The 57201-nt window shown below is 75.4% G+C and carries 46 protein-coding genes (2 of these 46 cut by a window edge); 24 read left to right on the top strand and 22 right to left on the bottom strand.

Annotated features, from left to right (window positions below):
• On the bottom strand, nt 1-2320 hold the 5' portion of the coding sequence (locus A6F73_RS00265) for a GNAT family N-acetyltransferase (protein ID WP_063345865.1). 404 nt of this gene lie to the left of the window's left edge; the window shows 2320 of its 2724 coding nt (coding positions 1-2320); it begins with the start codon at nt 2318-2320; its stop codon lies beyond the left edge, outside the window.
• 218 nt (nt 2321-2538) lie between these two features.
• Between A6F73_RS00265 and A6F73_RS00270 the strand changes: the two genes are divergently transcribed.
• Nucleotides 2539-4899: a glycosyl hydrolase family 65 protein gene (locus A6F73_RS00270; RefSeq protein ID WP_063345866.1), complete on the top strand. Its 2361-nt coding sequence runs from the start codon at nt 2539-2541 to the stop codon at nt 4897-4899.
• Nucleotides 4900-4959: 60 nt separating this feature from the next.
• On the opposite strand, the gene A6F73_RS00275 is transcribed toward A6F73_RS00270, so the two are convergent.
• Both A6F73_RS00275 and A6F73_RS00280 read right to left on the bottom strand, forming a co-directional pair.
• Nucleotides 4960-5577 carry a hypothetical protein gene (locus A6F73_RS00275; RefSeq protein WP_063345867.1) on the bottom strand — a complete coding sequence of 206 codons (618 nt, stop codon included), beginning with the start codon at nt 5575-5577 and terminating at the stop codon, nt 4960-4962.
• Nucleotides 5578-5619: 42 nt separating this feature from the next.
• A complete protein-coding gene (locus A6F73_RS00280) occupies nt 5620-6168 on the bottom strand; it encodes a universal stress protein (RefSeq protein WP_244293236.1) in 549 nt (182 codons plus the stop codon).
• A 229-nt stretch (nt 6169-6397) separates the two neighbouring features.
• Between A6F73_RS00280 and A6F73_RS00285 the strand changes: the two genes are divergently transcribed.
• The gene (locus A6F73_RS00285) at nt 6398-7435 is read left to right on the top strand and encodes a zinc-dependent alcohol dehydrogenase family protein (RefSeq protein ID WP_063345869.1); all 1038 of its coding nucleotides are present in this window, start codon (nt 6398-6400) and stop codon (nt 7433-7435) included.
• Between the two features lie 331 nt (nt 7436-7766).
• On the opposite strand, the gene A6F73_RS00290 is transcribed toward A6F73_RS00285, so the two are convergent.
• A complete protein-coding gene (locus tag A6F73_RS00290) occupies nt 7767-8753 on the bottom strand; it encodes a hypothetical protein (protein WP_063345870.1) in 987 nt (328 codons plus the stop codon).
• Nucleotides 8754-9050: 297 nt separating this feature from the next.
• On the opposite strand from A6F73_RS00290, the gene A6F73_RS00295 reads away from it, so the two are divergent.
• The 3 genes from A6F73_RS00295 to A6F73_RS00305 all read left to right on the top strand — a co-directional run bounded on the left by A6F73_RS00295 (nt 9051) and on the right by A6F73_RS00305 (nt 9968).
• Nucleotides 9051-9239: a hypothetical protein gene (locus A6F73_RS00295; RefSeq protein WP_063345871.1), complete on the top strand. Its 189-nt coding sequence runs from the start codon at nt 9051-9053 to the stop codon at nt 9237-9239.
• Nucleotides 9240-9289: 50 nt separating this feature from the next.
• A complete protein-coding gene (locus A6F73_RS00300; RefSeq protein ID WP_079135306.1) occupies nt 9290-9568 on the top strand; it encodes a dsRBD fold-containing protein in 279 nt (92 codons plus the stop codon).
• Between the two features lie 121 nt (nt 9569-9689).
• Nucleotides 9690-9968 carry a hypothetical protein gene (locus A6F73_RS00305; RefSeq protein WP_063345872.1) on the top strand — a complete coding sequence of 93 codons (279 nt, stop codon included), beginning with the start codon at nt 9690-9692 and terminating at the stop codon, nt 9966-9968.
• Nucleotides 9969-10040: 72 nt separating this feature from the next.
• Here A6F73_RS00305 and A6F73_RS00310 read toward each other — a convergent pair whose 3' ends face one another.
• Complete coding sequence (locus A6F73_RS00310) at nt 10041-10385, bottom strand: LuxR C-terminal-related transcriptional regulator (protein ID WP_063345873.1); 345 nt, start codon at nt 10383-10385, stop codon at nt 10041-10043.
• Nucleotides 10386-10649: 264 nt separating this feature from the next.
• Here A6F73_RS00310 and A6F73_RS00315 point away from each other — a divergent pair, with 264 nt between their 5' ends.
• Nucleotides 10650-11303 (top strand): hypothetical protein, encoded by a 654-nt coding sequence (locus A6F73_RS00315; protein WP_159398301.1) that lies wholly within the window; start codon nt 10650-10652, stop codon nt 11301-11303.
• Between the two features lie 154 nt (nt 11304-11457).
• Here A6F73_RS00315 and A6F73_RS00320 read toward each other — a convergent pair whose 3' ends face one another.
• Nucleotides 11458-12843 (bottom strand): MBL fold metallo-hydrolase, encoded by a 1386-nt coding sequence (locus A6F73_RS00320; RefSeq protein WP_063345875.1) that lies wholly within the window; start codon nt 12841-12843, stop codon nt 11458-11460.
• 257 nt (nt 12844-13100) lie between these two features.
• Here A6F73_RS00320 and A6F73_RS00325 point away from each other — a divergent pair, with 257 nt between their 5' ends.
• The 4 genes from A6F73_RS00325 to A6F73_RS00340 all read left to right on the top strand — a co-directional run bounded on the left by A6F73_RS00325 (nt 13101) and on the right by A6F73_RS00340 (nt 19077).
• The gene (locus A6F73_RS00325) at nt 13101-13502 is read left to right on the top strand and encodes a rhodanese-like domain-containing protein (RefSeq protein WP_063345876.1); all 402 of its coding nucleotides are present in this window, start codon (nt 13101-13103) and stop codon (nt 13500-13502) included.
• Nucleotides 13499-14248 (top strand): sulfite exporter TauE/SafE family protein, encoded by a 750-nt coding sequence (locus A6F73_RS00330; protein WP_063345877.1) that lies wholly within the window; start codon nt 13499-13501, stop codon nt 14246-14248. Before A6F73_RS00325 ends, A6F73_RS00330 begins: the two co-directional genes overlap by 4 nt.
• Before the next feature lie 213 nt (nt 14249-14461).
• The gene (locus A6F73_RS00335) at nt 14462-16894 is read left to right on the top strand and encodes an RICIN domain-containing protein (protein WP_079135307.1); all 2433 of its coding nucleotides are present in this window, start codon (nt 14462-14464) and stop codon (nt 16892-16894) included.
• Between the two features lie 107 nt (nt 16895-17001).
• Nucleotides 17002-19077: a hypothetical protein gene (locus A6F73_RS00340; protein ID WP_063345878.1), complete on the top strand. Its 2076-nt coding sequence runs from the start codon at nt 17002-17004 to the stop codon at nt 19075-19077.
• A gap of 55 nt (nt 19078-19132) precedes the next feature.
• Here the strand turns inward: A6F73_RS00340 and A6F73_RS00345 are convergent, their stop codons facing one another.
• Together A6F73_RS00345 and A6F73_RS00350 are read right to left on the bottom strand one after the other, a co-directional pair.
• Nucleotides 19133-20317, bottom strand: coding sequence for a saccharopine dehydrogenase NADP-binding domain-containing protein (locus tag A6F73_RS00345; protein ID WP_063345879.1), 1185 nt, complete (start codon nt 20315-20317; stop codon nt 19133-19135).
• Nucleotides 20318-20387: 70 nt separating this feature from the next.
• Complete coding sequence (locus A6F73_RS00350) at nt 20388-21407, bottom strand: alpha/beta hydrolase (protein WP_063350813.1); 1020 nt, start codon at nt 21405-21407, stop codon at nt 20388-20390.
• Between the two features lie 66 nt (nt 21408-21473).
• On the opposite strand from A6F73_RS00350, the gene A6F73_RS00355 reads away from it, so the two are divergent.
• Nucleotides 21474-22319: a PaaX family transcriptional regulator C-terminal domain-containing protein gene (locus A6F73_RS00355; protein WP_244293237.1), complete on the top strand. Its 846-nt coding sequence runs from the start codon at nt 21474-21476 to the stop codon at nt 22317-22319.
• Here the strand turns inward: A6F73_RS00355 and A6F73_RS00360 are convergent.
• Nucleotides 22309-23580 (bottom strand): MFS transporter, encoded by a 1272-nt coding sequence (locus A6F73_RS00360; RefSeq protein WP_079135308.1) that lies wholly within the window; start codon nt 23578-23580, stop codon nt 22309-22311. The genes A6F73_RS00355 and A6F73_RS00360 overlap by 11 nt on opposite strands.
• Nucleotides 23581-23634: 54 nt before the next feature.
• Here A6F73_RS00360 and A6F73_RS00365 point away from each other — a divergent pair, with 54 nt between their 5' ends.
• From A6F73_RS00365 to A6F73_RS00390, 6 genes are all read left to right on the top strand, one after another.
• The gene (locus tag A6F73_RS00365) at nt 23635-24378 is read left to right on the top strand and encodes a helix-turn-helix transcriptional regulator (RefSeq protein ID WP_063345881.1); all 744 of its coding nucleotides are present in this window, start codon (nt 23635-23637) and stop codon (nt 24376-24378) included.
• A 38-nt stretch (nt 24379-24416) separates the two neighbouring features.
• Entirely contained in the window at nt 24417-25160 is a 744-nt protein-coding gene (locus A6F73_RS00370) for an SOS response-associated peptidase (RefSeq protein ID WP_063345882.1), read from the top strand.
• Nucleotides 25161-25362: 202 nt separating this feature from the next.
• Nucleotides 25363-25932, top strand: coding sequence for a hypothetical protein (locus A6F73_RS00375; RefSeq protein ID WP_063345883.1), 570 nt, complete (start codon nt 25363-25365; stop codon nt 25930-25932).
• Nucleotides 25933-26228: 296 nt separating this feature from the next.
• Nucleotides 26229-32879 (top strand): FxSxx-COOH system tetratricopeptide repeat protein, encoded by a 6651-nt coding sequence (fxsT, locus tag A6F73_RS43845; RefSeq protein ID WP_063345884.1) that lies wholly within the window; start codon nt 26229-26231, stop codon nt 32877-32879.
• A gap of 4 nt (nt 32880-32883) precedes the next feature.
• Nucleotides 32884-34140 (top strand): CHAT domain-containing protein, encoded by a 1257-nt coding sequence (locus A6F73_RS00385; RefSeq protein ID WP_063345885.1) that lies wholly within the window; start codon nt 32884-32886, stop codon nt 34138-34140.
• Nucleotides 34137-35165, top strand: a complete 1029-nt coding sequence (locus tag A6F73_RS00390) for a hypothetical protein (RefSeq protein WP_244293238.1) — start codon at nt 34137-34139, stop codon at nt 35163-35165. Before A6F73_RS00385 ends, A6F73_RS00390 begins: the two co-directional genes overlap by 4 nt.
• 43 nt (nt 35166-35208) lie before the next feature.
• On the opposite strand, the gene A6F73_RS38925 is transcribed toward A6F73_RS00390, so the two are convergent.
• The 8 genes from A6F73_RS38925 to A6F73_RS00430 form a co-directional block, all read right to left on the bottom strand.
• Nucleotides 35209-36912, bottom strand: coding sequence for a thiopeptide-type bacteriocin biosynthesis protein (locus A6F73_RS38925; RefSeq protein WP_079135309.1), 1704 nt, complete (start codon nt 36910-36912; stop codon nt 35209-35211).
• Nucleotides 36913-36940: 28 nt separating this feature from the next.
• Nucleotides 36941-38845, bottom strand: a complete 1905-nt coding sequence (locus tag A6F73_RS00400; RefSeq protein ID WP_079135310.1) for a TOMM precursor leader peptide-binding protein — start codon at nt 38843-38845, stop codon at nt 36941-36943.
• A complete protein-coding gene (locus A6F73_RS41205) occupies nt 38842-40641 on the bottom strand; it encodes a hypothetical protein (RefSeq protein ID WP_063345886.1) in 1800 nt (599 codons plus the stop codon). Before A6F73_RS41205 ends, A6F73_RS00400 begins: the two co-directional genes overlap by 4 nt.
• A complete protein-coding gene (locus A6F73_RS00410; RefSeq protein WP_063345887.1) occupies nt 40638-41801 on the bottom strand; it encodes a lantibiotic dehydratase C-terminal domain-containing protein in 1164 nt (387 codons plus the stop codon). Before A6F73_RS00410 ends, A6F73_RS41205 begins: the two co-directional genes overlap by 4 nt.
• A 94-nt stretch (nt 41802-41895) precedes the next feature.
• Entirely contained in the window at nt 41896-44589 is a 2694-nt protein-coding gene (locus A6F73_RS00415; protein ID WP_063345888.1) for a lantibiotic dehydratase, read from the bottom strand.
• Nucleotides 44590-44726: 137 nt separating this feature from the next.
• On the bottom strand, nt 44727-44906 hold the full coding sequence (locus A6F73_RS00420) for a thiazolylpeptide-type bacteriocin (RefSeq protein WP_063345889.1): 180 nt from the start codon (nt 44904-44906) through the stop codon (nt 44727-44729).
• Nucleotides 44907-44943: 37 nt separating this feature from the next.
• Complete coding sequence (locus A6F73_RS00425) at nt 44944-45141, bottom strand: thiazolylpeptide-type bacteriocin (RefSeq protein ID WP_244293239.1); 198 nt, start codon at nt 45139-45141, stop codon at nt 44944-44946.
• Between the two features lie 324 nt (nt 45142-45465).
• A complete protein-coding gene (locus A6F73_RS00430) occupies nt 45466-46704 on the bottom strand; it encodes a styrene monooxygenase/indole monooxygenase family protein (protein WP_063345890.1) in 1239 nt (412 codons plus the stop codon).
• 290 nt (nt 46705-46994) lie between these two features.
• Here A6F73_RS00430 and A6F73_RS00435 point away from each other — a divergent pair, with 290 nt between their 5' ends.
• Nucleotides 46995-47354: a zinc ribbon domain-containing protein YjdM gene (locus A6F73_RS00435; RefSeq protein WP_063345891.1), complete on the top strand. Its 360-nt coding sequence runs from the start codon at nt 46995-46997 to the stop codon at nt 47352-47354.
• A gap of 74 nt (nt 47355-47428) precedes the next feature.
• Here A6F73_RS00435 and A6F73_RS00440 read toward each other — a convergent pair whose 3' ends face one another.
• The gene (locus A6F73_RS00440; protein ID WP_063345892.1) at nt 47429-47977 is read right to left on the bottom strand and encodes a helix-turn-helix domain-containing protein; all 549 of its coding nucleotides are present in this window, start codon (nt 47975-47977) and stop codon (nt 47429-47431) included.
• Between the two features lie 93 nt (nt 47978-48070).
• Here A6F73_RS00440 and A6F73_RS00445 point away from each other — a divergent pair, with 93 nt between their 5' ends.
• Entirely contained in the window at nt 48071-48913 is an 843-nt protein-coding gene (locus tag A6F73_RS00445) for an alpha/beta hydrolase (protein ID WP_063345893.1), read from the top strand.
• A 76-nt stretch (nt 48914-48989) separates the two neighbouring features.
• Here A6F73_RS00445 and lanL read toward each other — a convergent pair whose 3' ends face one another.
• The 3 genes from lanL to A6F73_RS00455 all read right to left on the bottom strand — a co-directional run bounded on the left by lanL (nt 48990) and on the right by A6F73_RS00455 (nt 52628).
• Nucleotides 48990-51536, bottom strand: coding sequence for a class IV lanthionine synthetase LanL (gene lanL / locus A6F73_RS00450; protein ID WP_063345894.1), 2547 nt, complete (start codon nt 51534-51536; stop codon nt 48990-48992).
• A gap of 38 nt (nt 51537-51574) precedes the next feature.
• Nucleotides 51575-51742 (bottom strand): SflA family class IV lanthipeptide, encoded by a 168-nt coding sequence (locus A6F73_RS42110; protein WP_167745841.1) that lies wholly within the window; start codon nt 51740-51742, stop codon nt 51575-51577.
• A 223-nt stretch (nt 51743-51965) separates the two neighbouring features.
• Entirely contained in the window at nt 51966-52628 is a 663-nt protein-coding gene (locus tag A6F73_RS00455; RefSeq protein WP_063345895.1) for a pyridoxamine 5'-phosphate oxidase family protein, read from the bottom strand.
• Between the two features lie 283 nt (nt 52629-52911).
• Between A6F73_RS00455 and A6F73_RS00460 the strand changes: the two genes are divergently transcribed.
• Together A6F73_RS00460 and A6F73_RS00465 are read left to right on the top strand one after the other, a co-directional pair.
• The gene (locus A6F73_RS00460; protein WP_159398302.1) at nt 52912-53772 is read left to right on the top strand and encodes an NAD(P)H-binding protein; all 861 of its coding nucleotides are present in this window, start codon (nt 52912-52914) and stop codon (nt 53770-53772) included.
• A gap of 428 nt (nt 53773-54200) precedes the next feature.
• A complete protein-coding gene (locus A6F73_RS00465) occupies nt 54201-55013 on the top strand; it encodes a slipin family protein (RefSeq protein ID WP_063345897.1) in 813 nt (270 codons plus the stop codon).
• Between the two features lie 74 nt (nt 55014-55087).
• Here A6F73_RS00465 and A6F73_RS00470 read toward each other — a convergent pair whose 3' ends face one another.
• The gene (locus tag A6F73_RS00470; RefSeq protein WP_063345898.1) at nt 55088-55705 is read right to left on the bottom strand and encodes a TetR/AcrR family transcriptional regulator; all 618 of its coding nucleotides are present in this window, start codon (nt 55703-55705) and stop codon (nt 55088-55090) included.
• A 499-nt stretch (nt 55706-56204) separates the two neighbouring features.
• On the opposite strand from A6F73_RS00470, the gene A6F73_RS00475 reads away from it, so the two are divergent.
• The 3 genes from A6F73_RS00475 to A6F73_RS00485 all read left to right on the top strand — a co-directional run.
• Nucleotides 56205-56486, top strand: coding sequence for a hypothetical protein (locus tag A6F73_RS00475; RefSeq protein ID WP_063345899.1), 282 nt, complete (start codon nt 56205-56207; stop codon nt 56484-56486).
• Between the two features lie 90 nt (nt 56487-56576).
• On the top strand, nt 56577-56939 hold the full coding sequence (locus tag A6F73_RS00480) for a metalloregulator ArsR/SmtB family transcription factor (RefSeq protein ID WP_063345900.1): 363 nt from the start codon (nt 56577-56579) through the stop codon (nt 56937-56939).
• Nucleotides 56940-57074: 135 nt separating this feature from the next.
• Nucleotides 57075-57201: the start of an MFS transporter gene (locus A6F73_RS00485; RefSeq protein ID WP_063345901.1), read on the top strand. Its footprint extends 1235 nt past the window's final position; only the first 127 of its 1362 coding nucleotides appear in the window; the start codon lies at nt 57075-57077; its stop codon lies beyond the right edge, outside the window.

Below are 57201 nucleotides of genomic sequence, written 5' to 3' on the forward strand. Positions count from 1 at the left end.
CCCCGGGCGCCGCCATCGGCTGGATCACCGCCCCGGCCAGTTCGGGACCGAAATTCTGGGCGAACTCGCGGTAGGCGCAGCGCACTTCGGCATCGGCGGCCAGACCGGTGCGGACGACACCCAGCGCGCTCTTGTGCACCTGGCCGGGCCAGTACGCCTTCATGGCCACCTTCCCCTCGTGCCCGAGCCGGCGCAGACCGGTGGCGGCGACGGAGGCCATGTGTTCGTCCCGGGCCCACACCGAGACGGTCAGCGGCAGCCCGTACGCCTCCAGCAGGTCGGCGGTGGACAGCGGGTCGAGCCAGCCGCCCTCGGGGTGCGCGGCGAGGTAGCCGTCGATCAGACTGCGGGCGGCGCGCCGGTCGCAGTCCGGGGCTTCGGCGGGTGCGGAGGGGACTTCGGCGAGCCACCGGGCGCGGTCCCGGGCGTGGGCGAGGGCCCGGGCTGCGGCAAGGCTGTCGGAGTAGGCCGGCAGCATGCCGCCGTCGGCGCAACCGCGGTAGCGGACGGGCACCTGCTGGTCGAGGAGCACGGCGGCGACCGGGACGCGGCGCCGGGCCGGGCCCTCCAGCAGGGCGCGCACCGGTTCGTGCGCGGGGGTGTCGCACAGCGCCGTCGGTGCCAGGCACACCAGAATCGCGTCGACGGCCTCCTCGCGCTCCAACGCACGCAGGAAAAGGGCGAGTTCGGTCGGACGCACCGCCGCCGTGGTGTCCACCGGGTTGCGGACGCAGGCTCCGGACGGAAGCAGTTCCCCCAGTTCCGCGGGGAGTTCGGGCAGCGTCAGGCCGGCGTCGGCGCAGGCGTCCGCGGCCAGGATGCCGATACCGCCCGCATTGGACACCACAGCGACCGCCCCGCGCGGAGCGGGCAGCGGCTGGGCGTGCAACAGGGCGGCGGCCTCGACGAGTTCCTCGATGCTCCGGGTGGCCGTGATACCCGCCTGCCGGAACAGCGCCTCCCTGGTCACGGTGGGAGTGGCGGCCGCCGCAGTGTGCGAGGCCGCACCCCGGCGGCCGGCCGTCGAGCGTCCGGCGTCGACGGTGAGCACCGGGACGGTCCGGGTCACGCGGCGGGCGGTACGGGCGAAGGCGCGCGGGCTGCCGAAGGACTCCAGGTGGAGCAGCGCGAGGTCGGTGCGACCGTCCGCCTCCCACCACTGGAGCAGGTCGTTGCCGCTGACGTCGTACTTGTCGCCGAGCGACACGAAGCTCGACACTCCGATGCCCAGCCAGGCCAGCCGCGACAGCAGCGCGATCCCCACGCCGCCGCTCTGCACGGCCACCCCAGCGGTACCGGGCCGGGGAAAGGCGCCGCCGAACTCGGCGTCCAGCCGGACGGCGGGGTCTGTCTGGGCCATGCCCAGGCTGTTGGGCCCGACCAGGCGGATGCTGTGCCGGCGGCAGGCACCCATCAGCCGCCGGGCCTCCTCCGCCGAGAGCCCGGAGGTGAGCACCACCAGCGCCCGGACCCCGGCGGCGCCGCACTCCTCGGCCACCCCCGGGACCGCGGCGGCGGGCACGGCCAGCACGGCGAGGTCCGGCACGGCGGGCAGCGCGCCGACGGACGGGTACGCGCGCTCGCCGCCGACCTCGTCCGTGTGCGGGTTGACCGCCCAGACCGGTCCCGCGAAGCCGCCCTGCCGGATCTTTCCGAGGACGGTCCGCCCGACCGACCCCTCCCGGCGGGACGCCCCGACCACCGCGACCGAGGCCGGGCGCAGCAGCGCCGTCAGGCTCGCCAGGTCGGCCCGGCGCCCGCGGTCGTCGACCGCCAGGCGGTAACGCTCGTCCGTCTCCTCCAGCGGGACCCGGAGCCTGACCTCGCCCTGGGCGAAGCGGCGCTGGACGGGCAGGCCGAGGTCGGCGAAGACCTTGTGCACCGCGCGGTTGCCGAACAGGGTGTCGGCTTCGAAGGCGCGGATGCCTGCCGCCCGGGCGGCGTGCACGAGGTGTTCCAGGAGCAGGGTGGCGACACCTCGGCCGTGCCAGGGGTCGGCCACCGCGAGCGCCAGCTCCGCCGTCTCCGGCGGGTCGTCCAGCAGTTCGCAGTCCGCCTCGCCCACCAGTTCCTCCCCCGCCCAGGCGCCGAGCGCCAGCAGGCCGGGGCGCGGCGGCCCGCACAGCCGGTCGGCGGTCTGCCCCGGCGCGGTGCGGCTGACCCCGAAGAACCGCATCCGACGGCTCTCCTCGGACATCCCGGTGGTGTGCAGGTCGAGCACCGCCTGGTGGTCCTGCGGGTCGAGTGGGCGGATCCCGACGGTGGTGCCGTCGGCCAGCAGCGCCTCGGCGGTACTGCGCGGCGGATGAACGGTGGACATGGCGCGTCTCCTCGGCCCTCGCCGATCGGTCTCCTCCAGCCTCCACGCCCGGCCACGGCCACGGGAGGGCCGACCGGCCCCGCCCGCCCGGCCGACCGGCGGCCCGGCCGTGCGCCGTCCGAGGGGCGGGCCGGTCGGGCGTTGCGCAGACTGGGGTCAGGCCGGTCGGCAGCGGAGGTCTCGTCGTGGCAACCGACACACCGGCGGGGTACCCCGTCATGCCCGATCCCTGGACCCTTCGCTACCGGGGCTTCGACCCGGCCGAGGAGGGGCTGCGGGAGGTGCTGTGCGCGGTCGGCAACGGCTACCTGGTCAGCCGGGGTGCCGCGCCGGAGGCGGTCGCCGACGGGGTGCACTACCCAGGGACGTACCTGGCGGGCTGCTACGACCGGGCCGAGTCGACGGTCGCGGGGCGGGTGGTGACCAACGAGGACCTGGTCAACTGCCCGAACTGGCTGCCGCTGACCTTCCGCCCGGCCGGCGGCGCCTGGTTCGCCGGCCCGCCCGCCGAGCAGACCGTGGAGCTGGACCTGCGCCGGGGTCTGCTGACCCGCACCGCCCTCGTGGTCGACGACCAGGGGCGGCGGACCCGGTTGGTCCAGCGCCGCCTCGCCAGCCAGGCCCGACCGCACCTGCTCGCCTTGGAGAGCACGTACACCCCGGAGAACTGGTCGGGTGCGCTGGAAGTCCGCTCGGCGCTGGACGGCGACGTCGCCAACACCGGCGTCGCCCGCTACGGCGGACTGGCCGAGCGCCACTTCGCCTCGTTCGGCCAAGGCGTGGAGGGAGACGGGCTGCTCTGGCTTGAGGCCGCCGCGGCAGGCTCTCCCCTTCGGATCGCCCTCTGTGCCCGGACCAGGGCGCACCGGGCCGAGGTGACGGCCGAGTGCCGCGACGGCTGGGCGGCCCACGTCCTCACCGTGCAGGTCCAACGCGGCCGACCGGTCACGGTGGAGAAGACCGTGGCGCTGCACACCTCCCGCGACCGGGCGATCGAGACCCCGCTGCACGCCTCCCGGCTGCTCACCGCCGAGGCCGGGAGCTTCGACGACCTGCTGGTCGAACACACCGTACGCTGGGCCGAGTTGTGGCGCCGCTGCCGGATCGAGGCCGACTTCGACGGCACCGGTCCGCTGCACCTGAACCTGTTCCACCTGCTCCAGACCTACTCCGAGCACTCGATCGACCTGGACGTCGGCGTCCCGGCCCGCGGACTGCACGGCGAGGCGTATCGAGGGCACGTCTTCTGGGACGAGCTGTTCGTCCTGCGGCTGCTCAACCTGCGCTTCCCCGAACTCGCCCGCGCCGTACTCCGCTACCGCCACCGCCGCCTGAACGCCGCCCGCCAGGAGGCCCACCGGATCGGCCTGCGCGGGGCGATGTACCCGTGGCAGAGCGCGAGCGACGGCCGCGAGGAATCCCAGCAGCTCCATCTGAACCCGCTGTCCGGCCGCTGGCTCCCCGACCACAGCCACCTCCAGCGGCACGTCGGTTCCGCGGTCGCCTACAACGTGTGGCAGTACTACCAGGCCACCGGGGACCGGGACTTCCTCGCCTCGGCGGGCGCCGAGACGCTGCTGGAGATCGCCCGGTTCTGGTCCTCCGCCGCCAGCTACGACCGGGGACGCGGGCGCTGGTCGATCCGCGGTGTGCTCGGCCCCGACGAGTACCACGACGCCTACCCCGGGGCCGACCGGCCAGGTCTGGACGACAACGCCTACACCAACCTCATGGCCTCATGGGTGCTGGCCCGGGCCCAGGACGCGCTGGACGTCCTGCCCGGCTACCGGCGCGAGGAGCTGCTGGAGCGCCTCTCCCTCGACGCCTTGGAGCTGGACCGCTGGCAGGAGGTCGGCCGTCACCTCCACAGCCCGTTCCACGAAGGCGTCCTCAGCCAGTTCGACGGCTACCAGCAGCTGGCAGAGCTCGACTGGGCGGCCTACCGGCGCCGTTACCCCGACCTGCGCCGGCTCGACCGCATCCTGGAGGCCGAGGGCGACACGGTCAACCGCTACAAGGCGTCCAAACAGGCCGACACCCTGATGCTCTGGTACCTGTTCTCCGCCCGCGAGGTCCGCGACCTGCTACGGCGCCTGGGCTACCCCGCCGGCCACGAGCTGCTCCGCCGCACCACGGACTACTACCTGCGGCGCACCGTCCACGGCTCGACGCTCAGCTCCGTGGTGCACGCCTGGGTGCTCACCCGCTCCGACCGCCGCGCGTCCTGGCGGTACTTCCGCGACACCCTGGCGGCCGACCTGCGGGACAGCCAGCGCGGCACCACGGCGGAGGGCGTCCACCTGGGCGCGATGGCGGGCGCGGTCGACCTGCTGCAGCGCTGCTACACCGGTCTGGAGGTCCGCGAGGACGCCCTCTGGCTCGACCCGCACCTGCCCTCCGCCCTCAGCCGGCTGGACCTCGACCTGCGTTACCGCGGCCACTGGGGCCTCACCATCACCGTCGACCGCCGCACGGTCACGGTGAGCCTGCGCGAGGACCGCCAAGAGCCGGTCCTGATCCGGCTGCGCGGCACACAAGCCGTGATCCGACCGGGCGAGGCCCGCCGCTTCCACCTCTGACAGTGATGATGTGACTGGTGGTTCTGCTGATGAGCCTGACTCGCCCTCTGACAGCGGCCTTCACCGCCGCCCGGACCAACCCGGTTCCACCTGCTCCCAGGCTGACTCCCAGCCGTCCTCCGCCCGCTGTTCCAGCCGGTGGCGGCACAGCGCGAAGCCGCCCTCCGCGGCCAGCCCGAGCACGAAGACCGTACCCAGGCCCACCAGAGCGGCGTCCGACAGGATCCCCGCGACCTCCTTGGGGGCGCCGACCGGGTTCCCGGCGTCGTTCAGCCCGACCACAACGGCCGTCCCGGCCGGCGTGCCATCCGGCACCGGGATGGTCCCGCCACCCGGCCCGGCCGGGTACGTCCAGCGGGCCGGAGCATGCGCCCGCGGGCTCCCCTCCCGCAGGTCGTCCGACTGGGCCGGACCCGTGGTGACGGCGGTGACGACGTGCCGGTGCCGGACGACCTGCTGCGCGGTGTGCGTCCCCGCACCGAACACCAGGAGCGCCGCCACCAGAGCCACCACGAGCGTGGCGAGCACCGTCAATGCCAGCGCGGCCACCAACCGGCTGTACGTCCGGTCCACCGGGCGGCAGAGCGGATTGAGGTCCAGACCGACGGCCCGCCGGACGTGCTGGCGCAGCGACGTGCGCGGGGCCGGGTGGCTGTGTGTGGTGGCTGCGACGGACATGGCGCGCCTCCTCCGTGCCGGGGTGGCATGTGCCCTCGCAGATCAGTCTGCCGAGCCCGCTTCCGCCTCCCGAGGGCCTGACGGCCCTGGTGTCGGGCCCGAGGGGTCCTTCGCTGCAGATCGCTCGTCCCCGGCCGGGCCGGCCGTGAAGTCGCCGCGGACGAGGACCACGGGGCAGCGGGCGTACCGGACGCAGTACCGGGAGACCGAGCCGAGCAGCGCGCCGACGAAGCCGCCGAGGCCTCGGCTGCCGACCACCAGCAATGCGGCCCCCGCAGAGAGCTTCACCAGGACCTCGCCGGCACTGCCGTGCTCCACCCGCTGCCGCACGACGGCCCCCGGGCACCGGCCCGTCTCCCGCATCACCACCTCGGCGAGCTCCGACCCGGCGACGGCGTCGGACTCCTCCGGGCACACCGTGATGCCCCGTCCGTAGACACCCGGCTCATCCCAGCTGGTCACCGCCTCCACGACCGCGCCGGTCAGCCGGGCCTCCCCCAGAGCCCAGCGCAGCGCTGCTCGGGACGGACGCGAGCCGTCCACGCCGACGACGATCCGCCGCTCGTCCGTCGTCCGGTCGATGCCGTTCACTTCGTTCACCTCCGTGCAGCGCCGGCCCTCCACTGCGTCCGCATTCCCCAGCACACCGGCTATCGGGTACCCGCCGCTTGGACCGGCGGGCCCCAGGGCCGGGGCCGTCCGGCCCCTGTACAGCCCGCCCACAGTGGTACGCCATGGAGGTAGGGACAGGATCGCCCGTGTGCGCGGCTGCTCGGCCGGGATGATCCTGAAGCGAGGGGCCACAACACGCGAGGCAGCGATGAACACCGAAGAAGCACCGGGAGACACCGAGGCCTGGGTCGTGGCGCAGCCGGGGCCGGTGGGTAGGGCGGGCCCGGGGCCGTTGGTGTGGGAGCGGCGGCCGCTGTCCGCGCCCGGATCGCGGGAGATCCTGGTGGAGGTGGAGGCGTGCGGGGTGTGCCGTACGGACCTGCACCTGGCGGAGGGGGATCTCGCTCCCCGGGTGGCGCGGTGCACGCCAGGGCACGAGGTGGTCGGGCGCGTGCGGGCGGTCGGTCCCGCGGTCGAGGAGTTCACGGTCGGGGACCGCGCCGGGGTGGCCTGGCTGGCCCGGACCTGCGGCAGCTGCGGGTACTGCCGGACCGGGCGGGAGAACCTCTGCCCGGATTCGCGCTACACCGGCTGGGACCGGCACGGCGGCTACGCCCGCCACGTGGTCGCGGACGCCCGTTTCGCCTACCGCCTGCCCGAAGGGCCGCCCGCCGAGGAGCTCGCCCCGCTGCTGTGCGCCGGGATCATCGGCTACCGGGCGCTGGAGCGGGCCGAGCTGCCGCCGGGCGGGCTCCTGGGCATCTACGGCTTCGGCGCGTCCGCGCACCTGACCGCCCAGCTCGCCCTCGCCCGGGGCGCGCGGGTGGCCGCGTTCACCCGGGGTGAGGCGGCCCGACGGCTGGCACTGGAGCTCGGCGCCGAGTTCGCCGGCGACTCGTACGACCCGCCCCCCGAGCCGCTGCACGCGGCCGTCCTCTTCGCCCCGGCCGGCGAGCTGGTGCCGGTCGCGCTCGCGGCGCTGGACCGGGGCGGCACGCTCGCGGTGGCCGGCATCCACCTCAGCGACATCCCGCCACTGAACTACCAGCGGCACCTCTTCCAGGAACGCACGCTGCGCAGCGTCACCGCCAACACCCGGGCCGACGGACAGGCCTACCTGGCCGAGGCCACCCGGACCCGCCCGGTGGTCCACGTACGCCGCTACCCGCTGCGACACGCCGACGCAGCACTCGCCGACCTCGCCGCGGACCGCGTGACCGGGGTCGCGGTGCTCGTCCCGGAGTAGGCGAAGGGGACCGGGCCCCGACAACCGTGGCAACATGCGCGCGGCGCGATCGGCTCGCAGCCGACGTCTGGCGGCGGGCGGCCCCGGTCGCGGTGGGCCGCCCCCTCGAAGACATCGGGGCCCACCGGGATCAGCGGCCGGGTCATCCGCCCCGACGGCCCTCCGACCGTCGCACCCGAGCAGGAGGAACGGATCCCGCGATGACCACGCTCGCGAGCCCGCCCGGCTGACCGTGCACGCCTGCACGGTTCCCCAACCCCCTCCCTCGACCCCTCGACGCCACGCCATACGGCCCGTCTCCCCCCGAAAAGACGGGCCTGCGGACATCCGACTACTCCTCCGACGGGTCCAGGATGTCCTCGACCCGCCGACGCGGGCTGGCCACACCGGGCGGGCCGTAGCCGAGGCGCAGCACCAGTTGGACGTACCCGGGCCCCTCGTCCGTATCGCGCAGACGCCAGCGGGTGTCCGGGATCTCCACGGCCTGGTGCAGGACGGAGGCACGCAGGCCGTGGTCGGTGGCGAGCAGCCAGACCCGTTCCATGGCCTGTCCGGTGCGCAGCCAGTCGGCCTGGCCGTCGAGGTGGGTGGTGAGGGTGGCCAGTTGCGGCAGCGCCTCGAAGCGTTCGGCTGGGGTGGCATGACGCGGCGGGTGTCCGGCGAAGCCTCGCATCGGGACGCGGGCGTCGCGGTCGTGCGAGCCGAGGGCGGCCAGCGGGATGCCGTCGTAGGAGGGCTCCAGCCGTAGCCAGCGGCGGGTCTCGGCCTCGCGGGTGACGTCGGCGGCCATCGCGGCCTCGGCCTCGGAGGTGAGGGCGAGCACGCGACGCACCCCGTGCTCCTCCAGCACGGTGAGCGTGACGCCTTCGTCCCGGCCTGCCGAGATGAGGTCGGCGATCAGTGCCTCGGGGACGTCCCGGTTGGTGAACGGCTGCCGGCTGGAGTGGCGCCCGGCAATGGCCGGGTAGAGGTCGGCACCGAAGGGCTGCCGTGTGCGGGCCTGCGTGGAGAGGTCGAGCACGGCACACGGTTGCGCGCCTTCGCCGGACGGCAGCAGCCGGACGGCGGCCTCGCGGCCGAGGTGCGCGGCGGCCACGCGCAGATTGAACAGGGCAGCGCCGATCGAGATGTGCAGCGCCCGAAGGTCCGGGTCGGCAGCTTGGACGGCCCGGCTCAGGTCGGCGTGGACCTCCAGCCCGAGCCGGTCGGACGTGGGGCGGAAGCGCCAGGGCTGGCTGTTGTGCAGCGACGGCGCCAGGCCTCCGGCTTCGGCCAGCAGATGCAGGTCCGCGATGGTGAGGGCGGTTTCGGTGGTCATGATGATTCACTCCCAGCTCCCGGATCCCGGCTCCCAGCTCCCGGCGGGGAGCGCCGGTGATTCGAGCATCCGTCGGGTCGGTGGCGCCGGGCGAGGGTCCTACGGCCCTGGTCTCATGACCGAGCGGGCACCGATGCTCACCGATGCGTCCGGCCTCGTCGGACAGGTCCGCGCCGACCCCGCAGATAGGGCCCACCGGAGGGCCGAACAGCCCTGCTGTCTCGCACCCGGCGGCAGTCTGCTGGACGGGAGAGGCCCGGTTCATCGTGCCGGGCCCTGAGTACCGGAGGCACGGCTGTGCTGACCGACGACTCCCGCACCGCCACCCAGCAGCTGATGCACACCACCAGCGGACGCACCATCGCGGTGTCCCGCTTCACTCCCGAGGTCCTGCCGGACACCGGCCGCATCGTCCTGACCGTCCGCGCACCGATCGGCGCGACCGAAAAGCCCGCTCGCACGATCGAGATCACGCGGGGCGGTTGACCTGACCGGCCGGGCGGGCCCGAGCCCGCCCGGCCCCGAGAGGACCGGACATGAGCACGAACACCACGACTCCGATACGCACCAAGCGGTGGAGCCTGCGCCTCGACCTCTTCGAGGAAGGTGACACCACCAAGGTCCACGCCGTCCTCGACACCGGCGACAACACCCTGGAGTCCCGCACCACCGCCCGCCGTAACCCGCACGACCCGCTCGTCCCCGAGATCGGCGACGAGTACGCCGCCGCCCGCGCCCTGATCGACCTCGGCCACCAGCTCCTCCGCGCCGGAATCGCGGACGCCGCCGCCAACGACCGCTCCCTCGCGGGCTGATCGGGCCCGTAGAGTTCGCGGAGCTTCCGCGAACCGTGGTAGCCGGAGAACATCAGGCAGGTGGACGACTACGTCCTGTTGGGGCTGCTCATTCACAAGCCGTGCCGAAGCCACCGGCGAGATGGCCGCCGTCCTGGACGGTGAGCTGCGCGGCGGCTGCGAGAACCGCGATGCCCTCTACACGGGGACGCCGACCGGCCTGTTCCACCCCGGCCCTCAGCCCGAATCGGTCAAGTCGGAGAAGGCCGACCAGATCCGCAACCGGCATGAGCTCGCGCCCGTGGCGACCGTCCGCCCAAGTTTCGACAAGAGCGTCCATGATCGACCAGCAGTGCGCACGGGGCTGCACGTCGCCCGCCGCCTCTTCGAGGAGATCCGGCAGCGCGGATTCCCCGGCTAGGAGCAGGTCGTCCCCGTCTACGTGCGCCTGGCTGCGGGAGGCAATCCCCCGCAGCCAGGGGCCACTCCGTCCTCAGCCTGCCCTGAACCGTTGGAACAACAGTGCGGCCTGGAGCCGACTGGTGACGCCGAGCTTGGTGTTGATCCGGCTCGCGTAGGTCTTGACCGTGGAGACAGCCAGGCCGAGGCGCTCGGCGATGGCGGTGTTGGGCAGGCCCTCGGCGAGCAGGTCCAGCACCGCGCGCTCCTGTTCGGTGAGGGTGGCCGGCGCGGTCGCGGTCGAGGTGGAGGCGCGGGTGCGCATGCCGTCGAGGCCGTGGCCGCCGGAGGGCAACAACAGCGTCTGGGGCGGTCCGCCCGCGGAATTGACGATGGCGATGCGCAGTGTGTCCGGGTTGACCTCGACGGTGACGTCCACTTCGGCGTCCGGAACGTGCTTGTGGGCGTTGGTCAGTGCCTCCTGGACGATCCGGTAGGCCGCGTACTGAACGTCCTGTTTCGGTTTGAGGGTCGGCGCCGGGCGGGGTGGGTGTCGGTGGGGAGGGTGTCGAGCCAGCCGGTGAGTTTGCGGTTGTTGGCGTGGGCGATCTGGCAGGCGAGGAGGCGGGGCTGGGCGAGCTGGGCACGTTTCTGGACGGCTACCTGCGCGGGTGGCTGCCCGACGGCCCGGATCGACCTGGCCATGCTGCTGGTCAACCTCGAGCGGTCCGACGAGTCCGAGGCGCTGCTGCACGAGCTGATCGCCTCGGCGCACCCCGTGGCGGCCGGCACCGCCACGGCCTTGCTCGGCGTGCTGCTGCTGTACACGGACCGGTGGGAGGAGGGGCGGGCCCACCTGAGGGCGGCCGTCGACACCGCCAGGGGACCCGCGCTCCAGCTGGCCCGCTTCCACCTGGCCAAACTGCTGATCGAGCAGGACGAACCGGAGCGGGCCGCCGAACTGGTGCATGCGGTGGTCGAGGACGAACCCTCGGAGGCGACCGAGGCCGCCCGGGCCACCCTCGCCCTGCTACTGGTACGAGCCGGGAAAGCGGAAGAGGCCGCCGAACTGGTCGCAGGCGATGCCGGTTCCGCCGACCCGCGAACCAAGGAGACGGCCTTCGCCGAGGTCGGCGAGCACCTATTCGACGCTGTCTGGCCCAGCCTGATCCGGGTCGGCTGGGACGAGACCGGCGGCACGGTTGGCTGTCCTGCCCTGCCAGGGGGTCGGGGGAAACGATCTTCAGGGTTGTGGGAACGAACCATCTGCCGGCTGGGTGAAGTCGCAGGTCAGCGGATTGTGTCGGTTCCCGACCAGCAGCACCCCACACCCTCCTCAACCCGGCACACCGCATGATCCGTGTCATGTGAGGCCTCAGGACATTGTTGACGCGGTGTTCTCGGGACTCTCTCGACGAACCCTCGCCCAGGACGGCGCCTCGGGAACGAACTTCACCGGACTCCAGGACCGGGATCGTGCCCCGACGGGAGGGTCGCCCGGGGCGGCTGGGTCAGGCCCGGGTGGGGTGGGTGAGGGTGTGCCAGGCGTTGTAGCCGCCGAGGAGGTCGAAGACGTCGGTGTGGCCGTGGTGGCGCAGCAGGCTGGCGGCGATGGAGGAGCGGTGGCCGCCGGCGCAGTGGACGACGAGTGGGTGGTCGGTGGGGATCTCGTCGAGGCGGGTGGGGAGTTCGGTCAGGGGGATGTGGAGGGATCCTTCGATGGAGCCGGTTTCGCGTTCGCCGCAGGTGCGCACGTCCAGGACGGTGGGGGGCTGGTCGCCGGTGAGGGCGGTGCGGAGTTGGTCGGCAGTGAGGCGGCTGGCGGGGGTGACGTCGTCGGCGAGGGCGGGCAGGGCGTTGTCGGGGTTGCTCAGGTAGCCGGCGATGTGATCGAAGCCGATGCGGGCGAGGCGGGTGACGACTTCGTCCTCGCGGTCCTGCGGGGCGATGATCGCGATGGTGCTGTCGGGGGTGAGGACGGTGCCGGCCTGTTCGGCGAAACGGCCGTCGAGGGGGACGTTGACGGCGCCGCGGACGTGTCCGGCGGCGAAGTCCTGGGGGTTGCGGGCGTCGAGGACGACGGCGCCGGCGGTGCGGGCTTCCTTGAGGCCTTCGGGGCACAGGGGGCGGGCGGCGTTCGTGGGGTCGAGCAGCGGGTGGTCCTGCCGGTTGAGGGCGGCGTCGTGGCCGAAGTAGGCGGGGGCGGTGGACTGGCCGGCGGTGACGATGCGGACGAAGGTGTCCTGGTTCATGGGCTGGCAGGCGTAGTTGGTGCGGCGCTGGGTGCCGATGGTGGAGCGCTTCTCGGTGGAGAGGTTCTTGCCGCAGGCGGAGCCGGCGCCGTGGGCGGGGAAGACGAGGGTCTCGTCGGGCAGGCCCATCAGCTTGTGGTGGACGCTGTCGTAGAGCATGGCGCCGAGTTCGTCGGCGGTGACGCCGGTGGAGGCGAGCAGGTCGGGGCGGCCGACGTCGCCGATGAACAGGGCGTCGCCGGTGAGCACGCCGTACGGGACGGTGTCGTCGGGCTGCTCGAAGACGAGGATGCTGATCGACTCGGGGGTGTGCCCGGGGGTTTCCAGGATCTGCAGGGTGACGTCGCCGAGTTCGATCCGTTCGCCGTCGGCGAGATGGCGGATGGGGTACTCGGTCTCCGCCCGGTGGCCGTAGCCGATCCAGGCGCCGGTGCGGTCGGCCAGTTCGAGGTGGCCGGCCAGGAAGTCGGCGTGGAAGTGGGTGTTGATGACGGCCTCGACGGTCAGGCCGCGGGCCTCGGCGTCGGCGACGTACTCGTCGACGTCGCGGCGGGGGTCGACCACGACGGCGCGGCCGGTGCGCTCGTCGGCGATCAGGTACGAGGCCTGGGAGAGGCAGTCGAGATAGAACTGGGCGAAGTACACGGGAAACCTCCTGGGCGGCGTCGGGCGCCTCGGCGTGATTTCGATACCCCCACCGGTATATGTGCCAGCATACCGCCCCACGGTTGATACGGGGCGGGGTATCGCCGAACGAGGTCGATAATACCCCCAGGGGTACTATGGTGGACATTGCGCGGGACCGGCCGCCGCCACCGGAGACGGGTGGCACCGAGGAGGCACCCCCGCCTTCGCCCTTTCGGCGGCCCGGCCCACACCAGACCACACCATCGGAGAACCGCATGCCCCCGCTGTCGCCCAACCCCGGGCAGACCACCCCCGCCCAAGCCCACCAGCTCGCCCGCGCCGGCGCAGCCGTCCTGCTCGACGTCCGGGAGCGCGGCGAGTTCACGGCCGGCCACGCCCCCGGCGCCCTCCACCTGCCGCTGATCGCCCTGGCCGCCCGCGAACCGCTGCCGCCCGAGGCGGACGGACTGCTCGTCCTGGCGATCTGCCACTCGGGCAACCGCTCCGGGCGGGCGGCGCAGCTGCTCGCCGAGCGCGGCGTCGAGGTGCTGAACGTCGTCGGCGGCATGGCCGCCTGGGAGCGGGGCGGGCTGCCGGTCACCACGCCGGGCGGCAGCAGCAGCGGTGGCAGTAGCGATGGCGGCGGGAACTCCAGGGGCGCCGGGGACGCGATATGACCGCGCTGCTCCTGGCGCTGGCCGCCGGGGCCGTGGTCGGCCTCGCCCTCGGCGGCCTCGGCGGGGGCGGCAGCATGCTCGCCGTCCCCGCGCTGGTCTACCTGCTCGGCTTCAGCCCGGCCCTGGCCACCACGGCCGCCCTGGTGATCGTCGCCGCGACCTCGCTGACCGGCCTGCTCGCGCACGCCCGGGCGGGCCGGGTCCGCTGGCGCACCGGCGCGCTGTTCGCCGCCGCCGGGCTGCCCGCCGCCACGGCCGCCGGGGCACTCTCGGCACACCTGCCCGGGGCGCTGCTGACCGGCGCGTTCGCGGTGCTGGCCGGGTTGGCCGCCTGGCGGATGCTGGTGCCGCCGAAGGCCGCCCCGCAGGAACGTTCCGCCGCCGGGTGGGGCCGCTCGACGGCGACCGGCGCCGGGCTCGGTGCGGTCACCGGGCTGCTGGGGGTCGGGGGCGGGTTCCTCGCCGTCCCCGCGCTGGTCTCGGTGCTCGCCTTCACCATGGCCGAGGCGGTGGGCACCAGTCTGCTGGTGATCACCGCCAACGCGCTGGCCGCGCTGCTGCCCCGCCTCGGCGCGACCGGTGCGATCGACTGGGCGGTGGCCGCCCCCTTCACCGGGGCCGCGATCCTCGGCGCCTGGGACGGCAAGCGGCTCGCCGACCGGTTCAGCGGGCGCACCCTGCAACGGGCCTTCGCGTTCGCCCTGCTCGGCGTGGCCGCGCTGATGCTGGTCACCGCCCTGCGCTGACCCCGGGCGGTTCCAGCCCCGGGCGCGCGAACCCGGAAGGCGAGTCCGGAGGGCGGCAGCCGACCGTGCGCCGACCGTTGACGCGGCTCGGATAGGCATGTGACATTGCACATGTCACCCGACGCCGCTCAAGGGATTTGAACGTTCAAACCCCTGCCCGCGCACGCCGCCCCGCCCCTGACGCACCGCCAGCCGTCCGACAGGAGAGCCCCCATGCCCCCCACCCGCGCCCCGCGCCACCGACCGGTCCGCGCCCTGCCCCCGGGCTCAGCGGTCCTGGCTGCCCTGGCCGTCCTCGCCGTCCAGGCCGTCGGCGCGGGACCGGCCCGAGCCGACGGCGCGGCCCCGCTGGTCGACGGCGGCGGCTACGTCCTCGGCTCCGCCCTGGACGGCAGCTGCCTCGGCCCGCAGTACGCGCAGCCGGCGGCCGGCACGCCCGTCGTCGGCGCGGCCTGCCAGGGGCTGCTCAGCCAGCGCTGGCAGCTGCACCGCACCACCGCCGGCTACCGGCTGGTCAACGCCGCGAGCGGACGCTGCCTGACCCTCGACGGCACCGGGCGGCGCCCCGGCACGGCCGACTGCGGCACCGACCCCGCCGCCGAGACCTTCGCCATCTCCCCGGCACCGGGCGGGAGTCACACCCTGGCCGCGCACGGCGCCTGCCTCACCACGGCAGGCGACCACGAGCAGAGCAACGCAGCGGACCGCGAGCAGAGCAGCGCCGCCGACCGCCGCCGTTGCGACGCCCGGCCCGCCCACCGCTGGACCCTCACCCGCAGCGAACCGCTCACCCTCACCGACCCCGGCTTCGAACAGGGCACGGACGGCTGGACGTTCACCGACCACACCGGCGTCGCCACCAACAACCCGCACGGCGGCACCCGCCTCGCCTACCTCGACGCCGGCTCCGGCCACCGGATCGCCCAGCAGGTCACCGCCGTCACCGCGGGCAGCTACGACCTGTCCGTCTGGATCGCCACCGGCGGCGCCGGCGGCACCTTATCGGTCAGCGTCAACGGCACCGTGGTCCGCTCGCTGACCCTGCCCGAGCAGCCCATCTACGCGAAGTACACCCTGCCCCGGGTGCACGTCGCGGCCGGCGACCGGCTCACCCTCGGCATCGGCTCCTCCCCCACCGGCTGGGTCAACGCGGACGACGCCGCCGTCGCCCCGTCCGCCCCCAGCGACCCGAGGATCAGCTCCTCGGACCCGGAGGTCGTCGCCCTGTTCGACTGGGCCAAGACCAAGGCCAACAGCTGGGTGCAGCAGGCCGGCACCACCGGCGTGCTCAACCAGGACGAGAACAACCCCGGCGGCACCGGCACCACCACCTACGACACCACCTACTGGGCCGGCTACCCGTTCCGCTCCGACTTCTACAGCCGCGACTTCGCCCACCAGCTGGTCGGCGCCCACCTGCTCGGCCTGGACGCCGAGAACAAGACCATGCTGCGCGGGTTCGCCGCCTCCGCCACCGAGACCAACAAGCTCTACCCGGTCTGGGCGCTCAACTTCGACGCCAGGACGTACGGCAGCATCGACTACCGGAGCCCCGACCGCTTCGTGCGCGAGCTGCCCGCGCCGTTCGAGCTGGTCGAGAAGGCCGGCGAGGCCTACCGGTGGACCGGGGACCGCGACTACGCCGACGACCCCGCGCTGAGCGGCTACGTCCGCAACACCCTCGGCCCCTTCATCGCCCAGCACCCCGGCCCGGTCGACAACGGCGGCCTGCCCATCCCGCAGGCCACCAGCCGCAGCATCTTCGCCGGCACCGCGAGCTATGCCGAGAACGCCACCAGCACCTACGCCGAGGCCGGTGACGCGATCGGTGCCCAGTACCAGGCGTACCTCGCCGCCGCGACGCTGGCCACCGCCCAGGGCGACACCGCCGCCGCCACCGGCTACCGGCAGGCCGCCACCGCGCTGCGCGACTACGTCAACACCACCTGGAGCGTGGACCGGCAGCAGCCCGGCGAGGTCGTGCACGGCTACGACACCACCGGCAAGCCGGTGACCGGCTGGGGCTACGAGTCCAGCGTGCTGATGCCGGTCAAGCAGCTGCTCGACCCCGGCCCGCGCCGGAACGCCCTCCTCGCCGCCATCGACGCCGCCGACTCCGGCCCGCAGCGCTCGACCAACCTGGAGGCCTACACCTACCTGCCCGACGCCTTCTTCGCCAACCAGGACGGCGACACCGCCTGGAAGTGGATGCGGCAGATCTACCAGGGCGTCGACCAGCTCCACGCCACCGGGCGGCTGCTCAACGGCGACTACCCCGAGGTCCCGTTCACGCTGCTCGGCCAGACCGTGCAGGGCCTGCTCGGCGTCGAGCCCGACGCCGCCGCGCACACCCTCGTGACCGCCTCCCGGCTGCCCGCCTCGATGGGCTGGCTGGAGGTCGCCGACATCCCGGTCGGCGCGGGCTCGGTCACCGTCCGGCACGACGGCCACCGCAGCAGCACCGTCACCAACACCGGCCGCGCGCCGCTCACCTGGGAGGCCCGCTTCGCCGGCCCGCACGGCGGGATCACCGTCGACGGCAAGGCCCGGCCCACCCGCACCAGGACCGTCGACGGCGTGAGCTACACCTACGCCACCGTCACCGTCGCCCCCGGGCGCACCGCGAGCGCCGCCGTCACGGACTGACCCCCCCCAGCGCACCACCCTTCCGGCCGACCGGCCCCCAACCGGTCGGCCGCACACCCCGCTCCACCCGACGCACCGTCACCTCCCCCACACCCTCAGGAGCGCGCATGCGCCACATCCCCCACCGCCTCGCGGCACCCGTGCTCGCGCTGGCCCTCGCCGCCACCGGCCTCGGTGCCCTCACGCTCGGCACGGCCGCCCCCGCCGCCGCCCTGGGCAACGGCAACGCCCTCACCCCGCCCATGGGGTGGAACTCCTGGAACTCCCTCGGCACCGAGGTCACCGAGGACCAGGTCGTCCAGACCATCGACTTCATGGCCGCCAACGGCCTGGTGGCGGCCGGCTACGACACCGTCACCATCGACGACGGCTGGTCGCTCTGGCACCGCGACGGCCAGACCACCGACCTGGTCCGCAACGCCGACGGCGGGCTCCAGCTCCACGACGCCGCCGGGAACCCCGTCAGCGGCACCGACGGCACCGGCAACGACCCCACCACCGGCCACCTCCTCCCCCGCCCGGACCACTTCCCCGCGCAGACCGTCAACGGGCGGACCGTCAACGGCATCGAGTACCTCGCCCAGTACGCGCACGGCAAGGGCATGAAGTTCGGCCTCTACGCCACCGACACCTACCTCACCTGCCAGATGCACCCCGGCAGCCTCGGCCACGAGAGCACCGACGCGAGCGACTTCGTCTCCTGGGGCGTCGACTACGTCAAGTACGACGACTGCCCCTACGGCCCGCAGATCACCGGCCCGGACGGCCACAACTACTTCACCCAGGGCGAGGGCAAGGAGCTCACCCGCTCGATCTACGCCCGCGTCCAGACCTTCCAGCGCGCCCTCGACGCCGCCTCCGCCGCGCAGGGCCGGCCCAAGGTCACCCTCAGCGTCTCCGCCCAGCCCGCCCACACCGGCGTCCCGTACCTGCTCGCCGCCGACGACCCGGCGCGCACCGACCCGGTGGTGCAGGCCGCCGGCACCGCGCCGTTCCAGGCGCCCGGCTACGCGCCGACCGGCGTCTGGTGCGGCCAGGTCGCCAACCTCTGCCGGATCGGCGGCGACCGCGACAGCGAGCTCGACGGGGTGCTCTGGAACGGGCAGTTGCAGACCGCGCTGCAGTACCCCGGCAACGTGCGCCCGGGCAGCTGGAACGACCTCGACATGATGTTCACCGGCTGGCAGGACGTCTACGGCGCCTGGGGCACCACCGACACCTGCACCTGCCACAAGCCGTTCACCGACGACGAGTCCCGCACCGAGACCTCCGTCCTCGCGATGCTCGCCGCCCCCCTGGTCTCCGGCGCCGACCTGCGCACCGCCGCACAGTCCCAGCACAGCGCGGACGGCCACACCTGGTCCACCGGGATCGACGCCGCGAGCCTGGCGGTCCTGAAGAACCGCGACGTCATAGCGATCGACCAGGACGCGCTGGCCAAGCCCGCCACCCTGGTCGGCGCCAAGCCCGCGAACGCCACCGCGCCGGTCGTCCTCCAGCGGCGGCTGGCGAACGGCGACACCGCCGTGCTGCTCGTCAACCAGGACCCGGCCGCGAGCCGCACGGTGAGCACCAGCCTCGGCGAGCTCGGCCTCACCGGGCCCGGCTACACCGCCAAGGAGCTGTGGACGGGCGCGAGTTCGACCGTCACCGGCACGCTCGGCGCCTCGCTGGCCCCGCACGGCGTGGCGCTGTACCGGCTCAGCGCCCGGCCGGCCACCGGGCCGGCCGCGGTGGTCGACGACGGCCGCTACCACGCGATCGGCGCCGGCGGCAGTGGCGGCCTGGTCCTCGAAGTGGCGGGGACCTGCAGCTCGCCGCTCGGCGCCGTCGCCGACGTCAACACCTGGTGGCCCACGCACACCTCCGAGCAGTGGACCTTCACCAGCAACCCGGACGGCACCGTGCGGATCGCCGACAACTGCGCCACCGCCACCCACGCGCACACCGTGCTCGCCGCCGGCACCGACCCCGGCAACAGCGCCTACCTGCTCGACTACTCGCCCGGCAACCGCTGGCAGGAGTGGCGGGTCACCCAGGACGGCGCCACCGGCACGCTCACCATCACCAACGTCGCCACCGGCCTGGTCCTCAACGCCCGCACCGGCACGGCGGGTTCGACCGTGACCACGGACGCGGCCGACGGCGCCGCCCCCGGACAGGGTTGGGCCGTCGTGTCCTGACCTCGCCGGCGCCGACGCCCGCGCCCTGATCACGCCTCCTGACCGCGTCTCCTGATCACGCTCCCGGGCGCTCCTCCACCACGACGCCGACGCCCGGCCAGTGGCGTACCAGGTCGGCGAAGAAGCGCTCGGCGTCGATCGCCGCCTCGGGCGGGTGGACGCCCGGGGCGTGGACGCCGCTGTCCAGGAGCTGGGCGAGGCCGAGGGCCGCCGGCACGCCGGTGCTCTCGGCCATGTCGCCGAGCAGGGCCTCGGCGCCGGTGAGCCGGGCGAGGACGGTGACCGGCCGGCCCTCGCGGCTGCCGGTGGCGGCGGCGAAGAAGCCGGGGAGGCTGCCGGGGCCGGGGAAGCGGGCCGCCCGGGCGGCGGCCCGCAGGGTGCGGCGCAGCGTGGGGCGGTCGAGGTCTACGGCGGCGGTCTCGTTGCCGAGGCGCCCGGCGTCGAGGTCGTCCCGCAGGACGTCCAGGTAGGCGGCCGTCCTGGCGGTGACGACCATGAGGTTGGCGGCCGCGCCGCCGGGCCGCAGGCTGCGGTGCAGGGTGACCGGTTCGGGGTGGCCGACGGTGTACGCGGTGCCGCGGTGGCCGCCGGGCAGGTCGAGGGCGACCGGCCGCAGCGGGGGCCGCTGGACGATCCGGCCGCCGTCGACCACCGCGACCGTGCCGCTGATCTGCTGCATCCAGTGCACGGCGGCCGCCAGCGGGGCACCGTCCGGTCCGATCAGGGAGGTGTCGTCGGGTTCGGCACCCGCGTCGACGGGCCAGGCGGTGTAGAGGTCGGTCAGGGTGTCGAGGCGGGCGGCGGCCCGGACGGCGAGCAGGTTACTGACGCCGGGGCTGGCGCCCATGCCGATCACGGCGCGGACGCCGGCGGCGCGGGCCTCGCCGTCGAGTTCCAGCATCGCGACGGTGGGTTCCCAGTCGTCGCAGATGTCCAGGTAGTGGGTGCCGGTGCGGATCGCCGCGCGCAGCACGCCCAGGCCGAAGCGGTAGTACGGGCCGACGGTGTTGAGGACGGCGTCGGCTTCCGCGAGGGCGGCATGCAGCTGCGCCCCGTCGGTGACGTCGACCTGGCGGGCCCGGACCGGCACCGGGCCGCCGGCGAGGGCGGCGGCGGTGCGGCGGGCGGCGTCCGGGTCGCGGTCGGCGATCACGAGTTCGTGGACGCCGGGCAGTCGGGCGGCGACCCGGGCGGCGACGCGTCCCATCGCTCCCGCTCCGCCGAGGGCGAGCACTCTCATCGTCGTTTCTCCTTTCGCCGGCTGCGTCCACCGGCTTTGCGGCTGGGCCGTCAGCGCTGCCCGAGCGAGGTCAGGAAGCCAGCGAGGTCAGGAAGCTGCGGTGCTCGTCGAGGTAGCCGGGGCTGAAGAGCGAGCGGGGTGCGGCGATCGCGAGGAAGGTGCTCTCCAGTTCCGAGTCCTCGACGGATTCGGGGACGATGTTGTGCGTGGCGTCCGGGTAGCGCTTGACCCGGAGCTGGCCGGGCGTGGTGAGGATCCTGCGGTAGCCGGCCTCGGTGTCGTCGCTGTCGACGTTGATGTCGCGCCCGCCGAGGAAGAGCAGGACCGGCACCCGGAGGGCGGCGAGGTCGTCGCTGGCGTCGGAGGTGTGGTTGCGGCGGTTGAAGTCCCAGCGCTGCGGGGTGAGGCCGTCGACGTCGCCGCCGCCGGCCCGGTACTGCTCGAAGGTCTGGCCGGCCCGGAGGGCGGCGAGGTTCCGGTCGCTGCGCGCGATGGCGGCCGCAGTCTCGGCCGGGGTGGCGTGCTTCTTCCTGAGTTCGGCGAGCAGGTTGTAGCGGCCCTGCTGGAGCCAGTTGACGGCGGGGGCGACGGCGATCACGAACTTGACGTCCGGGGACTGCCGGGCGGCCTTGGGCATCACCCAGCCGGCCTGGCTGGCGCCCCAGAGGCCGATCCGGGCGGGGTCGATGCCGGGCTGCTTCTTTGCCCAGTCGATCGCGGCGACGGTCTCGTCGGCGCGGTCCTGGATGCTCTGGTCGAGCCAGTTGCCGGGGGCGCCGTCGACGCCGGGCTTGTCCCAGGAGAGGGAGGCGTAGCCGGCCTTGGCGATGGCCTCCCAGATCGGCCGGTAGAAGGTGTCGTGGGTGGCGTTGGTGGGGCCGTCCCCGTGGACGAAGACGACCAGGCCGGCGGGGGTGCGGCCGCCGGTCGGGCGGGCGAGGACGCCGTGCAGCGGCTGTTTGCCGCCGGTGATGGTGACGCGTTCCTCCTTGAGGTCGTACTCGTTCTGGTACACCACCCAGCCGCCCGCGCCGAGCAGGAGCACCACCACGGACAGCAGTGATCCCCAGAGCAACCATCGCCTGCGCATCTTCACTCACCAATCTCTCGTTCTCAAAACGAACGTATCAGATCTGAACGCATTAGGATGGTCGCCATGGTGGAGATTCCGACCCGGGTGCTGGTCGAGGCGATGGTCCGCACGGACGGCACGGTCGACTGCGGCGACCTGTACGCCGTGGCCGGCCTGCTCGGGATGACCGACCAGCAGGTCCGGCTGACCGTCAAGCGCCTCACCGACGACGGACGGTTCGTCCAGGAGGGGCGCGGCCGCCGGGCCCTGCTGCGGGCCACCGCCGAGACCCGGCGCTCGATCGACCCCGACGTCGAGTACGTGGCACTGATGTACGCCCAGGACCGCGGCCGGGCCCCCTGGGACGGCGTCTGGCACCTCGCGGGATTCGCCGTCCCCGAGCACGCCCGGCCCGCCCGCGACGCGTTGCGCGAGGCGATCCTCCGGCTCGGCGGCGCCCCGGTGCAGAACGGCCTCTACGTCTCGCCGCACCCCTGGGAGGAGGACGTCCTCGCCGAGGCCGCCGCCCTCGACGTGCGCGGCCACCTCACCCTCCTCACCAGCCGCGACCTGCGCACCGGCGAGACCGACGATCCCCGCGCGCTCGCCCGGCACTGGTGGCCGCTGGACCAGGTCGCCGAGGGCCACCAGCGGCTCACCGAGGTCGCGGCCGACCGCCTCGCCCGGCTGGAGAAGGGCCTCACCGGATCCGAACTGCTCACCGTCGCCCTGGAGTTGGCCGCCGCCTTCACCGAGGCGATGGAGCCCGACCCGCTGCTGCCGCCGGAACTCCTGCCACAGCCCTGGCCCGGCACCGCGGCCCGCGAACTCGTCGCCCGCTGCTGGGCGCTGCTGCTCGCCGACCCCGGGCCGGGCACGACCCGGCTGTTCGACGCCTACGCCGAGGTCGTCGCGGCCGTCACCGCGTAGCCGCCGGACCCGGCTCGGGCGCGGCAGGTGCGGCAGGTGCGACCGGCTCCGGCAGGGTGCGGAACAGCAGCCAGCTCAGCACCGGCATCAGCACCAGCGGCAGCAGGGCGGTGCGCAGCGAGGTCGCGTCGGCGAGGCCGCCGATCACCGGGCTCGCCAGGCCGCCGATGCTGACGGTCAGCCCCAGCGTGATCCCGCTGGCGGTGCCGATCCGCGAGGGCAGGTAGTCCTGCCCCAGCGTGACCTGCAACGAGAACGGCACGTACAGGCCCGCCGAGGTCAACGCCACGAAGACGTACAGCGCCGGGCCCGGCACCAGCACCACGCCCGCCACGGCCACCGCCGCCACCAGGTACGACCAGCGCGCCACCGCGACCCGGCCCCAGCGGTCCGCCAGCGCGCCGCCCAGCACCGAACCCACCGCGCCGCCCGCGTACAGCACCACCAGCGCCGCGGTGCCCGCCGCCGTACCGCCGCCGACCCGCTGGGTGGCGAACAGCGCGAGGAAGGTGCTCAGGCCGGTGAAGGCGATCGAGCGGCACACCACGGCCAGCGACAGACGCACGAACGAGGCCCGGTCGTCGGCCCCGGCCACCGGCGCCGAAGCCGCCCCGGCGGCCCGCCGGCGCTCCAGTTCGCGCAGCACCGGCAGGCACAGGACGGCGCCCGCGAGCGCCGGCAGCACCAGCAGCGGGGTCAGCCGCAGGCCGCCGCCCGAGACCAGCACGGAGACCAGCAGCGGGGCCGCCGCGAAGCCCAGGTTGCCGCCCAGCGAGAACCAGGCCATCCCCCGGTGGCCGTCCCGCGCGGCCAGCCGGGCAACCCGGGCGGACTCCGGGTGGTACGCGGCCACCCCGACCCCGGACAGCGCCACGAAGGCCAGCGTCAGCGGGTACGAGCCGCTCACCCCGCTGAGCGCGATGCCCACGCCGCCCACCAGCGTGCTGACCGGCAGCAGCCAGGGCAGCGGGCGGCGGTCGGTGATCGCGCCGAACAGCGGCTGCGCCACCGAGGAGAGCAGCGAGGCGGCGAGCACCACACCCGAGACGGCGGCGTAGCCGTAGCCGCGCTCGGCCACGAAGAACGGGACCAGGGCGGCCACCGCGCCCTGGTAGACGTCCACGCAGGCGTGTCCGAGGGACAGCAGGGTGATCGAGGAGTCCCGTTTGCCGGGTGAGCTCTTCGGATTGTCAGGTGTGCTGGATGTATTGGACGCACTGGGCGTAGTGATCGGGAGATTGTCCGGCGTTGTCTTCGGCATGCCGACATGCTCGGCGCAGCGGCACCTGTCGGGCTTCCGATAATCTGCCAGGTGATGCCGAACATCCGCCACGACCCCGTCGCCCCGACCCGCGCCCAGAGGCTGGCCTCCGGCAGCGGGATCGACGCCCACCGCCACGACGACCACCAGATCGCCTACGCGGCCAGCGGCGTGCTCGCCATCACCACCGACGCCGGCTCCTGGGTCGCCCCCGGCACCCGCGCCATCTGGGTCCCGGCCGGCACCGTGCACGCCCACCAGGCCCACGGCGAACTGGACCTCCACCTGGTCGGGCTGCCCGCCGCCGAGAACCCGCTCGGCCTGGACCGGCCGACCGTGCTCGCCGTCGGGCCGCTGCTGCGCGAACTGATCGTCGCCTACACCCGCACCCCCGAGGACGACAGCCCCGAACGGGCCCGGCTGCGCGCCGTCCTGCTCGACCAGCTGCGCGCCTCACCACAGCAGCCACTGCACCTGCCCGCCCCCGCCACGCCGCTGCTGCGCGCGGTCTGCGACCGGCTGCGGGCCGACCCGGCCGACCAGCACACCCTCGCCGAACTGGGCCGGGCGGTCGGCGCCAGCGACCGCACGCTCTCCCGGCTCTTCCGCGCCGACCTCGGCATGACCTTCCCCCAGTGGCGCACCCAGCTGCGGCTGCACCACGCGCTGGTGCTGCTCGCCGAAGGCCTGCCCGTCACGGCGGTCGCGCACCGCTGCGGCTGGTCCTCCGCGAGCGCCTTCATCGACGTCTTCCGCCGCACCTTCGGCCACACCCCAGGCCGCCACCCCACCTACTGACCCGGAATTGTCCGCCGCTGGTGGCAGGGTGGGGGGGCATGTGCGGTCGCTTCGTCTCCACCACCACGCCCCAGGACCTCGTCGCCCTGCTCGGGGAACTGCGCTGGGATCCGGCCGAGTCGTTCGCGCCGAGCTGGAACGTGGCGCCCACCGACCCGGTGCCCGCCGTCCTGGAACGCGTCGACCGGGAGAGCGGCGAGCTGCTGCGGCAGCTGCGGCCGCTGCGCTGGGGCCTGGTGCCGTCCTGGTCCAAGGACCCCTCCGGCGGCGCCCGCATGATCAACGCCCGCTCGGAGACCGTCCACCTCAAGCCCGCCTTCCGCAAGGCCTTCACCACCCGGCGCTGCGTCATCCCCGCCGACGGCTACTTCGAGTGGCGCGAGGTGCCCGCCGCCGCCGACCGGAAGAAGTACAAGCAGCCGTACTTCCTCAGCACCGGCTCGGTCATGCTGATGGCCGGCCTGTACGAGTTCTGGCGCGACCGCACCCGGCCCGAGGAGGACCCGGCGGCCTGGCTCGCCACCGCCACCGTCATCACGACCGACGCCACCGACAGCGCCGGGCGCGTCCACGACCGGATGCCGCTCACCATCGCCCCCGCCGACCTGGCCGCCTGGCTCGCCCCCGACCTCACGGACTCCGACGAACTCCACCACCTGCTGCGCCGCCCCACCGACGGCGCCCTGCGGGTGAGGGCCGTCTCCCCCGCCGTCAACAGCGTCCGCTCCAACGGCCCGGAACTGCTCGCCCCCGCCCCGGACCCGCTGGGGCTGGCGGACTGACGTTGGGTCCGACCCATGTCCCATGCCCCGGCACCACCATCGCCTCCACCGGGACCATCACCCTCGACGCGGCCGCGCCTGCTCCGGAGCTCTGATCCGTCTGCCGGGGGCGGGTGACTGGCCACCACGGACAGCCAGCCTCCCGTGGTGTACTACGTGTTCACCGTTCAGGCACAAGTCCCCATCAGGAGCGAACCGTTCGATGAGTGCCACCTGCCCCCAGTGCACCGCACCGGACCAGTCCGTCCTCATGGCGCACGCCCTGGCGGACACCACCGCGCCACTCGACGACTCGACGCGTGCGCTGCTGTACCCGCCGCCCGAGCCGCAGCCCGCCCCTGCCGAGCTGAGCACGGGGGCGATCGTGCTCTTCGTCCTCGCCGCGGTCTTCGGCCTGCTCGGGGTCCTCTCGCAGCTCCGCGACGACGAGGACCTGAGCGGCTACGACTCCGCCTACCAGCTCGGCTACCACATAGGCCCGTTCATCCTGCCCGCCGTCCTGCTGGTCATCGGCGTGATCGTGCGGACCGTGTCGCGAAGCCGCCACAGGCGAGCGGTCGAACAAGGACTGCCCGAGCAGCGGGCGCTCTGGCAGCGGCATCTCCACGTGTGGCAGTCAGGGTGGCTGTGCCGGCGCTGCCAGGTCGCGTTCTTCCCTGATGCGTCGATCCGGCCCGACTTCCCGGCCTCGCCCGCGATTCCCGTGGAGCAGTTCCCGCTCTGGGTGATGACCGCCGCCGAACGGGCTTTCGCCGGGCAGGGCCAGGCCTGACGCCGGCGCCGGGGCGCACCGGCTCGGCCGTCGAAGCGTTCCTCGACACCCGCGACCGCGCCGCCGAGGGCCCGGCCCGCATCAACCTCGGTGTGGCCCTGGCCGCGGCGGGCCGCCCGTCCTGGTGGCGTGCCAGGTGGGGACGGTGTGCATGATCATCCGGGTACGCTACCGTCCGGTACCGACAGTGGTGCGCCCGGCTCCGGGTGACCGGCGGAATCCGGTGACACGGCGCCCGCCCGCGACTACGGTGGGCGGGCGGAACCGTACGTGGGGGTGAGGGCGCCGAAGTGTTGATGTCCAGGACGACGCATGTCCGGCCCGAGGGCGGCCTGCCCGACCACGAGGCCTTCGACCAGCGCCGCCGCCCGGTCTCACCGGCCACCGCCGGGAACCCGCACGCCGAGCAGCGGGCGGCCGTGCTGCCGCCCGAGGCGGCGCGGGCCGCGCTGACCGTCGAGGCGAGCGCCCCCGCTCCCAACCTGCCGCCCCGCGCCGCGGACCGACTCGTGGGCCGCGACGGCGCGTTGCGGGCGATCGCCGAGGCGCTGTCGGACGGCGACGGCAGCGGGCTGGTCACCCAGGCCACCACGCTGCACGGCCTCGGCGGGGTCGGCAAGACCACCGTCGCGCTGCACTACGCCTACGCCGAAGCCACGCACTACCGGCTGATCTGGTGGATCACCGCCGAGTCCGAGGAGCAGCTCGCCGAGGCCTTCGCCGACCTCGCCGTCCACCTCCACCCCACCTGGGCCCTCACCGCCCCGCCCGGCCAGCAGGTCGAGTGGGCGCTCGCGTGGCTGCGCGCCCACGACCGCTGGCTGCTCGTCTACGACAACGCCGAGGACCCGGTCCACCTCACCCCCTATCTCGGCCGGCTGCTCGGCCGCGGCCACCAGTTGGTCACCAGCCGCCGCGCCGGCGGCTGGCACCCCGGCATCCGCCCGGTGCGGATCGACGTCCTCGACGCCCCCGAGGCCACCCGGCTGCTCTGCGGCGCCGCCTACCCCGGGGCGCGGGCCGAACAGGCCGAGGTGCTCGCCCTGGCCGACGAACTCGGCCACCTCCCGCTCGCCCTCGCCCAGGCCGGCGCCTACGTGCAGCAGACCGGCACGACCTTCGCCGCCTACCGCGAGCTGCTGCGCACCAGCAGCCCGGCAGGCCCTGACGCCGGCTCCGGCACCGGTACCGGCTCCGACACTGGCTCCGGCGCGGTGGCCACCGTCTCCCGGCTCTGGCACACCACCCTGCGCACCGTCCAGGCCACCACCCCGTTCGCCGTCGAGCTGCTGCGCACGCTCGCCTGGTACGCCCCCGAGGCGCTGCCGCGCGAAGCCCTGACGCCCTTCGGCGCGCGCCGCCCGGCCGAGGTCGACTCCGCACTGCGGCTGCTCGCCGACTACAACCTGATCACCCTCGGCGACACCGTCACCGTGCACCGCCTGCTCCAGGGCGTGCTGCGCCGTTCCGACGGCGCCCGCCCGCTGCGCCGGCGCGCCGAGCAGCAGCTCGCCGAGGCCGCCGCCCGGCTCTGGCCGACCGCCGGGCCCCGGCTGCGCCGGGCGCTGCTGCCGCACATCCGCGAGCTGGCCGCCGGCGGCCCGTCCGAGCAGCCCACCCCGCAGACCGTCGCGCTGTACCGGCTGGCCGCCGGCGAGCTGACCGACCGGGCCCAGCGGGTGTTCGCCATCCCGCTGGTCACCGCGATGGCCGACGGCCAGACCCGCCTGCTGGGCGCCGACCACCCCGACACCCTGGCCACCCGGGGCCGGCTCGCCGAACTCCACGCCCGGGCCGGCGATCCGGCCCGGGCCGTCGCGCTCTGCCGGGCGGTGGTGGCCGACCGCACCCGCCTCCAGGGCCACGACCACCCGGCCACCCTCGCCGACCGCAGCACCCTCGCCCACGCCTACCGCAAGGCGGGTGAACACCGGTGCGCCGTCGAGGAGTTCCGCGCGGTGGTGGCCGACCGGGCCCGGGTGCTCGGCGCCGACAGCCGGGAGACCCTCACCAGCCGCGCGGGCCTGGCCTACGCCCTCCAGGTGGCCGGTCAACACCAGGCGGCGGTGGCGGAGTTCGAGCGGCTGCTGGCCGACGCCGGCCGGGTCCTGGACGACCCCGACCACCCGGACATCCTGGCCCACCGCAACGGGCTCGCGTACGCCCAACTCACCGCCGGACAGCACCGGTTGGCCATCACCCTGTACGAGCAGGCGGTGGCCGACCGGGCCCGGGTGCTCGGCGCCGACCACCCCGACACCCTCACCAGCCGCGACTGGCTCGCGGCCGCCCACGTCGTCGCGGGCGACCACCGGGCCGCGGTCGCCGGGTACGAGGCGCTGGTCGCCGACCACGTCCGGGTGCAGGGGCCGGACCATCCGCAGACCCTCTTCGCACGCGGCCGACTGGCGACGGCCTACTGCGAAGCCGGGCACCCGGCTTCGGCGGTCGCCCGGTTCACCGATCTGGTCCGCGACTACACCCGCGTCCTCGGGCCCGACCACCCCCACACCCTGGACGTGCGCAGCGGTCTCGCCCACGTCCACCGCGAGGCGGGCCAACTCCGGACGGCGGTGGACGAACACCGGGCGCTGGTCCGCAGCCGCTCCCGCGTCCAGGGGCCGGACCACCCCGACGCCCTGGAGGAACGCAGCAACCTCGCCTACGCGCTGCGCGTCGCGGGCCGGACCGACCACGAACTGGCCGAGTTCGAAGGCCTGGTGGCCCACCGCGCCCGCATCCAGGGCCCGGACCACCCGGACACCCTGGACGAACGGTCCAACCTCACCCGCACCCTGCTGCTGGCCGGGCGCCCCCGCGCGGCGCTCGCCGAATGCCGACGGCTCCTCGCCGACCGTGAGCGGGTCCACGGCCCCGACCACCACGAGACCTTCGAGGCCCGGCTGAGCCTGGCCCGGGCCCTCGGCGACGCCGGCGACCACCGACAGGCGGCGGAGCTGTGCGACCGACTCGTCGCCGACCGGCTGCGGGTGCTCGGCGCCGACCACCCCGCCGTCCTCCACACCCGTGGCTGGCAGGCCTGGCTGCACGGCGCGGCGGAGCACCACCGGCAGGCCGTGGAACTGCGCACACGGCTGGTGGCCGACTACGACCGGGTCCACGGCCCCGACCACCCGCAGACCCTCAACGCCCGCACCGGCCTGGCCTACGCCCTCCAGTGCGCGGGGCGGATCCGGGAGGCGCTCGCCGAACGCGAACGGGTGCTAGCCGACCTGACCCTGGCGCTCGGCGCCGGGCACCCCACCACCCTCAGCGCCCGCCTCCAGCTGGCGCGGACCCACGACGAGAGCGGCGACCACCCGCGCGCCGTGGAGCTGTACGCGGAACTGGTCGCCGACTGCGTCCTGCTGTACGGCGAGGAGCACCCCCGCACCCTCAGCGCCCGGTGGTGGCTCGCCTCCGCGCACGGGGACGCCGGGGAGCACCGGCGCGCGGCGGACCTGTACGAAGCGCTGGCGGCCGACCGCGCCCGGCTCCAGGGCCCCGACCACCCGGAGACGCTCAACACCCGCTGGTGGCACGCCGACAGCTGCCGGGAGGCGGGCGACCACCGGCAGGCCGTCACGCTGTCCGAAGCCCTGGTGGCCGACCACGCCCGCGTCCACGGACCGGAACACCCCGACACCCTGGGCGCCCGCCTGGCGCTGGCGCAGGCACTCACCGCCGCCGGCCGGCACCGCCGGGCGCTGGAGCTCCACCAGGAGCTCGTCGCGGACCGGGCCCGGCTCCAGGGCCCCGACCACCCGGACACCCTCAATGCCCGCTGGTGGCTGGCACACGACTGCCAGCGGGCCGGCGACCACCGCCGCGCGGTGGAGCTGTACGACGCACTGGCGGCCGACCGCAGCCGGATCCTCGGCGCCGACCACCCCCAGACCCTCACCGCCCGCTGGTGGCAGGCGAACGGCCACCAGCGGGCCGGCCACCACCGCCGCGCGGTGGAGCTGTTCGACGCACTGGTGGCCGACGACACCCGGATCCGCGGTGCCGACCACACCGAGACCCTGGCCACGCGCGCCGGACTGGCCTGGGCCACCTCCGCCGCGAAGGACCACCGCCGCGCCATCGCCCGCTACGAGGCCCTGACCGCCGACCGCACCCGGATCCACGGCGCCGACCACCCACTCGTCCTGGACGCCCGCGGCTCCCTGGCCTGGGCGCACGGCGAGGCGGGCGAGCACCGCCGCGCCGCAGAGCTGCACTCCGCGCTGGTGGCCGACCGCACCCGGCTCCAGGGCCCCGACCACCCCGAGACCCTCGACACCCGGCGCTCGCAGGCGGCGGGCCACCGCGAGGTCGGCGAACTCGACCGCGCCCTGGAGCTGTACGAGGCACTGGTCGCGGACCTGGCCCGGGTCCTGGGCGCCGACCACCCCACCACCCTGGACACCCGGCTCAGCCTGGCCCGGACCTGCCGCGACGCGGCCGAGCACGACCGCTCGGTGGGCCTGTTCCGGGCCGTGGTCGCCGACTACGAACGGGTGCTCGGACCGGACCACCCCGACACCCTCGACGCGCGGCTCGGCCTCGCACGGTCGGTGGTGGCGGCGGGCGACCACCCCGCCGCCGCCGAGCTGTACACGGCGCTGCTGGCCGACCAGGAGCGGGCGCAGGGCCCGGACCACCCGGACACGCTCACCACCAGGTGGTGGCAGGCCGCCGCCCACCGCGACGCGGACGACCAGCGCCGCGCGGCCGAGGCCTTCGGCGCCGTCGCCGCCGACCGGGCCCGGGTGCTCGGCGCCGACCACCCGGACACCCTCAACGCCCGCTGGTGGCAGGCGTCCTCGTACCGCGCGGGCTACGACCTCCAACGCGCGCTCGACCTGGCCGCGCCCCTGGTCGCCGACACCGAGCGGGTGCTCGGACCGGACCACCCCGACACCCTCGGCACCCGGTTCCTGCTGGCCTGGACGTACCGGTCGGGCGGCGACCACCGCCCCGCGACGGAACTCGACGAGGCGCTGCTGCGGGACCGGATCCGGCTCCAGGGCCCGGACCACCCCGGCACCCTCGCCTGTCGCGGCAGCCTCGCCCAGGACCGCCGACTCGCGGGCCTCCTGCACCAGGCCGAGGCCGAACGGGAGGCACTGGCCGCCGACCGTGCGCGCATCCACGGCCCCGACCACCCGGACACCCTCCACCAGCTCTCCCAACTCGCCGAGACCGTCCTCGCCACCGGCGAACTCGACCGCGCCACAGCCTTGTTCACCGAGCTGATCGCCCACCGGAGCCGGGTCCAGGGCGCGGACCACCCGGACACCCTCGGCGAACGCTCCAGCCTCGCCTCCACCCACGCCCGCGCCGGCCGGCAGCGGCAGGAGATCGTCGAACGGGTGATGCTGCTCGCCGACCACGAGCGCGTACACGGCCAGGACCACCCCGACGCCCTCACCGCGCGCGCCGACCTCGCCCACGCCCACCGCCGCCGCTGGGAGCACGACCGCGCCGACGCGCTCTACCGCGCTCTGCTGGCCGACCGCACCCGGATCCTCGGTGCCGAACACCCCGACGCCCCCGACGCCCTCGACTCCCTCGACGACCGGGACAGCATCGCGCTCAACCTCGTCGAGGCCGGCCGGTACGCGGAGGGCGCCGACTGCTACCGGGAGGTGCTGGCCGCCGTCGAATCGGCCCTCGGTCCGGAACACCTCCTCGCCCACGCCGTGCGGTACGGCCTCGCCCAGGCCCTGGTGCTCGCCGGGGACCACGCCGGCGCGATCGCCGAACTGTCGCCCCTGACGCCGGACTGGACCCGACCCGCCGGCCCCGCCCTGCCCGGCCTCGTCCGGTCCGGGTGCGTCCTCGCCCTCGCCCGCCACCTCAACGGGGAGCACGACGCGGCGGTGCGCCTGGCCGCCACCCTCGCCGCCTGCGCGGACGACGCCCTCGGCAGCACCGACGACGCCACCCTCACCGCCCGCGAGGCCCACGCGCTGCTGCTGGCCTGCGGCCCGCGGCCGCTGCGCGCCGTCGTCCGGCTGGAGGAACTCGCCGAGGAGTGCGCCGCGAGCCACGGCCCCCGCAACTCCCTCACCCTGAGCATCCGCCAGAGCCTCGCCCACGCGCGGCTGCGGGCCGGCGACGCCGTCGGGGCGGTGCGGGTGTACGAAGGCATCGTCGCCGACCGGATCCCGGCCGGGGCACTGCTGACCGGACACCGGCAGGCCGACGACGTCGCCGTCAGCCTCGGCACCCTGCGCCCCGGGCTGCTCCCGGTGTTCCCCACGCTGGCCGTCGGCCTGGCCGCCGCGCTCGCCGCGAGCGGGCGCCGGGACGCCGCCCAGGGCCTGCTGGCGGCCGTCCACACCGCGCGCCGGACCCTGATGGGCCCCGGCCATCCGCTGGCGGTGGAGAGCCGGACGGCCCTGGCCCGACTCGACGGCGGCGCAGCCGAGTCGTCGACCCGACTCGACGGCGGCGGGCCGCAGTCGCTGCCCGCCGCACCCGTCCGCGCGGAGCTCGGCCCGGAACCGTCCGAACCGGCCGCGCTGATCCGGCGCTCGCGCGGGTCGCGGCACCGCCCCCCGGCGCCCGCGCCGGCCAGGACGGCCTGGCGGCCCCGGCTCACCCTGCTCGACGAGCCGGCGGTGGGGGCCGCCGTGCACCTGGAACTGCGGCTGGAACCCGAGGTGCCGCAGAGCGACCCCGGCGCGCTGCCGGGCCTGCGCCTGGTGGCCGTCACCGCCTCGGACGCCGTGCTCGATCCGCCCGTCGCCGACTACAGCCCCGCCGGGGAGCCCGTCCGCTTCGCGCTGACCCCGTCCGTGCCGGGGCCGCACACCGTCCGGATCACCGTCTACGACCGGGGGCACGGCGCCGTGCTCCAGGACCTGTGCGCCGTCGTCGACGTCCCGCCCGACCCGCAGGCCCCCGCCATCGCCCAAGCCATCACCGTCGCCGACATCGCCCAGGACGAGGAGTAATCGCGTGGCCCGGGACCTCCTCGTCGAGATCCGCCAGAACCCCTCCGCCGACTTCACCCGGCTCCCCCGGCAGCAGGCGCCGGACGCCCCGCAGGCCAAGGAGCCGGCCCCGCTGGACCTCGTGGTCTCGCTGCGCCGCCACCGTGACGACCTGTTCGTCTCCGCCTTCCGGCCCGGCGAGCGCACGCCCTGGTCCCGCCCCCACCGCGCGGAGCTGAAGGTGTCCGCCCCCGCCCTGCTCGCCCGGGCCTCCCGGCTGCGGACCGTCTGGCGCGACCGCCTGGTCCAGTACGACCCGGAGCCGATCGGCGGCTACCCCTTCGCCCAGGCCGTCGACTTCAACCGGCTGGCCGGCGTCGCCGAGCGGCAGGTCGCCGAACTGGCCGAGGAGGGACGGTACTTCCTGGAGGTGATGCTCGACGGTCCGGAGCGCGAGCTCACCGTCTTCCGCGAGTACCTCACCCGGACGCTCACCGAGCACGGCTCGCTGCGGATCAGCTTCGACTCCGACCTCCACCTGCCCTGGCCGATGCTCGCCGTCGACGGCGGCCACGCCGACCCGTGGGCGGACTTCCTCGGCCACCGCCACCAGGTCGAGCAGACCGGCGCCGGCTACCCGCCGATCCAGCCGCCGTACCCGGCCCGCACCAGGCCCGTCACCAGCCTCAACACCGACGACCAGCTCACCGACGTCGGCCGGGCCCCCGAGGTCCGCAAGCTGCTGGAGGACCGCTCCCAGCTGACCGTGCGCACCGAGTCCGAGCCGCTGCTCAAGGCGCTGTCCTCCGCCGTGCTGGACGAGGACGTCATGTACTTCTGGTGCCACGGCCAGTTCGTCGCCGGCGACTCCCCGTACGAGCAGCTCGCCGTCCGGCTCTCCGACGACCGCCAGATCGACGCCGACCTGGTGCGCCGCCACCGCCGCCGGCACGCCGAGGCGCCGGACGCCATGTTCCGGCCGTTCGTGCTGCTGAACGCCTGCCACACCGGGCAGTCCACGGCCGCCGAACTGGAGCACCTCGGCCGGGCGCTGGTCGACCTCGGCGCCAACGGCGTGCTCGGCCCGCAGATCGAGATCCCGCAGGTCTTCGCCGCCGAGTACGCCTTCGCCTTCCTCGACCTCTACCTGACCGGGGAGTTCACGGCGGGCGAGATCACCCAGCAGCTGGTCCGGCGGTTCGCCCGCGAGTACCGCAACCCGCTGGCGCTCACCTACTCCCTGCACTGCGGCCTCGACAGCATCCTGGAGCTGACCCCGTGACGGCGCCCACGCCCATCGCCACCGCCACCGTCGACCTGGACGAGGAGGGCCGGCTGCTCGTCCCCGGCACCCGCACGCCGGTGCCCGAGGCCCGGATCGCCCAACACCTCGCCCGGCACCTGCGCATCCCCCCGCGGGCGACCGACGTCTACGTCTACGTCCACGGCTGGCAGACCAGCCCCGCCGCCGCCGACCGCTCGGCCGCCGCCCTGCTCACCGAGGCCGCCGCCCTGCACCGGTCCGCGCCGACCGCCTACCCCGGGCTGACCAGGGGGTTCCGCCCGTGGTGCGTGGTGGTGCGCTGGCCGTCCTCCAGCCTGCCGTCGCCCTCCGGCTACCGCCGGATCCGGGCCCGGGCGCACGCCATGAGCGCCCAGGGGCAGGCCGGGCGCGTCCTGGGCCACCTGCTCGGCTACCTGGACGCCGACCGCGGCGACCCGGCCTCGCCCCGCGTCCTGGCCAACCGCAACGGCCAGTACCTGCACCTGGTCGGCCACTCCTTCGGCGGCCGCTTCCTCTGCGAGGCCGTCCAGTACGCGGCCGACCGGCCCGCCGGGCCGCCGGTGCTGGGCTGGAGCCGGCCGGGCGACCCCACCCGGCCGTTCACCGTCGACAGCGCGCTGGTCTTCCAGATGGCCGCGCCCCGCGACGCCTTCACCCACCTCTTCCCCCGGCTGTTCCTCGGCCCCGGCCGCCCCGGCGCCCCGCTGCGCGGCCCGCTGGTGCTCACCCACTCCCGCTGGGACCGCGCCACCGGCTTCTGGCACCTGCGCGCCGAGGGCCGCCCGGGCATCGGCCACTCCGGCACCGGCGTCGCCCCCGTCCCCCAGTTCAGCACCCGGCTGCGCCCCACCGCCTCCCCGTACCCGCGCACCGAGTTGGACCACCCGATCGTCAACATCGACGCCGCCCGGGTCTACCGCGGCGGCCTGGCCACCCGCCTCAACCCGGCGGGCGCCCACTCCGACTTCCACCACCCCGAATCCGCCCACCTGCTGCTCAGCCTCGCCGCCCACTCCCGCTGACCGCCCGGGCGCCCGAGGCCGCCCGCTGATCCGACCCGAGGTATCAGATCCGCCCCAGCGGCAGCAGGTACTGCACGGGCTCGTCCAGGTCGTCCAGGCCGAGGAGTTCGTGGGCGAGGTCGTCGTGGACCCCGCCGAGGGGAATCGTGCCGAGGCCGAAGGCCGTGGCGGCGAGCAGCAGGTTCTGGGTCAGGTGGCCGGCCTCCAGCAGGCCCAGGCGCAGCGCCCGCAGGCCGTAGCGGCTGCGCAGCAGGGCGAGGTCGACGTAGACCGCGAGGACCGCGGGGGCCTCGTCGATGCCGACGGCGTCCGGATCCGCGGCCGGGCGGGAGAGGTAGGAGGAGAGGGCCTTGAGGTCGTCGAGGGCGGGGGCCGGGCCGATCGGGCGCAGCACGCGGCGCTCCGGCAGGCACTGGTAGGTGCCGGCGGGCAGGCCGTCCACGGCGAGGGCGAGCAGGCGCAGACGGACGCTGTACAGCGCACCCGCGCTCGGGTACGGGCGGTGGCCGTGGGCGGGGGCGGTGCCGTCGGCGATCGGCCGGCGCGGTTCCGGGCCCGGTGCGCACGCGGACCAGAGCACCCCGCCGAGGGTGGCGGTGGTGAGCGGGCCGGTCAGCGGGCCGCGGGCGGAGCGACGGGTGCGCAGGGCGTCGGCGAGGGTGAGCTCCGGCAGGGGCTCGGCGGGCAGCCGGACGTCGTCGGGCTGTTCCCGCGGGGCCGGGCGGGGCGCCAGGTCGCGCAGCGCGGTGTCCTCGCTGCGGCCGATCTGGAACTTGCTGCGCTCCAGGTACTGGTAGTCGGGGGCGTGCCGGTCGGCGGGGAAGAAGGCGAACGGCCGGTCGGTCTCCAGCAGCGTGCGGGCGGCGAGCCGGCAGACCGCGCGCTCCTCGTCGGGACCGACGCCGAGGCGGTTGAACAGCATGTGCAGCTGGGAGGCCCAGGCCCAGGACAGCCGCTCGGCGGCCTCGGGCGGCGAGGCCGCGCGCATCCGGTCGGCCGCGGCCGCCACCTGCCCGGCCCAGTCGGTCAGCCAAGGTGCGGCGGCGCCGGTGTCGAGTGCCTCGCGCAGGGCCCGGGCACGCCGGGCCAGCGCGTCCCGCTGCCGGGCGAACACCGTGTTGACCCTGGTGTGGACGGCCGCGCCGGGCAGCGGCCGGTACTCGGTGACCCAGCGCCAGGAGGCGGCGTGGCGGCGCAGCCAGCGGGCGGCGGAGAGGTCGTCGAGGCCGAGCGCGTGGGCGGTGGTGTGGGCGAGGTCGAGGGCGAGCGGCAGGCGGGCGGCGGTTGCGGAGGCGGCCCGCAGGGCACGGACGGCCGTGCGGGAGGAGTGGCCGAAGAGGTCCTCGGCGATCGGCAGCAGGGCCGGGCCGCCGTAGCGTTCGGTCTCGGGCTGGTAGGGCACCGCCGTCACCTCGCCGTGGCGGGGCGCCCAGGGGCCGGTGGGCGGGGTGCGGCGGGCGGCGAGGCGGGCGAGGTCGGCGGCGAGTCCTTCGGCCTGCTCCGGCGCGCCCGGGCCGTAGAAGCGGATCCGCAGGTGGGGGCCGCCCTCGCCGTAGCGGATGAAGAACCAGTCGGCGTCCGGGTCCGTCGTCAGCCCGTCCATCAGGGGGGCGAGGTCGTCGGTGACGAAGGCGTCGGCGTCCCGGGCGGTCAGGGGAAGCGCGAGGTGCAGGCTCTGCCAGTGGGTGGTCGGCCGGTGGTGGGTGGTCGGCCGGTGGTGGGTGGTCGGCCGGTGGTGGGTGGTCATCGGGTCCTCGGGGAGGGGGTCGGGGCCGTCACGGGAACGGGTGCGGGTGGAGGGCCAGGTCGTCGTGGTGCAGCGGGCGGGGGCTGCGGCCGAGCCGGTGCGGGACGGCCAGCAGCCGGGGCAGGCCGCGGGTGCGGCGGTTGACGTGCCCGAAGGTCATCGGGAGGGTCCCGGGGATGACGACCTTGGCGCAGTGCAGGCCGAGCCGTTCGCGGACCCCGGGCTCGTCCTGGGTGACCACCACGACGTCGAGGCCCTCCTCGGCGAGCCGGGCCACCGTCCGCTCCAGCAGCAGGGTCAGGTCGGTGACCGGCTCGGGGGCGCCGGGCCAGCGTTCGGGCCAGGGCACCGGGGGCGGGCCGGCGAAGAGGAAGTCCAGGCGGGGCTGCGCCTCGGGCAGGGTGTTGAGGCCGACGTGGTCCTCCAGGCCGACCACCAGCTCGGGGCGTTCCAGCATCGGCCGCAGCCGGTTCGGGTCGCGCGGCCCGCCCGGGGTGGCCGGGCGGTGCGCCGCCTCCTGCACGTTGGTGACCACTTCGGCGACGGCCGAGCGGATCGCCGCCCGCGGGTCGTGGTGGGCGCCGGCCGCCAGGAAGGTGCGCGGGGCGTCCGGGTGGCTCCCCCGGTAGCGGCAGAGGGCGATCACGGCGGGAACGCCGAGGTCGTTGGTGGCGTCGAGCAGGGTGAGCCGGTAGCCGAGCAGGCGCGCGCGGTCGGCGAGGTCGGCGACGGCCGGGTCCTCGACGGGGACGGCGACGCCGGGCAGCGGGGTCCGCGCGTACCAGGCCATCAGGAAGGCGTCCCGCTCGGCGACCTCGAACAGCCCGTAGAGGGCGGCCTCCTGGGGGCTGTTGCCGAGCCCGCAGCCGTTCGAGGACTCGTAGACCACCCTGGGGCGGTCCCGGTCCGGGAGCTCCCAGTAGGCGACGTGCTCCGGCACGGCGAGCGGGCGCGCGTGGGTGAGGGACCAGCCGTGGACCCAGTCCAGCACGAGGTCGGGGGTGTACGGGACGGTGGCCCGGTTCGGGTGCCCGTGGTGCGCGGGATCGGGCAGCCCCAGCCGGACGGGGTCGAGGACGGCCTCGGGCCCCAGGTCGCGCGCGAGGTCGCCGTAGGAGCCCCGCAGGACGGTCCTGCGACCGAGCGGCCGCATGCCCGCGAAGCGCTCGACGCTCTCGAACAGCGCCACCCGCTCGCTGGACCGGAAGTCCACGGCCCGCCCGTAGCCGCCGTCGTCGAGCAGCCGGCCGTCGGTGACCCAGGCGGTGGTGAGGGCGAACGCCGAGTCCTCGGTGCGGAACAGGCGCCGGACCGGGCCGAACCGCTCGTCGTACAGCTCGGCACGCAGCCGGTCGTTGGCCCTGCCGTCGGTGCCCGTCAGGTCGTTCGCGCCGCGCAGCACGGCCGGATCGGGCAGCGGGCGGGGTGTCAGGGGCAGCCGGGCGGCGGCGGGCGAGTCGGCGGGCAGCGGGCGGCAGACCGGGCAGCCGCCGACGGGGCGGACCAGGTGGGTGGACCAGGTGGCGCGGTCGCCGTGGACGAGGTGGACGGTGGCGTGCGGCCCGGAGTCCGCCCGGTCGGCGGCGAGGTCGGCGGCGAGCGCGGCGACCGCCTCGGTGAAGGCCGGGGTGCCGGTGCCCGCGAGCGCCAGTGCGGGGCTGTGCCAGGGCACCCGGCCGCCCGCGGTGGCCAGGCGCTGGTACTCGGTGCAGCTCAGACAGGCCGACGCCCCCGGCTCCAGGACCGGCCCGACGACCGTCAGCGCGCCGTCCTCCCGTACCGGCACCAGTCGCACCGGGTGCTCCAGCGCGTGGCGGCTGAGTCGGGCGGCCAGGTCGAGGGTCCAGCTGGTGAGGTGGACGACGGCGGTGCCGCTCGTGGTCGCCAGCGCCCGCTCGGGGTCGAGGACCGGCAGGTCGGTGGCGGTGGTCATGGGTGGCCTCCGGTGGTCACGAGAACCGTGAAGCCGCAGCCGTCCAGGGCGTTCGCCAGGGGGCGGGCGGCGGCGGTGGCGGGCTGCCAGGGGTCGGCGCGCAGCCCGGTCAGGCGGCCCAGGGATTCGCGCAACGCCGCTTCCCGGCGCGCGAGTTCGGTGATCCAGCGGTCCGTCCAGCCCTCGTCCGTCCAGCCCGGGTCCGTCCAGCCTGGCTCCGGGCGGCCTGGGTCCGGGCGGCCTGGGTCCGGGCGGCCGGCCGGCTGCCGCCGGGCGGCGAGCGGGGCGGCGGCGCCGGTGAGGGTGGTGTGGTGGGCGGCGGACAGGCCGTGGCCGGCGGCCATGAGGCGGGTCAGGGCGGACAGGGCGGCGACGGCGACCGCGTCGGCGGGGGTGGCCTCGACGGCCCGGCCGAGGACAGTGCCGGCGGTGGCCACGACGGCCAGGAAGGCCTGCTCGTCGGCCAGTTGGCCGAGCTCAAGCTCGGGAGCGTGGCCGAGGCGCCGGGCCAGCACCGCCCACCAGTGCGCCGCCTGGGGGTGCTCCCGCCAGGCGGCCCACGCGAGGGGGCGGCCCTCGGACGGGCAGGCGTGGGCCGCGCGGCGCAGGGCCCGGCCGAGTGCGTGGTCCGGGTCGGCGCCCACGACTGGGGCGGTCGGGTCGAGTGCGGCCAGCCCGAGTTCGGCGGCCCGGCAGGCGGCGGCCAGCCGGGCCAGGTCCGTCCGGGCCGCACCGGCCACCAGAGTGCCGGCGGGTGTGCGGCAGGAGACCAGGGCCGCCGGCAGTTGCGGCAGGCCACCGGGCGAGGGCGCCTCGAGTACGCCGAGGCGCGGATCGCCGAGTGCGGTGACCCTGCGCAGGGCCTCGGCCAGGCCGTCGGGCGGCCCGGCGGTACGGCCCGGGCCCGCCGCCCACGGGTGGTAGTCGGCGCGCGGCGGGCGGGCCTCGGCCACCAGCACCGCCGGGCGGCCGACGAGCAGCCGCGGATCGCCGTCCGGATCGCCCGGGTCCGGCAGGCCGGCGACCGCGCAGAGCAGCCGCTGCGCCGTCGCGGCGGCGAGCAGGGCGGGGAGCGTCGCGGGTGGTGGACCCGCACCCGCCGGCGTGGCGTCCGCCCGCAGGCGGGCCGAGACGGCGGCGGCGTCCGCGCGGACGCGGGCCGGGTCGGCGGGCGCGGTCACGAAGCCGCCGTCCGCGTCGCACTGCATGGCGACCGCCACCGGCGGATCGCTCACGGCGGCCACCACCCGCCCGACGGGCAGGCCGGCCTCGGCGAGGACGGTCGACTCCGCCCCGCCCCGGGCGAGGGCCCGCGCCACCGCCCGGGCACCCGGCCCGTCGGGGTCCGCGGCGGACACCACCGGGCGGGCCGCGGCCAGGGCCGCCGCGGCTGCCGCGGGCCGGGCGGCCACCGAGGCGGGCCACGGCGGGAGTTCGCGGCCGTCGGGGCGGCCCGGCCGGTCGGCGCCGTCGGGGTGGTCAGCGCGGTCGGGGTGGTCGGGGTGGTCGGGGTGGTCGGCGTTCCCGGGGCGGCCCGGCTGGTCGACCAGCAGGTCGTACTCGCGCAGGCGTGCGGTCACCGTGGCGAGCGCCGCCTCCACCCGGGCCGGAACGGCCTCCGGGTGCCCGTCCGCCTCGGGGCCCAGCCGGGCCTCCAGGAGCTTCCACAGGGCCGGCAGCGCCCGACTGCCCTCCAGGGTGAGGCTGGTACCGCGCCCCCGCAGATGCAGCCCGTCGCGCAGCGGCGTCACCGCCACGCCCGGGCGCAGCCGGGGACGGGGCTCCGGGGCCGTCATGCCGCCCCCTCGACCACGGCGATCACCTCGTCGACCCGGTCCCGCCACTGGTGCCCGGTGAGCTCCGGCACGCTGCGCACCACCAGATGGGCGGCGAGGTAGCGTTCCACCGGCCGGACGTCACAGATCGCGAGCAGCCTGTACAGGCCGTTGGTGCAGGCCCGGTAGATCAGGTAGTCGGGGCGGCTCCACATCGTGCCCGCCGGGTCCGACCGGTGCAGCAGCTGGTGGAACTCGCTGTAGACGGTACGCAGTTCGGGGTTCCACCGTTCGGCGGTGGCCCGGTCCCCGAGCGCGGCGGCGCGGTCCCGGTACTCCGACCGGTCGCCGCCGAGGTCGGCCCCGGCCGCCAGCAGTTCCTCCGCCCGGCGCCAGGCCGTCGCCGACCAGCGCGCCCAGTCCCGCTCCCAGCCCTTCGCCCCGCCGTCGACGATCCGGCCGACCAGTGCCGTGACGGCCCGGCCGCTCCCCTCCCAGTGCCGCTCGAACGCGTCCCGCAGCCGCCCGTCCGGATCCTCGTGGACGAGGAAGTCCTCCAGGTGCGAGAGGAAGGAGTAGTGACCGCCGATCAGCCCGTCCGGGTGGGCGGCCGCATGCGCCGCCAGCGCCGCCGCCACCAGTTGGACCCTGGCCTGCGGCGTGTCGCCGTGCGCCCCGAGGAAGTCGCAGGCGGAGCCGACGGCGGGCAGTCCGAGTCGCAGCAGTTCGTCCCGCAGAGCCGCCGCGTCGGGCCCGAGCAGCGCGTCCAGGGAGGTCGCGGCCCCGGCCTCGACGGGCTCCACCCGGACGGTGTTGTCCGGCACCAGCGGACCGTAGGGCGGCGCGACCAGCTCGACCCGCCCGGCGACGGCCGCCTCCGCCAGCACCTGGGCGTCGGTCCGGTCCGCGACGGACGGATGGGCGGCCGTCCACGCCCGCAGCGCCGCCGCGGAACGCTCGGCCGCGGCGGCCACCCGGTCGGCCGGGCCGGACAGCCGCAGGCGCAGGTGCGGTCCGAACCGCCAGTGCCGCTCGACGTGCACGCCCAGGCCGTCCCCCGCCGCCTGCCGGGCCAACGGCAGCACGGCCTCGCGCAACGCCCGGGCTTTGGTGGGCTGGTAGTAGTACAGGACCACGTCACACGCCGTCACGGCCCGCGGGCCACCGGCCGGATCACTCATCGAACGCCTCCTCGACGCTGCACGGATGGACCTCTACGGATGGGCCTGCACGGATGGGACTTCGTCTCCACTGCGGCCCCGGTGCGGCGGCCGCTCACCACTGGCTGCCGCCGGGCCCTGTCCGGGCGGTCACCCCACGCCCCGCCGGGGCGGCGGTGGGCCGGGCAGGGCGGTACGTCTCGGCGACGAGTTCCACGGCCCCGGTCGGCCGGGGCCGGCCACCGAGCGCCGGCAGGGCCTCTTCGAGGACGACGCCGCGGGGGTGGCGGGTGAGCCATTTGGCGAGGTGGTGCAGGTGGAGGGGGTTGCCGAGGTCGACCGGCTGCGGTTTGGGGGCGCGCAGCCGGGCGATGAAGGCGTCGACGGCGTGACCCTCTGCGGGGCCGGCTGCGGGGCCGTCCGGCACGGGGTGCAGGAACAGCTGCTCGGGGAGGTCGAGGAGGGCCCGCCAGCGGGCGGCGGTGGCCGCGGGCACGTCGCCGGGGCCGGTCTCGGCGGCGAGGTCGGCGCGCAGGGCGTCGAGGACGGCCGCGGGCAGGTGCCAGCGGCGGCGGGCGAGGACGACGTGGCGGTGGCGCAGCCGGGGTGTGCGGGTGACGGTGCCGCCGGGAGCGGGCAGGGTGGTGCGGGGCAGCAGCGGGCGGAAGTCGACGATGCCGTTGGGGTGGTCGGCGAGGAGGGGTGCGAGCCGTTGCGGCAGCATGATCGGCGCGAGGAAGCCCAGGTAGAGCACGTCGAGGGCTTCACCGGTGGTGCGCAGCCGGAACCGGAGCTGATCGGTGGCGGGGTCGTGGACGAGGTCGAGGTCCGGTTCGGCGAGGTTGGTCCAGCGGCGGTCGGGGCCGATCTCGTCGGCGAGCAGCCGGGGGTGGAGGTTGGCGTTGAAGCCGCCGACCGGGCGGATCTGGGCGGCGCGGGCGCCGTCGCCGAGGCCGCGGCGGATCTGCCGGGCGACGTCGGCGGCCTGTGGCGTGCCGGCGTCGAGGAAGCGGCTGGTGAAGCGCCCCCAGCCGCCGTAGACGTGGTTGACGCACAACAGGCCGTCGGCGAGGTCGTGCTGGACGAACCAGGAGTAGCTGAGCGGCCGGGCGGCGGTCCAGTCCGGCAGGCGGGCGGCCAGGGCGCGGATCCGGTCGGCGGGCAGCACCAGCTCGCCGTCGACCACGGGTGTGGCGGTGAACTCCTCCCGCAGGAGGCGCAGTTCCGGCGGTCCGGCGGTCCGTCCGGCGTCCGCCCAGGCTTCGCCGGCATCGGCGCCGAACTCCCACGGGGTGGCGCAGACGCCGCCGACGCCGTAGCGGGCGACGAAGCGGTCCCGGGCCGCCCGGCGCATCAGGTGGCCGAGGTCGAACAGCTCTGCCAGGGCGGTGAGTTCGCCGAGCGCGGCCCGGTCGGCGCCGTCCAGGTCGTGTCCGGTCGACCGCGGGCCGGGCTGGATCGGCCGGGCAGGCCCCAGCCGGGGCCGCGGCGGCGCTGCGGCGTGGACGTCCTCGGTGAGCACCGTGAGGGGCGCGGCGTCGGGCGGGACGGGCCGACCGGCGTCGGCGAGCAGCCGGCGCCAGTCGGCGGCGAGAGCGGCGAGCAGCGCCGGGCGCTGCTCCGCCTGGGTCTTCTCGAACTGGGCTGTGTGATCGGCGAGTTGGTGGAGGCACCGGCTCAGGTCGGCGTCCTCGGGCCACTGCCGCAACCAGTCGCCGAGGCGTCGCAGCGGGTCCTGGTCCTGCGGATCGACGGGGTCGGCGGGCACGAGCAGCCGGGCGTCGAGGAGTTGTCCGACGAACCGGTGCACGGCCGGGTCGCCGCCGGCGCGGCCGAGGGCGGCGGTGAGCCGCTCGGCGAGCCGGGCCGGAGTGTCCGGGGTGTCGGAGAGCGCGCCGAGGAGCGCCAGTTCGGGGCGGGCCGCGAGTTCGACCTCCTCCTCGCGGGTGACCAGGTAGCGGCCGCCGGCGAACACCACCCGGGTGCGGGCGTAGCGGGCGCGGTCGCCGTCGATCCGGGCGGCGCTGGCCATCCGGTGCGGCAGGGTGCGACTGCGACGGGGTTCGTCGAGCAGGGCCTGGACGAGGGCTCCGACCAGCGTCCGGTTCTCCTTGACGACCGCGCGCGGGGCGGTGTCGCCGCCCGCCGCCCAGCCGACGGCGGTGAACCAGGAGAGCGGGCTGGTCTTGCTGGTGGCCCGCAGGGCGTGGCGCAGCACCGCGGCCTCCTCCTTGCGCGCCCGGCCCCGCCGCTCCCCCGCCGCACCGCCGCCGCGCGCCGTGTTGCCGACTGCGCGCAGCAGGTCGGCGCTGGTGAGGGCGACGGCACGGGTGAACGCGGGTGAGCGGCAGAGTTCGGCGAGGGCGGCGCGTTCGGCGGCCAGTGCGGGCGCGACGGCGGCGGCGAGGTCGTCGAGCAGGCTGGTACGCCGCGCGCGCAGCTCCAGCCACTCGGCGAGGCGCGGGGTTCGGGCGGGGAGGTCGGCGAGCCGGGCGAGCAGGGCGGCGCGCGGCGGGCGCCCGTTGTGCAGGTCGCGGCGCAAGGGGAGCACGACCTGCCGGTGGAACGCCTCGCCGTGGCCGGCGCGGCCGGCGTGGAGGTCGTCGCAGAGGGCGGGCCGCAGGGCGGCGTCCGCGGCTTCGACGGCGGTGAGCCGGGCCAGCAGGGCCCGGACGACGGCGGCCGGGGCCGACTGGGCGGGGCGGGCGAGGACGGTGGCGCGCACCAGGGTGTACGGCGCGGTGCTGACGGGTGGCGGCGCCGGGGCCTCCTGCGGCCGGGCGGGGTGGGTCAGGGCTCGGTGCGGCATGGCGGGCTCCCTCCGACGGACCCGTGGGGCGGACAGACCTGGGTACTGCTCGTCTCGGCCGTGGCGTGCGGCCGCCCCGGGTAGGGGCGGCCGCACGCCGACACGCGCTGTTCAACGGGGACTTGGCGACGCCGGGCTCAGAAGGTCTGGGTCGGCGGGTGCGGAGCGGCGCAGGAAGACGATCCGCAGGAGCTGGAGCTGGGTGCCCCGGAGGCGCCCGTCTCGGGCAGGGCGACGGTGTCGCGCAGCGCGGTGACGGTCAGCTCGCCGAGGTCGAGGTCGTCGAGGGCGAGGACGTCCTCGAAGTGGTCCGACATGTGGTCTCCCGGATGTTCGAGATGAATTGACGGATGGTCAGAACGAGTCCGCGCCGGGCAGGTTCGGCTGGGCGCAGGAGGACGAGGCCTGGCAGGAGCAGGACCCCCAGGACCCGCCGTTCTCCGGCAGGGCGACGGTGTCGCGCAGCGCGGTGACGGTCAGCTCGCTGAGGTCCAGGTCCTGGAGGTCGAGGCCCGGGGTGGATGTGGACGCGGACATGGCGATGTCGGACATATCGGACTCCTTTGGGGTGGCGGGCGAGGCCGAGGTGCGCTTGTGGCGGCGTGGGGGCCAAGGGTGTACCGGCCCCCGGGGTGCGGCGGCGCACGCGGATCGTCCTGACCCCGGCGTCGCGCCGCCCACCGGCGACTCTAGGCCTCGGCCGGCCGCGCCGGACCCGGGCGCTCGGCACATTGGCCGGATGCCCACCTCCCCCGGCGCAACACCGGCTCCTGCCTCAGCCGCACTTGAGCGAGCCGTGACCGGCGCTCCGGCGCACACCTCCCCATGGCGGCCGGGCCCGCCGTCCGCTCGGGCGCCCCGGCCGATCCGCTGCGGTCAGTCCTGCGGGGTGAACGACTCCAGGTAGGCGGCCGCCTTCGCGGGGTCGAGGAACCACTGCTCCAGGTCGGCCGGGTCGTTGAAGGCGTTGGCGAACCGGTCGGCGACGGGCGGGAGTTGACCGGCGGCGCCGAGCAGGTGCAGGACGTGCTCGGGCGGCGGCGCGAGCATCGCGTTGCTCCAGACGGTGCTGGGGCGCACGGCCTGCCAGAAGCGGTCGAAGGCGGCCCGCATGAAGTCGCGGTCGAACGGCTTGTCGCCGTGGGCGAGGATCGCGTCGAGGTAGCCGGCCGCGCACCGGGCGGCGTTGTTGGAGCCCTGGCCGGTGATCGGGTCGTTGAGGACGACGACGTCCGCGACGCCCAGCACCGCTCCGCCGCCGGGCAGTTCGCCGACCGGGTGGCGGACGGCGGGGGTGAAGCGCCCGGCGAGGGTGGCGCCGGCGTCGGTGAGTTCGATTCCGGCCCGGGCGCGGTCGTACTCCCAAGGAGTGAAGGCCTTCATCAGGTCGAGCGTCACCCGCAGGTGTTCGGCCGGGTCGCGGACCCCGTCGAAGGCGTCCGCCGGGCCGCCCGGGGCGGCCTCCCAGAGCAGGATGTCGCACGGGCCGGCCGCGGTCAGCGCCGGCATCACGAACAGTTCGCCGATGCCGGGCACCACGTTGCAGCGGACGGCGGGGAAGTCGTGCTCGGGGCGCGGGCCGAGCCCGTACACGTAGCTGGCGGCCAGCGCGCGCTGCGGCCGGTCGTACCGGGAGCGCTCGTGGTCGCGCTCGAACATCGCGGCCAGATCGCCCTTTCCGGCCGCGACCAGGACCAGGTCGTAGGAGCCGGAGAGGTGTTCGAGGTCGCCGACGGTCACCGGGCGGATCACCACCCGGCCGCCGCGCCCGGCGAAGGTCTCCAGCCAGGCGGGCATCTTCAGCCGCTGGTCGACGGACTGCGCGGGCGCGTCCAGGCGCCCGACCCAGTCGATCACCCGCGCGGACTGCGGCCCGGCGACGGAGACTCCGAGGCCCTCGATCCGGGGTGCGGCGTCCGCCCAGAGGTCCAGGCCGAGGTCGCGTTCGGTCCGCAGCGCGGCATCGAACATGCACTGGGTGGACAGCACCCGGCCGCTGCGGACCGCGTCCGCGTCGCGGTCGGTCATCACCGTCACGTCGTAGCCGTGGGCCTGGAGCCCCAGGGCCAGTTGGAGGCCGGCCTGCCCGGCGCCGACGATCAGAACTCTGCGCATCGTCTCCGCTTTCCTGGTTGTACGTCCCGGCCCGGCCTCAACACCCTTCCGTCCGTGGGCTGGTGAGCCCGCAGGGGGCGGTGGGCGCCGGCCGGCCGCCGGTCGCGCTGCCGGTGGCCTGGATACCAGTCATCGGGCACCGGCGTCCACGGCCTGCGCGCGCGCCCGGCCGGGAACGTCACCGTCCGCGGTCGGATGCCCTCGAACAAGCGATTTGAAAAATTCTTCAACTTCATACATGCTGGCGAGCCGCCGACCCCCGGCCCGACCTGAGAGGACAGCCCGCGCGCATGAGCGACCACCTCCCCCCGTGCCCGTCGTGCTCCAGCGAGTACACCTATGAGATGAACGCCCTCATGGTCTGCCCGGAGTGTGGCCACGAGTGGATGCCCGCGGCAGGCGGCGCCGCCGAACCGGCCGGCCCGGGCGAGCGGGTGATCCGGGACGCGGTCGGCAACGTGCTCAGCGACGGCGACACCGTGACCGTCGTCAAGGCCCTCAAGGTCAAGGGCAGCGTCTCCGGCATCAAGGCGGGCACCAAGGTCCGCAACATCCGCCTGGTCGACGGCGTCGACGGCCACGACATCGACTGCCGGATCGAGGGGTTCGGCGCGATGCAGCTCAAGTCGAGCGTGGTCAAGAAGGCCTGACCGGGCCCGCGCCCGGCGCGAAACGGCGGCGGCCCGTACGAGCACCTGCTCGTTCGGGCCGCCGCCGTTTCGGGCTACTCCACCGGGGACGGGCCCACGGCGGGGAAGAGGATCGGGCTGAGCAGGTACGGCTCCCGGCCCGGCGCCGGCCCGTTCGCCAGCCGAGGCACCAGGACGGCCCGCAACTCGCCGCTGAGCTCCGCGAGTTCCGCCGGGTCGAGCCAGCACGTGCCCTGCCGGTAGGCCACCCCCTGGGCGGCCGGGTCGGCGTCCTCGCGGTCGAGGTAGGCGTTGAACTCGGCGATCAGGACGGCCATCGCGGCGGCGAAGCCCCGGCGGTGGTCCTCCCGCGTCATCGCGGCGGCCGCGGCGTCGTCCACGACCGGGCGGTCCTCGCGCAGCCGGTAGTGCCGCTCGACGGCGCCGCGCACCCGGCGCTCCTCGGCGACCTCCAGGAAGCCGGCCTCCGCGAGCAGCGCGACGTGCCGGTACACCGTCACCTTCGACACGCCGGACAGCCGCTCGCACAGCTGCGAGGTGGTGAGCACCTGCCCGCCGGCGAGGGCGTGCACCACGCGCAGGCGCACCGGGTGGAGGAGGAGGTCTACCGCTTCGAGGTCCATTGCCCAACGATTTCACAGTCGCTATCATTATCAAAGATGAAAACAGTGCGTCCGGGAGACGACCCGGATGCCGGTTCCCAGGGGGGAAGCACCATGCGCCAGACGAACGGGCGGGCCATCACCGTCAACGGGCGATCGATCCACGTCGAGGAGTCCGGCCACGGCACGGACGTCGTGCTCTTCGAGTCGGGCCAGGGCCTCGGCCGCGCCTCCTGGGACCCGGTCCTGCCGCTGCTCGCGGACCGTGCCCGGCTGGTCGCCTACGACCGGGCCGGCTTCGGCCGCAGCCCCCGCACCGACGCCCCGCTCGACCTCGACGACCTGGCGGACGACCTGGTCGCCCTCGCCGAGGCCGTCGCCCCCGACCGGTTCGTCCTGGTCGCCCACAGCATGGGCGGCCTGGTCGCCCGCCTCGCGTACCAGCGCCTCGCGCCCCGGCTGCGCGGCATCCTGATGGTCGACACCACACCGGAGACCGCGCCCGCCTTCGACGCCATCGACCAGATCGCCCGCCGCGTCGACCGCACGCTCGCCATCGCCCAACCCCTGGTCCGCAGTCGCCTGGTGGCCCGCCTGTTCAGCGGCACCGCCCGCCGGGTCTTCCCCACCGACACCTACGAGACCATGCTCGCCGAGGACTTCGTCCCGGCCGGCCTCGCCCAGACCCGCCGCGAATTCCGCGCCGTCGCGGCGGCCGTCCCCCGGCTGCGCGCCGAACCCCCGGCACCCCCCGGCTGCCCGACCGTCCTGCTGTCCGCCGACCGCCCCCGCCGAGGCGGCGAACGCACCCACCCCGCCCTCCAGGAACACCAGCGCCACTGGACCGAAACCCTCCCCGACGGCCGCTACGAGACCGTCGACGCCGGCCACTTCATCCAGGGCGAGCGGCCCGACGTGGTCGCCGCCCGGATCCGCGAACTCCTCGACCGCGGCTGAGCGGTGGGCCACCGGGCGTCGGTCGACCGGCCGCAGAACGTCCGCCCGTCCGACCCGATCGCCGGCCTCGGCCGGTTCAGGCCGACGGCAGCAGTCCAGGCACCGGGCCGCCGCGACGGGACAGCCGGCGCAGGAAGGTCAGCACTCCGGGCGTCCCGACCGCCCAGGCGCGGGACTCGGCGGTCGGGTCGCCGCCGGGGAAGACCGGGCGGCCCGCCGGCCCGCCGGCCCGGGTGAGGAGCAGGGCTGCCAGTTGCTCCGCCGCGCGCCAGTGGCGGGGGTCGCCGGTGGCCGTGGCGAGGTCCACGAGGAGGTCGCCGACTCCGGCCAGGCCGCAGCAGCGGACCACCAGGGCGGTGCGCGGGGCGAGCGTCCGGCAGGTGTCGGCCGCGTCGGCGGCCAGGGCGAGGAGGGCGTCGTCGCCGTACTGGATCCCGGCCTGGACGAGGACCGTGCCGAGGCCGGCCAGGCCCCGGCACCAGGAGAGGTACCGGCGGGTCGCCCCGGGCCGCAGGGCGGCCGCGTTGAGGCGGGGGAGGTCGGCGGCGAGTCCGTCGACGATGCGGTGGGCCGTCCGGCGGGAGGCCTCGTCGGGCCGGGCGAGGAGGAAGTGAGCGATGCCCGCGCGGCCGTGCGCGAAGCCCTCGGCGAGGGCGGCGGTGCCGGGGTTGGGCGCCTCGCCGGGGTCGTCGAGGGGGCGGGCGGTCAGTGCCGTGGCGCACGCGGCGGCCGCCGCGAGGTGCCGGTCGGCGTCCCGGCCGAGGGCGGCGAGCAGCAGGTGGGCGGTGCCGAGCCCGGCCGCGCCGGCGATCTGGTCGGTCCCGACGGGCTCGTGGTGGCGGAGGTACGGGGGCTTCGTACCGGGCGGCGCCGTGCCGAGGGTGGCGGCGCTCTGGGCGAGGAACAGGTCGGCGCCCGCCCGGCCTTGGTAGAGCGAGCCGTCGAGGCGGTCGAGCGCCGGGTGGGCGGCCGTCCAGTCGGCCAGGGCGGTGGCGGCGGCCCGGGCGTCGGGGCGGTCCGCGTGCTCCAGCAGTTCGAGGCCGAGGCCGGCGGCGCCGTCGTAGAGCGACAGCAGGGTGCGGGGTTCGCCGGCGCGCGGGTCGGTGGCGACCAGCTCGCGGGCCATCCGCACGCAGGTGCCGACGGTGTGGTCGACGGCCTCGTCGAGCGGGGCCCGGCGCGGCGCGGCCGAGCGCCGGGCCGGGGGGCGGCCGGGCGGCCTCCCGTCCCGCAGGCCGGCGGCGGCGGCCGCGCGCCGGGCCCGGTCCGGGCTCACCAGGCCCGTGACCAGGGCCACCGCGGAATCCGCCGAGTCCGAAGGCCCGGGGAGGGCCGCGCGCAGGCAGGCCAGGGTGCGGTCGCGGTTGGTCGCCGGGTCGGGGTCGATCACCACCGGGTCGAGTCCGGTGAGGGCGTGGTGGAGCGTGGTGCCCAGCGCGTAGTAGTCCTCGGTGGGGTCGCTTCCGGTGGCGCCGGGCAGCCCGTAGCCCGCCGTGGCCCCGGGCGGGCGGGCGCCGTCGAGGGCGCTGACGCCGAAGTCGACCAGCGAGCAGCGGCCGGCGGCGTCGAGCACCACGTTCGCGGGTTTCAGGTCGCAGACCACCACGCCGCGCGCGTGCACCGCGTCCAGGATCCGCAGCAGTCCGCGCGCCAGGCGCCACCAGTCGCGCCCGCCGGTGCCCGGCCGCAGGTCGTACGGGCCTGCGGCGAGGACGTCGCGCCGCAGGTCGCGCGGCCCGCACGCGCCGCTGACCAGGTACTCGTCGGCGCCGTGCCGGAAGTAGTCGACCAGCGGCGGCACCCCGGGCACCCCGGCCAGGGCGGTGAGCACCCGGCGTTCGTGCCGGAGCCGGCCGCGCGCGTCGGTGCCCGCGCCGTCCTCGCCGACGTGGGCGCGGGCCTGTTTGACCACCACCTCGCGCCCGGTGGCGAGTTCGACCGCGCGGTAGACGTGGCCGTTCGGCGAGCGGGTGATCCCGGCGGTGATCCGGTAGCGGCCCTCGCCGACCCGGGTGGTCGGCGGCCGGGCGGAGGCGGCCGCGACGGGCGCGAACGGGTCGCTCGCCCAGGGCGGTTGGCGGTAGCGGGCTTCGGCCAGGCCGGGGAAGACCGCCCCGTCCGGGCCGGTCATGCCGTAGTCGGCGCCGTCGTCCGTGACCCGGAACAGGCCGTAGCGGTAGTAGACCGGCGCGTCCGGCCGGAGCCGGCGGTCGCTCACCACCCGGGGCCCGGCCCAGCCGGCCAGCGCCCGGGCCAACTCCGTTCCCAGCGCGACGAGGTCCGCCTCGTCCGGGTAGACCGTGACGGCCTTGCCCACGGCCGCGGGGCCGCGCAGCCCGCTGTTGAGCTCCCGCAGCACGGCCGCGCCCGCCGCGAACTTCGCGTCGCAGGTGCGGCGCAGCAGGATCGGGACCACCGCGTCCAGCAGCTGCGGGAGTTGGCCCTGCCGGGCGGACAGGTGGAGCTTCCAGCCGTGGGCACGCGCCGGCATCCGCGGGTCCTGGAGGTACCACCACTGCCCGTCGGTGTGCAGCGGGCGGCGCGGGCCGGGCGCGGCGGCCGCCAGGTCGGCGACCCGGCGCCGCAGTGCCTCGGCGGAGCCGGGGTCGGGTGGTGTGGTCATCGCTCCGCCCCTCCCCCGGTCCGCTTCCTCGGTACGGGTCAGCAGTCCACGGCGCAGTCGAAGCGCGTCGGAACGTAGGTGACCCACGGGTCGGCGAGACACGCGACCGGGGCGAGGTCCGCGTCGTGCTCGTCCTCGAAGACGATGGCGTCCTCGTCGATGTCCAGCAGGCCTGCGTCGCGGATCTCGGTCACCACTGCGCTCATGGGTGGTTCCTCCCTTGGGGGTTGGACCTGCTCTCGCGGATCATGCCGGGCGCGCGGGACACCTGGGCGCGCTGATCCGACGTGACCCGCAAGAGGGGGCCTGGGCCGGTGTTCCTTGCGGTTGGCGCCTCATGCTAGCCACGCCGACCGGTCCGCGACAGGGGTACGACAACGCCAACTCGGCCGCTCAGCACCGCGATTCCCGGCGACCGGAACGGATCGTTCAGTCACTCACCAGGCGGCGGCCGGTGATCTCGTCCGGGCTGATCCGGATCCAGCAGGTCCGGTCGCCGCCGGCCCAGGGGATCGCGCCGGGGAGGCCGACCAGGTGGTGCAGGGCGGCGGGGTCGTGCACGTGGTGGGCGGTGCCGAGGAGGAGGACGCTCCAGCCCCGGCCGAGGTACTCGTCGATGTGGTCGATCTGGAAGGAGAGCGCGGTGCCCTCGGCCGGGGCGCCGCGCTCGGTGGTGCGGTAGGCGATGGTGCGGTCGTCGACGACGTAGTTGACGGGGACGACGACCGGGCCCGGCTGGAGCGGCAGGGCGATGCGGCCGACGCCGTGGGTGCCGATCAGCTCCCAGCACTCGGGTTCGGTGAGGCCGAGCAGCCGCGGGTGCGGGCCGGGGCCGCCCTGGCCGGGCGGGGCGTCGGCGCGGCCTTCGAGCAGTTCGCCGCGACTGAGGCCGAGTGCGGCGGCGATCCGGACGAAGCCGCCGGGGTCGAAGGCCGGTCCGGCTTCGAGCAGGTAGTGCAGGTAGCGGGGGGCCATGGCCGCCTGGTGGGCGAGGTCGTCCTCGCTGAGGCCGAGTTGTTCGCGCCGCTCGGCGATCCGGCCGGCCACGGCGGCGGGTTCGGCCCGGTCGACGGCGTCAGGGGTGTCGTTCACGGTGGTGGCTCCTCGGCTTGCCGGCGGGTGCCCGGGGTCGCGCCCGGCGTCGTGTCCCGGGTCGTGTCCGGGCGGTGACCAGGCCGGATCCATCCAAGCGCCCGGCGCGCGCCAAGTCGAGGAACGGCGGGGCGCCGTGCGTGTCGGCTCGGGGCGAACCGTGGCCGGCCCACCCGACCGGCCCGAGCCCGGCGGGCCCGACCTTGATCGGCTCCGCCCCGCCTGCGATCATCACGCTGACGTCGAATCAGGTCGGCGTCCGCTACGGGGAGGAGTGCCATCCGTGATCGTTGTGACGGGTGCCACCGGTACGGTCGGGTCGAAGGTGGTCGTGGGGCTGCGCGAGCGCGGCGAGGCGGTGCGGGCGCTGGTGCGCGCCGGTTCGCCGGGCCCGGCGGAGTGGGACGACGCGGTCGAGCGGGTGGCCGCCGACTTCTCGGACCCGGCTTCGCTGGACGCGGCCCTGGCCGGGGCCGACGTCGTCTACCTCCTGGTGGCCGTCCACCCCGAGATGGCCGCCCACGAGCGGAACGTGATCGACGCGGCCGTGCGCACCGGCCGGCGGCCCCGGATCGTGCTGCACGCGGCGGCGGGCGTCGAGCAGCGGCCGGAGGGCGTCCGCTTCGTGGGCGCACACGTCAGCGGCCTGGACCACCTGCGGGCCTCCGGGCTGCCGTGGACGGTCGTGGCGCCGAACGGCTTCCACCAGAACGTCCTGGGCATGGCCGCGGGCGTCCGGGCCGGCACCCTCGCGGCGCCGGGCGGCGAGGGCGCGGTGTCGTACGTGGACGCCCGGGACGTGGCGGCGGCCGCCGTCGAGGTGCTGGCGACCGAAGGCCACGAGGGCGCGGTCTACACCCTGACCGGCCCGGAAGCGCTGTCGCACGACGCCTTGGCCGAGCGGCTCGCCGCGGTCGCGGGCCGCCCGGTGGCGTACACCGCACTGGCGCCCGAGGCGGCCCTGGCCGGAATGCTCGACGCGGGCTGGGACCAGTGGCGCGCCGAGGGCATGGTCGAGCTGTACGGGCTGTACGCGGCCGGGTACGCCGCCGCCGTCAGCCCCGACGTGGAGAAGCTCACCGGCCGCCCGGCGCGCTCCTTCGCCGAGTTCGCCGCCGAGCACGCGGCCGCCTTCGCCGGCTAGGTCCTGTCCGGTCGATCTTGGCGGATCAGCCCGCGACGTTGGGCGCCCGGCTGGGCGTGCGCCCGGATCGTCCTCGTACTGGGCGTACTTGGGCGATTCGGGCGTGCGTCCAGCCGGGATGCGTAATGGGGGTACCTCCCGGCCGAAGGCTGGGGGAGTCGCGGGCCCGGCAAGATCGGCCGGACAGGGCCTAGGCAAGAGGGTTCCAGGACGCCCGTGGTTCCCGCCACGGGCGTCAGCCCGCCGCCGCCGGGGTGGCGCGGTCGCGCCGGACCGGCGGAGCGGACGGCCCGTCAGGATCCCCGGCGCACGCGGCTGTCGATCCCCGCGGCCGGGGCGCATACTGTCCTGCGCGGCTCGCACCCGCGCGACAGGGCCCGCTCAGGACCCGGCCCGGGCTGCGCCGCTACGGGGAAGGTCGGACGAACGTGGCAATTGTCGTTCTCGTCGTCGTGCTGGCGCTGTTCTGGCTGATCACCGGCGTGCGGGTGGTGCAGCAGTACGAGCGCGGCGTGGTGTTCCGGCTCGGCCGGGTGCGCGAGCAGGTCCGCCAGCCGGGCCTCACCCTGCTGGTGCCGGCGGTCGACCGGATGCGCAAGGTCAACGTCCAGGTCGTCACCATGCCGGTGCCCGCCCAGGAGGGCATCACCAAGGACAACGTCTCCGTCAGCGTCGACGCCGTGCTGTACTTCCGCGTCGTCGATCCGGTCAAGGCCACGGTGGACGTCCAGAACTACTCCTTCGCGATGCTCCAGGTCGCCCAGACCTCGCTGCGCTCGATCATCGGCAAGAGCGAGCTGGACGACCTGCTCTCCGGCCGGGAGAACCTGCACCAGGGGCTGGAGATCATGATGGAGAGCCCCGCCACCGGGTGGGGCGTGCACATCGACCGGGTGGAGATCAAGGACGTCAGCCTGCCCGACTCGATGAAGCGCTCGATGGCCCGCCAGGCGGAGGCCGACCGCGAGCGCCGGGCCCGGATCATCACCGCGGACGGCGAGTTCCAGGCCGCCGCCAAGCTCGCCGAGGCCGCCGTCACGATGTCCGAGACCCCGGCGGCGATGCAGCTGCGGCTGCTGCAGACGGTGGTCGAGGTCGCGGCGGAGAAGAACTCGACGCTGGTGCTGCCGTTCCCGGTGGAGCTGCTGCGCTTCTTCGAGGCCTCAGCCGCCCGGGCCGCCGAAGCGGGCTCCGCGCCGGCGCCCGCCGTCCCGGCCCAGGCGCCGTCCGACGCGGGCTGACGGCCCGCCCGCACGACCACGGCCGGCCCGGGGCCCGCCCCTGACCGGCCGTCGGCCATCGACCTGACCGCCCCTCACGGGCGGACGATCGGCAGCAACACCTCGTCGACGATCTCCGCCGGGTCCAGCTGCTCCGGCGCGCCGCCGCACATCTTGATCCGGTACAGCATCAGCGCCGGGACGACGTCGGTGACCAGCGGGGTGACGGACCCGGGGCGGACCTCGCCCCGGGTGGCACCACGGCCGAGCACCTCGGCGATCAGCGCGGCGGTGGGCTCCACCACCCGTTCCAGCACGATCGCCAGGAAGGTGTGGGCCCGCTGCTGGTCCAGCTCGCCCATGATGGCCCGCACGGCGGCCCCGGGCTCGCTCAGCATCGCCGCGCGCAGCCTGGTCACCACCTCCAGCAGGTCCCCGCGCAGGCCGCCGGTGTCGGGCGGCGGGCCGACCGGGGGCAGGCAGGCGCGCAGCGCGTCCTTGACCAGTTCCTCCTTGGAGGGCCAGCGCCGGTAGAGCGCGGCCTTGCCGGTCTGCGCGGCGGCGGCGACGCCCTCCATGGTGAGCCGGGCGTAGCCGTCGGCGGTGAGCTGCTGGAGGGCGGCCTCGAAGATGGCGTTCTCCAGCGCCTCACCGCGCCTGCGGAGCGGGGCGCCCGTCGCCGGTCCGCGCGCGACTGCGGGTTCAGCGGGCATGGCTGCGCACCTTCTTCGGCTCCACCTCTCGACACGCCCGTTCACCGGCTGTCCGTAATGAACGGATGTGTTCCCTATATCCAGGACCACTGTCGATGTTAGTGAACGAACCCGTCACGTCCCAATCGTTCGCCCCCCGGCCGTCGCGGGCCGCGCCGGCGCCGTCGGACCGGCCTGCCATGGCTCCCCTTCCCTCCTCGCCCGTACGACGCGGCCGCCCGCCCGCCGGACGCGCCGCCCGCCGGAGCGCGATCGCGTCCGGGCCGCAGGCCGTCGATGCACGGGGCCGCCGTCAGGACACCGTCAGTGACGGCGCCCGCACAGTCAAGGGGGCGTCAGGATCACCCGCCCCCCGAGGGTCCGCGGCCTAGGCTCGGACTCGTCCCCGCCCGGCTGACGCGGGCCCAGCGCCCCGTCACCGACCTCCGGAGCACCCTTAGCCGCCCACACCCGATCCGATCCGCCGTGTCGGACGATACGCAACGAAGGTGAGGTCCCCGTGGCCGTTCTCGGCGCCTTCCACCGCCGCCAGCCCCTCCCCGCCAGCTGGCCGGCATCCGCGCCGGCGCGCGGCTCGATGGCCGCGGCCCTGTCCGCGATCGTGCGCAGGCTCGCCGACAGCCCCCTGGACAACTCCGTGCTCCAGGCCGTGGGCGCCCCGACCGCCTCCAACGGCACCGGCGCCGCCCGCCGCACGGTGCGGATGCGGGCCAGCTGGCGGGCCGTCACCACCCCCGACGGCGCCCGCCGGCTCGAAGCCCGCTGGGGCCCCGGCCGCTGAACCGGGCCCGCCCCGGCGGCCCCGACAGCGCGGGGCCATCACGTGCGCACGCGTGCACGCATCGGGCGCACGCCGACCTACGATGAGCACATGAGCACAAGCACCGACCTGGCAGCTGCACACGGCTCGCAGGAGCAGGGGCAGGACAGCGGCGAGCGGCTGGACGTCGCCGCGTCCGTCCTCGCCCTGCTCGCGGACCGCACCCGGCTTGCGCTGCTGCACCGGCTCGGCGCGGGCGAGGCCGACGTCACCTCCCTCATCGAGGCCTGCGGGGCCCCGCGCACCTCCGTCAGCCAGCACCTCGCGAAGCTCCGCCTCGCGGGCCTGGTCACCACGCGCAGGGACGGGCGCCGCGTCGTCTACTCGCTGCGCCACGGGCACCTCCGGCGCCTGGTCGACGAGGCGCTGAACGTCGCCGACCACCAGATCGGCTCCCTCCCGCCGCACGACTGACCCAACCCCCGCCCCAGCCCCCCGCAGACCGGAACGGCAGCGAGGACCGCGCCATCGCAACTAACACGTGCACACGTATGCACGTGTTGGATACGATGGTGCCGCCGCACCACGCCGCCGACCGGGACGGGGCCGATGCTGTCCACACTGCGCAACCGCACCTACCGCCACCTGTTCGCAGCCCAGGTCATCGCCCTGGTGGGCACGGGCCTGGCCACCGTGGCGCTGAGCCTGCTCGCCTACGACATCGCCGGCGCCGACG

Source organism: Streptomyces sp. MJM8645, from assembly GCF_001625365.1.
GTDB lineage: Bacteria > Actinomycetota > Actinomycetes > Streptomycetales > Streptomycetaceae > Kitasatospora.

What these genes read in the sequence shown, in the direction of transcription:
- A6F73_RS00330 (WP_063345877.1), top strand. Translation starts at nt 13,499, where the DNA reads ATGACCGCGCTGCTCCTGGCGCTGGCCGCCGGGGCCGTGGTCGGCCTC.
- A6F73_RS00415 (WP_063345888.1), bottom strand. Translation starts at nt 44,589, where the DNA reads ATGCCGCACCGAGCCCTGACCCACCCCGCCCGGCCGCAGGAGGCCCCG.
- lanL (WP_063345894.1), bottom strand. Translation starts at nt 51,536, where the DNA reads ATGACCACACCACCCGACCCCGGCTCCGCCGAGGCACTGCGGCGCCGG.
- A6F73_RS41205 (WP_063345886.1), bottom strand. Translation starts at nt 40,641, where the DNA reads ATGACGGCCCCGGAGCCCCGTCCCCGGCTGCGCCCGGGCGTGGCGGTG.
- A6F73_RS00315 (WP_159398301.1), top strand. Translation starts at nt 10,650, where the DNA reads ATGCTGCTGGTCAACCTCGAGCGGTCCGACGAGTCCGAGGCGCTGCTG.
- A6F73_RS00285 (WP_063345869.1), top strand. Translation starts at nt 6,398, where the DNA reads ATGAACACCGAAGAAGCACCGGGAGACACCGAGGCCTGGGTCGTGGCG.
- A6F73_RS00275 (WP_063345867.1), bottom strand. Translation starts at nt 5,577, where the DNA reads ATGTCCGTCGCAGCCACCACACACAGCCACCCGGCCCCGCGCACGTCG.
- A6F73_RS00345 (WP_063345879.1), bottom strand. Translation starts at nt 20,317, where the DNA reads ATGAGAGTGCTCGCCCTCGGCGGAGCGGGAGCGATGGGACGCGTCGCC.
- A6F73_RS00420 (WP_063345889.1), bottom strand. Translation starts at nt 44,906, where the DNA reads ATGTCGGACCACTTCGAGGACGTCCTCGCCCTCGACGACCTCGACCTC.
- A6F73_RS00410 (WP_063345887.1), bottom strand. Translation starts at nt 41,801, where the DNA reads ATGAGTGATCCGGCCGGTGGCCCGCGGGCCGTGACGGCGTGTGACGTG.
- A6F73_RS00325 (WP_063345876.1), top strand. Translation starts at nt 13,101, where the DNA reads ATGCCCCCGCTGTCGCCCAACCCCGGGCAGACCACCCCCGCCCAAGCC.
- A6F73_RS00270 (WP_063345866.1), top strand. Translation starts at nt 2,539, where the DNA reads ATGCCCGATCCCTGGACCCTTCGCTACCGGGGCTTCGACCCGGCCGAG.
- A6F73_RS00370 (WP_063345882.1), top strand. Translation starts at nt 24,417, where the DNA reads ATGTGCGGTCGCTTCGTCTCCACCACCACGCCCCAGGACCTCGTCGCC.
- A6F73_RS00435 (WP_063345891.1), top strand. Translation starts at nt 46,995, where the DNA reads ATGAGCGACCACCTCCCCCCGTGCCCGTCGTGCTCCAGCGAGTACACC.
- A6F73_RS00300 (WP_079135306.1), top strand. Translation starts at nt 9,290, where the DNA reads ATGAGCACGAACACCACGACTCCGATACGCACCAAGCGGTGGAGCCTG.
- A6F73_RS00470 (WP_063345898.1), bottom strand. Translation starts at nt 55,705, where the DNA reads ATGCCCGCTGAACCCGCAGTCGCGCGCGGACCGGCGACGGGCGCCCCG.
- A6F73_RS00400 (WP_079135310.1), bottom strand. Translation starts at nt 38,845, where the DNA reads ATGACCACCGCCACCGACCTGCCGGTCCTCGACCCCGAGCGGGCGCTG.
- A6F73_RS00440 (WP_063345892.1), bottom strand. Translation starts at nt 47,977, where the DNA reads ATGGACCTCGAAGCGGTAGACCTCCTCCTCCACCCGGTGCGCCTGCGC.
- A6F73_RS00480 (WP_063345900.1), top strand. Translation starts at nt 56,577, where the DNA reads ATGAGCACAAGCACCGACCTGGCAGCTGCACACGGCTCGCAGGAGCAG.
- A6F73_RS00290 (WP_063345870.1), bottom strand. Translation starts at nt 8,753, where the DNA reads ATGACCACCGAAACCGCCCTCACCATCGCGGACCTGCATCTGCTGGCC.
- A6F73_RS38925 (WP_079135309.1), bottom strand. Translation starts at nt 36,912, where the DNA reads ATGACCACCCACCACCGGCCGACCACCCACCACCGGCCGACCACCCAC.
- A6F73_RS42110 (WP_167745841.1), bottom strand. Translation starts at nt 51,742, where the DNA reads ATGAGCGCAGTGGTGACCGAGATCCGCGACGCAGGCCTGCTGGACATC.
- A6F73_RS00365 (WP_063345881.1), top strand. Translation starts at nt 23,635, where the DNA reads ATGCCGAACATCCGCCACGACCCCGTCGCCCCGACCCGCGCCCAGAGG.
- A6F73_RS00305 (WP_063345872.1), top strand. Translation starts at nt 9,690, where the DNA reads ATGGCCGCCGTCCTGGACGGTGAGCTGCGCGGCGGCTGCGAGAACCGC.
- A6F73_RS00430 (WP_063345890.1), bottom strand. Translation starts at nt 46,704, where the DNA reads ATGCGCAGAGTTCTGATCGTCGGCGCCGGGCAGGCCGGCCTCCAACTG.
- A6F73_RS00355 (WP_244293237.1), top strand. Translation starts at nt 21,474, where the DNA reads ATGGTGGAGATTCCGACCCGGGTGCTGGTCGAGGCGATGGTCCGCACG.
- A6F73_RS00425 (WP_244293239.1), bottom strand. Translation starts at nt 45,141, where the DNA reads ATGTCCGACATCGCCATGTCCGCGTCCACATCCACCCCGGGCCTCGAC.
- A6F73_RS00375 (WP_063345883.1), top strand. Translation starts at nt 25,363, where the DNA reads ATGAGTGCCACCTGCCCCCAGTGCACCGCACCGGACCAGTCCGTCCTC.
- A6F73_RS00350 (WP_063350813.1), bottom strand. Translation starts at nt 21,407, where the DNA reads ATGCGCAGGCGATGGTTGCTCTGGGGATCACTGCTGTCCGTGGTGGTG.
- A6F73_RS00445 (WP_063345893.1), top strand. Translation starts at nt 48,071, where the DNA reads ATGCGCCAGACGAACGGGCGGGCCATCACCGTCAACGGGCGATCGATC.
- fxsT (WP_063345884.1), top strand. Translation starts at nt 26,229, where the DNA reads ATGTCCAGGACGACGCATGTCCGGCCCGAGGGCGGCCTGCCCGACCAC.
- A6F73_RS00340 (WP_063345878.1), top strand. Translation starts at nt 17,002, where the DNA reads ATGCGCCACATCCCCCACCGCCTCGCGGCACCCGTGCTCGCGCTGGCC.
- A6F73_RS00360 (WP_079135308.1), bottom strand. Translation starts at nt 23,580, where the DNA reads ATGCCGAAGACAACGCCGGACAATCTCCCGATCACTACGCCCAGTGCG.
- A6F73_RS00335 (WP_079135307.1), top strand. Translation starts at nt 14,462, where the DNA reads ATGCCCCCCACCCGCGCCCCGCGCCACCGACCGGTCCGCGCCCTGCCC.